The following is a 55706-nucleotide window of genomic DNA, read 5'->3' on the forward strand; positions in this document are numbered from 1 at the left end:
TGGGTAGAGCCCTTGCGAAACCCATCATGAGTGCGATGGGTTTCGCTTTCGCTCTACCCATCCTACAAGTCGCTGCGCTCGCAAAGACCTCGTTGAAGCAGTTGCGCTCTATGCCTCCAGTATCACTGCCCGGCCGGTGCGGACATCGCGCCGTTGGCGTAGCGCGACCAGTCGGGCGCGGTCGGCTGCGATGGCCAGAGGGCGGCGTTGGAATCGCGCACCGATTGAGTGATCGGCGCGGGTTGCGCCTTGCGGACGTGGTGGCGGTCGCTCGCTGCGGCGGTCTGGATCGCGGCGCTGGCGATCAGCATGGCGCCAAGAATGGCAAAGGTCTTTTTCATCGTTGTTTCTCCCGTGACGACGCCCCGGCTGTGAGAGGCTATCTTGTGTGGTCGCCGTCGCGGTTGACATGGCGATGCGTCCTGCCAAATGTCACCGTCGCGGCTATCACGTTGGGGCGAGCCAATTTTTTGGTCTCGGCTAAATATTCGGCAATCGTGCCCCCGGCGCCGATGGACTTGCTCGCCGCAATCCGGTTCAATGCGGCCAATTGGGCTTTTTGGGCGACAATGATGTCGAAATATCTGCTGGTCCTTTTGCTGATCGCCGCGCCGGCCGTGGCGCAGGTCAAGGTCACCCCAAAAACCTCGGCGGCGCATCCGGACCCCTGCGCGCCGATCGGGCGTACCGCGGACGGCAAGCCGGTCTACTCCATGAAATGCGAGAATCTGCCGGTGCCGCCCCCGCCACCGCAGGCGGAACTTAAGGAAGCGCCGCAGCCTGCCGCCGAGCCGGAGCCGGAGACGCGCCGGAGCGGCATTTTCGGCTGGTCCTACGACCGCAGATGATAGCCGCGCCCCCTTGCGCGAAGCTCGATCGAATGCTTTTTGCCCAAGAGTTCCGATGAGAGTTCCGATGAGAGTTCCCATGAGAATTCCCCGTGGGGCCACCGATCCAGAGAGATGAGATGAGCAAACTCGTTATTCGCGCCGGCGACTTCACGTTCGATGCCCGTTTCGAGGAGCAAGCGGCGCCCAAGACTGTCGCCGCCTTCCGCAAGGCGCTGCCGTTTGAAAGCCACATCATCCATGTGCGCTGGAGCGGCGAGGCGGTGTGGATGCCGCTCGGCGACCTCGATTTCGGAGTTGGCTACGAGAACCACACCAGCTATCCCGCGCCCGGCCAGATCATCCTCTATCCCGGCGGCATCAGCGAGACCGAGATCCTGATGGCCTATGGCGGCGTGAGCTTCGCCAGCAAGATGGGCCAGCTCGCCGGCAATCACTTCATCACCGTGACCTCAGGCCTGGAGAATCTGGCGACCCTCGGCAAGAGCGTGCTCTGGAAGGGCGCGTTGCCGATCCGCTTCGAGGAAGTCTGAGTGACGAATACCCGCTACCCGCGCGATCTCCGCGGTTACGGCCGCAACCCGCCGCACCCGCAATGGCCCGGCAACGCGCGGGTCGCGGTGCAGTTCGTCGTCAATTTCGAGGAGGGCGGCGAGAACAACATCTTGCACGGCGACCGCGCCTCGGAAGCCTTTTTGTCCGACGTGCTCGGCGCACAGCCCTGGCCCGGCCAGCGCCACGCCAATATCGAATCGATGTTCGAATATGGCTCGCGCGCCGGCTTCTGGCGGCTGTGGCGGATGTTCAGCGAGCGGAAATGGCCGACCACCGTGTTCGGTGTCGCTACGGCGCTGAAGCGTAATCCGGAAATCGTGGCTGCCATGAAGGAGGCGGGCTGGGACATCGCCAGCCACAGCCTGAAATGGATCGAGCACAAGGACATGACGGAGGCGCAGGAGCGCGCGGAAATCGCGGAAGCGATCTGCGTCCACACTGCGGCGACCGGCTCGCGGCCGCTCGGCTGGTACACCGGGCGCTCCTCCACCAACACCAACCGCCTGTTGATGGAGGAGGGCGGTTTCCTCTATCTCTGCGACTCCTACGCCGACGACCTGCCGTACTGGGTCAAAGGCGTGAGCGGCAAGCAGCTCGTCATTCCCTACACGCTCGACGCCAACGACATGCGCTTCATCAACCCGCAAGGCTTTGCGGAAGGCGAGCAGTTCTTCACCTATTTGAAGGATTCCTTCGACGTGCTCTATGCCGAGGGCGAGAGCGCGCCGAAGATGATGTCGGTGGGGCTGCACTGCCGTCTTGCCGGCCGGCCCGGCCGCGCCGCGGGACTGATCCGCTTCCTCGACTATATCGGCAAGCATGAACGCGTCTGGGTGCCGACGCGGCTCCAAATCGCACAGCACTGGCACGACAAGCACGCGCATCTTGCGGCCGACGCATTCGAGATCGGATGAAGGTGTAATGTCGCAAATTTCGCTCGCCGACCTCAACTCTGCAAGTAACGCCGATTTCGTCGCCGCGCTGGCCAATGTCGTCGAATATTCGCCGTGGATCGCGGAGCAGATCGCCGGACAACGGCCGTTCGCCGGCATCAATCAATTGCATGCCGCGCTGATGGCGGCGATCCAGACTGCGGAGCCCGATGCGCAGCTGGCGCTGATCCGGGCGCATCCCGATCTCGCGAACAAGACCCAGCGCGCGGCGGGCCTGACGGCGGAATCCACAGACGAGCAGAACAGCGCCGGCCTCGACCGGCTGTCGGACGCCGAATATGCAGCGTTCGAGCGCGTCAACAACGCCTATCGCGACAAGTTCGGTTTCCCCTATATCGTCTGCGTACGCCGTCACACCAAGGATTCCGTGCTGCGCGACTTCGAGACGCGGCTGCTCAATATCGCCAAGACCGAGACGCGGCGTGCGATCGAGGAGATCGGCCGCATCTCGGCGCTGCGGCTCGACCAACTCGTCAGCGCCGATGATAGGTTGAAAGTGCACGGCCGGCTGTCGACGCATGTGCTCGACAATCACGCCGGCAAACCTGCGCCCGGCATCCCGGTGGAGCTCGTCGAGCTTGCGAACCTCGGGGAGAGCCGCGTGATCGCGCGCACGGTCACGAACGCAGACGGCCGTACCGACCAGCCGTTGATCGGCGGCCGCCCATTGCCGATCGGCCGCTATGAGCTCCGGTTCAGCGTGGCCAAATATTACTCCGAGCGCAACGTGCAACTCACCGACCCGCCGTTCCTCGACGCGATCCCGTTGCGTTTCGCCGTCAGCGAGCCCGAGGGACACTATCACGTGCCCCTGTTGGTCACGCCGTGGAGCTATTCGACCTATCGCGGCAGTTAATTACCAAACTTGTCGCGCAGCGCCGGAAACAGCCGGTCCGGCTTGAAGGGCGGCGCGGTGAAGCGGATGCCGGTCGCATCGGCAATCGCGTTGCCGAGGGCGGCAGCGACCGGATTGTAGGGACTCTCGCTCATCGACTTCGCCCCCAACGGTCCGATCGTGTCGGATGTCTCGGCAAAGAAGACCTCGGTGCGGGGCACGTCGGCGAAGGAGGGCAGGTGGTAGTCGCGGAATTTCGGGTTGGTGACGCGGCCGTCGGCGTCGATCACCATCTCCTCGTAGAGCGCGGCGCCGAGCGCCTGCGCGACGCCGCCTTCGACCTGACCGCGGCACTGCATGGGATTGGCGACGACACCGGCGTCTGCCGCGTGCACGCTCCGGAGAATCCTGAGCTCGCCGGTGCCCTTGTTCACGGCGACGCGAAAGCCCTGGACGTTGAAGCCGACCGAACGCGGCGTGCCACTGGAATTGCCGGTGCCTGCGAACGGTTGTCCGCGTTCGCGCGCGAGCTTCGTCAGTTCCACAAAGGACATGCGCCGCACGCCACTGACGACGGCCTCGCCTTCGAGCGTGCAGCTCGCGATGTCGCAGAGCCATGCGCCGGCGGCGGCCGCCTTCAGCCCGGTCGCAAGCTGCATGGCTGCCGCATGCGTCGCCTTGCCGGCGACGAAGGTGCCGGCGCTGCCATAAGCGCCGGTGTCATGGCCGCCATGGGCGGTGTCGGACTGGTGCAGGCGGATCCGGTCGACGGTGGTCGCAAGCGTCGTCGCCGCGATCTGCCGGTGCACGGTGCTGGTGCCGTTGCCGAACTCGGCGGTGCCGACGGTGAGGTCGAAGCCGCCGTCGTCGTTGAGCGCGACCGTCGCATCCGCGAGATGGCCGGCCGGTGGCACCGTGTCGATCATGGTCAGCGCGACGCCGTCGCCGATCAGCCATTCCGGCGAGAGGTCCGGTTGCGGAGCATCGGCCTGCATCGCGCGTTCGACCAGGTCGAGGCATTGGTCGAGCCCGTAGGAGCCATAAAGCACGTCGTGAAAATCGGACGGTGGCGGCGAGAGCATGGGATCGCCGGGCTTGACGACGTTGCGCCGACGCATGTCGTAGGGGCTGATACCGAGCTGCCGCGCCAGTTCGTCGATCGCGGCTTCGACCGCGATCTGCGTCTGCGGCAGGCCATAACCGCGAAACGCGCCCGCCGGAACCGTGTTGGTGTAGACCGCGAAGCCGTCGACCCGCTTGTTCGGGCAATTGTAGACGCTGATGGACTCTGCCAGCGAGTGGAACATCACGGGGCCGGCGTGATTGCCGTAGGCGCCCGTATTGGAGAGCACCTCGAGCTGGAGCGCGGTGAGCTTGCCGTCGGCGTCCGCCCCGGCCTTGATGTGGACTCGCATCGGATGTCGCGTCGAGGTCGCGATGAATTGCTCCTCGCGGGTGAACTCCAGCTTCACCGGCCGCCCGGTCTTGAGCGCGGCGAGCGCCAGGATGTCCTCGACGAACATCTCCTGCTTGCCGCCAAAGCCGCCGCCGACGCGTTCGCAGAACACGCGGACCTTGTCGGTGGGAAGCTCGAAGATATCAGAAAGCGCGCGACGGGTCAGGAACGGCACCTGCGTCGACGTGCGAACATTGAGCACGCCCGAAGCATCGAGCCAGGCGAGCCCGCCATGGGTCTCCAATGCGGCGTGCTGCACACGGTGACTGTGGAAGGTGGCCTCGAAGGTGACGGCGGATGTCGCGAGCGCGGCCGTCACGTCACCGAACTCGCCATGTGTCTCCGCGACGAGATTGCGCTGGGCATCGGCAATGCGGTTTGCGGTGGTGCGGTCAGGATGAATGATGGGTGCGCCCGGCGCCATCGCCTGCTCCGGATCGATCAGCGCAGGGAGAACTTCGTAATCGACCTTCAGCCGGCGGCACGCCTCCTCGGCGGCGCCTTCGCTCTCGGCGACGACGGCGGCAACCTTCTGGCCGATGAAGCGGACGACGTCATCGAGGATACGGGTGTCCTCCGGATCCATCCAGTCCTTCTCGTGCCGCGCGGTCGAGATCAGGACCGATGGCGCATCCTCATGCGTCAGCACCGCGTGCACGCCGGGAACGCTCAGCGCGTCCGACTTGTCGATCGCGACGATCTTCGCATGCGCATGAGGGGAACGCAGCAGCTTGATGTGCAGCAGGCCGTCCATCTCCGTGTCGAACGTGTAGCGAGCCTTGCCGCGCACGACATCGGGGCCTGCCGGCGCCGGCAGGCTGCGGCCGAATGCAGCGCCGGCCTCGACGCGCTCCTCGACATTGGTCTTGCCGAGCAGCGCATCCTCGATCGAGCGATAGCCGGTGCAGCGACAGATGTTACCCTTCAGCGCCACGCCGAGATCGGTGCGCTGCGCCTGGTTGAGCGAGGCGCAGGTCAGGATCATGCCGGCGGTGCAGAAGCCGCATTGAAACCCTTGCGCATCGAGGAAGGCCTGCTGCATCGGATGCGGACCGCTGTCGCTGCCGAGCCCTTCGATCGTGGTGACGGCACGGCCTTCGGCGCGGAAGGCCGGGATCAGGCAGCTGTGCACCGGCTCGCCGTCGATCAGCACGGTGCAGGCGCCGCAATCGCCGGCATCGCAGCCCTTCTTCACGCCGAAATGGCCAAGCTCGCGCAAAAACGTGCGCAGGCACTGGCCGGCGCGCGGTGCTTGCGAAAACGGCTCGCCGTTGACCTTGAAGCTCATGATGGTGTTGCACCCAGGAGTTCGTCACGGATCTCTTCGGCAAGCCGCAGTGTCATGTGCTTGCGCCAGAGCGGCTTGCCGTGGATATCTGTGTGGTACAGATCATCCGTGATCTGCTGCGCGATTGCGTCGCGAAGCGCATGCGCATCCGGGGTCTTGGCAAAGGACAGCTGGATCGGTCGCACCGTCGATGCGGTGACCGTGAGCGTCAGCGCGCCATCGGTATCCAGGCTGCCGATCACAAGCGCCGCCGAGCGGCCGACCGGCGCCAGCGAGATCTGGCGAAAGGCCGTACGACGCTTCAACGCGGCAATCGGGATATCGACCTGCCGGAGCAGGTCCCCCGTCGTCAGACGGTTGCGCTGGTTGCCGGTGACGAATTCGGCGACGGGCATCGTCTGTTCGCCGCCGTCGGTGTTCCAGATGGTGCAGACGCCGTCGAGCGCTGATGTGAGCGAGATCATCGGTCCCGCCGGCAGAGACATGCAGAGATTGCCGCCGACGGTTGCCGTCTTCCAGATCTTGAACGAGGCGAGGAACGCGCGGCAGCATTGGCCGATCAGCGGCGCCGCGAGCCATTCAGACGGACAGGCGAGCCCGTCGAGCTGCGCGATGGTGCACGTGGCGGCGATGCTGAGATGGCTCTCGCTGACGGTCAGCGCCGGCCAGTTCAGATCGGTCAGATCGATCAGTCGCGTCAGATGCGTTTGCGGCTCCGAGAACAGCCAGGTGCCGCCCGCGAGCCAAGCATCACCTGCCGTCCAAACGGGCAGCTGCACGCGCGTTTGCGGATGGGCGACCGCTGTGATGGTATTCAAGTCCATGCTCGCGCCAATGCTTCCGCCGGGTGAATCGCACGAGAGAGTCTTGCAAGACCGGAGCCAAGCCGCAACAACAAGTAGCTGGTTGGAATGGGATCGGGCAGGCTCCGCCTGACTGGCCTGCTGCCAGCGGATGCGAGGAGAAACACGATCATGAGCGTCTCAAAGCCGATCTGGATCAGGGATCCCCTAACCATCCTCGCGGACGGGGCCGAGCGCGGGGTCGTGGTGAAGGACGACCGGATCGTCGAGCTCGTACCGGCCGGCGGAACGCCCGCGACGGCCGATGTCGCGGTGTTCGATGCGAGTGAGCATGTCGTGCTGCCAGGCCTGATCAACACCCATCATCATTTCTACCAGACGCTGACACGGGCGCTGCCCGCGGCGATGGACCGCGAGTTGTTTCCCTGGCTCCAGGCGCTCTATCCGGTGTGGGCGAAGCTGACGCCGGAGCGGCTGCAACTCGGCGTCACCGTGGCGATGTCCGAGCTGCTGCTCTCGGGCTGCACAACGACGACGGATCATCACTACGTCTTCCCGGCGGGGCTCGAGGAGTCCGTCGATATCGAGGTCGACGTCGCAAAGCGGCTCGGTATGCGCGTGCTGCTGACGCGCGGATCGATGAACCTGTCGCAGCGCGACGGCGGCCTCCCGCCTGACAGCGTCGTGCAGGACGAGGACACCATCCTCGCCGACAGCGCACGCGTGGTGGCGAAATATCACCAGCGCGGTGCGGATGCGATGGTGCAGATCGCGCTGGCGCCGTGCTCGCCCTTCTCGGTGACGACGTCGCTGATGCGCGCCACCGCCGATCTCGCCGACAAGCTCGATGTGCGCCTGCACACCCATCTCGCCGAGACCGAGGACGAGAACAAATTCTGTCAGCAGATGTATGGCTGCCGTCCGCTCGACTATCTCGAGCAATGCGGTTGGCTCAACGCGCGGACCTGGCTCGCTCACGGCATCTTCTTCAACGCGGAGGAAATGAAGCGGCTCGGCAAGGCGAAGACGACGATCAGCCATTGCGCCTGCAGCAACCAGCTCCTGGCCTCCGGCTGCTGTCCAGTTTGCGAGATGGAGGAGGCCGGTGTCGGCATCGGCATCGGCGTCGACGGCTCAGCCTCGAACGACGGATCCAACCTGATGCAGGAGGTGCGGGCAGCGTTCCTGCTGCAACGGGCGCGCTATGGGGTGACGAAGGTCAGTCACAAGGATGCGCTGCGCTGGGCGACCAAGGGCTCGGCGGCCTGCGTCGGCCGGCCGGAACTCGGCGAGATCGCCATCGGCAAGGCCGCCGATCTCGCGCTGTTCAAGCTCGACGAGTTGCGCTTCTCCGGCCACGGCGACCCCTTGGCCGCGCTGGTGCTGTGCGGGGCGCATCGGGCCGACAGGGTCATGGTGGCAGGAAAATGGGCAGTGATCGACGGCGCGATCCCAGGCCTGGATGTGGCTGATCTTATTCACCGCCACAGCTCGGCGGCACGGGCGATGCAGACGGGATAGTTTTCGAGCAGGATCTAAAGAGGGGGCGACCACAAGTGCCGGGTGCTTCTGGCCACCCCCTCCGAACCTTCTCCGGGAGGAGCAGGTATTTCAGGCAATGCAAGAAGCGTGCTACTTGCCCGGCAGCTTGTCGTCGATGCCCTTGACGTAGAAATTCATGCCGAGGATCTGGCCGTCGTCGAGGTTGGCGCCCCCCTTGCACTCCACCGGCTTGCCGTCCTGCCCAACGACCGGGCACTTGAACGGATGCAGCTTGCCCGCGGTGATCGCGGCCTGGGCATCCTCGGCCATCTTCTTCACGTCGTCAGGCATGTTGGTGTAGGGCGCCATCGCGAACATGTGGCTGTCGAGGCCGCCCCAGGTGTCCTCCGACTTCCAAGTGCCGTCGAGTTCCGCTTTGACGCGGGCGATGTAATAGGGGCCCCAGGTGTCGAGGATCGAGGTGAGCTGGGTCTTGGGCCCGAACTTGATCATCTCCGAATCCTGGCCGAAGGCGAACTTGCCGCGTTCGCTGGCGATCTGCATTGCCGCCGGCGAATCCGTGTGCTGCATGATGACGTCGGCGCCCTGGTCGATCAGCGCCTTGGCTGCGTCGGCCTCCTTGCCCGGATCGAACCAGGTGTTGGCCCAGATGATCTTCACCTTGATGTTCGGGTTGATGGTCTGCGCCGCCAGGACCGTCGCGTTGATGCCGGAGACGACCTCGGGAATCGGGAACGAGCCGATATAGCCGAGCACACCGGACTTCGACATCTTGGCCGCGATCAGGCCCTGGATGTAGCGGCCCTGGTACCATTTGGCCGAATAGGTCGACATGTTCTTGTCGCGCTTGTAGCCGGTCGAGTGCTCGAAATGCACGTTCGGGTATTTCTTCGCGACCTTCAGCGTCGGATCCATGTAGCCGAACGAGGTCGTGAAGATCAGCTTGTTGCCGGCGCGGACGAGCTGCTCGATGGCGCGCTCGGCGTCGGGACCTTCAGGCACGTTCTCGAGATAGGTGGTCTCGATCTTGTCGCCCAGCTCCTTCACCAGCGCCTGACGCGCGAGATCATGCTGGTAAGTCCAACCGAGATCGCCGATCGGACCCAAATAAATGAAGCCAACTTTGAGCTTGTCGGCGGCAGAGGCTGCACTGACGCTCCCGGCAATTAAAAGCCCGGCAGCCAGCGCTAGAAGTGATTTCCTCATCATCAATCTCCAAACATCAGGGGAAAGCCACGATCCGCAACGTGCGCGCCCCATCGCGCACGCCGCGGAAATGAAACTCAGCGGTCTGGCACGAATACGGTGCCGAGCGCGGCCGGCGCGGTCGATCCGCCCGTGCGCGCGCGGGAGAGCAGGACCAGGACGATGACGGTCGCGAGATAAGGCAGCGCCGACATGAACTGCGAGGGAATACCAACACCCCAGCCCTGCGCGTGCAGTTGCAGGATTGTCACCGCGCCGAACAGGTACGCGCCGATCACCAACCGGCCCGGCCGCCAGGACGAGAACACGACCAGCGCCAGCGCGATCCAGCCGCGGCCCGCGGTCATGCCGGGAATGAAGAAGGGCGTATAGGCGAGCGGCAGATAGGCGCCGGCAAGCCCGGCACAGGCGCCGCCGAACATCACGGCGAAGGTTCGGATGCGCAGCACGGGATAGCCGAGCGCATGCGCGGAGACGTGGCTGTCACCGCAGGCGCGGAGGATCAAACCCGGCCGGGTACGGTACAGGAACCACCAGACGGCGACGATCAGTGCCAGCGAGAAATAGACAAAGGCGTCCTCGCCGAACAGGACACGGCCGATCAGCGGAACGTCGGTGAGGCCGGGAATGTAGAGATGCGCCGCCGGCGTGATGCGCTCGCCGACGAAACGGGCCCCGATCAGGCCGGAGAGTCCGACGCCCAGGATGGTCAGCGCAAGACCCGTCGCAACCTGGTTGACTGCGAGCCCGAGCGCCATCAACGCGAAGATCAGCGACATCAGCGTGCCCGCGACGATGCCGAACAGCGCGCCGATGAAGATCGAACCGGTCAGCCACGCACCTGCAAAGCCGCAGGCGGCGCCGACGATCATCATGCCCTCGACGCCGAGATTGAGCACGCCGGAACGCTCGGTCACGAGCTCGCCCGTCGCCGCAATGAGCAGCGGTGTCGACGCGGCGAGCACCGCCAGAATGATGGCTTCAACCAGTTCCACGGGCCACCTGACGGTTCGGGAACACCAGTTTGAAGCGGTAGAGGATGAGGGAATCGCAGGCGAGCACGTAGAACAGCAGGATGCCCTGAAATACTTTGGTGACGTCCAACGGGATCTTCATTGCGATCTGCGCTTGCTCGCCGCCGATAAAGGTCAATGCGAGGAAAAGGCCTGCAATTAATATTCCAAGCGGGTTCAGCCGGCCGAGGAAGGCGACGATGATCGCGGTAAAACCGTAGCCGGGCGAGATGCCGGGCTGGAGATGCCCGACCGGACCCGCGACCTCGATAATGCCGGCAAGGCCCGCGAGCGCACCCGAGACCGCGAAGGTCAGGATGATCAACTGGTTGGAATTGAAGCCGCCGAACCGTGCCGCGCGGGGGGCAGCACCAACAACGCGGATTTCGAATCCCTTGATGGTGCGTCCTAGCAGGATCGCCACCGCCGCGACGACGAGGAGGGCGATGATCGAGCCGAGATGCAATCGGCCGCCTTCGATCAGCAACGGGACTGTTGCCACCGGATCGAACTCGGCCGTGGTCGGGAAGTTGAATCCGTGCGGATCGCGCCACGGGCCGCGTACGAGGTAGTCGAGGAAGAGGTCGGCGACATAAACCAGCATCAGGCTGGTCAGGATTTCGCTGGCGCCGAACTTCACCTTGCAGATCGCCGGGATCAGCGCATAGAGCGCGCCTGCGACGGCTGCGAGCACGAGCATGACCGGCAGCACCCAGGCCCCGGCGTCGGTGCCCTGCGTCTTCACCGCGACCCAGCTTCCCGCGACCGCGCCGATCAGGAATTGTCCTTCGGCGCCAATGTTCCAGGCGTTCGCGAGATAGCAGAGCGACAACCCGATCGCGATCATCACCAGAGGCGTCGCCTTCACCGCGATCTCCTGGAGCGAATAGCCGTCGGTCAGGGGCGCAATGAAATAGGCGTGCAGGGCGAGCAGCGGATTCTTGCCGAGGATCGCGAACAGAATGACCATGGTCACGATCGTGAGGCCGATCGCGATCAGCGGAGAGATCAGCGCGATCGTGTTGGAGCGCTCGGCGCGCTTCTCAAGCACCAACTGCATGCGCGGCCTCCTTCGGCTCCAGCGAGCTGCCGCCCATCAACAGCCCGAGTTTTTCGCGCGTCGCCTCCTTGGTAGCGAGCGGGGCGGACAGATGGCCATGAAACATCACGGCGATGCGGTCAGCGATTTCCGCGAGCTCGTCGAGATCCTGGCTAGTCACGAGCACGGCTGCGCCTGCCGTCGCCAGATCAAGCAGCGCCTGGCGAATGACGGCGGCGGCGCCGGCGTCGACGCCCCAGGTCGGCTGGCTCACCACCAGCACCGCCGGGTTGCGCAGGATCTCGCGTCCCACGATGAATTTCTGCAAATTGCCGCCGGAGAGGCTGGCCGCTTCCGGATCGCGCTTGGCCTTGCGGACGTCAAACGTTTCCGTCGCGCGGTCGACGGTCTTCAGCGTGGCGGCGGTGTCGATGAAGCCGTGATGGACCATGCCGCTGGCGGCGTGCCCTGTGAGCAGCGCATTCTCCGACAGCTTCATGCGCGGTGCGGTGCCGTGGCCAAGCCGTTCTTCGGGTACGAAAGCCGCGCCGAGCTTGCGACGCTGCGTGATCGAGAGATGGCCCGCAGCAAGGCCTTCGATCACGATCGTGCCGGGATCTTTCGATAGACGCTCGCCGGACAGCGCCGCGAACAGTTCGTCCTGGCCGTTGCCGGCGACGCCGGCGATGCCGAGGATCTCGCCACCCTTCAGCTCGAACGAGATGTGCTCGAGCCGCACGCCATGGGCCTCGCTGGGGGCGAGCGAGAGGTCGTTGACGACGAGGCGCGGCACGGTGGTCTGCCGTCCGGCGGCCGCCTTCACCTCCTTGATCTCGCCGCCGACCATCATGCGCGCGAGCGAGGCGGCGGTCTCAAGCCTCGGATTGCAGGTCTCCACCTTCTTGCCGCCGCGCAGGATCGTTGCGGTGTCGCACAGGCGCTTCACCTCCTCGAGCTTGTGGCTGATATAGAGGATGGCGCGGCCTTCGGCCTTGAGCCGCTCCAGCACGATGAAGAGCTGGTCGGCTTCCTGCGGCGTCAGCACCGCGGTGGGTTCGTCCAGGATCAGGAATTGCGGATCCTGCATCAGCGCGCGGACGATCTCGATGCGCTGGCGCTCGCCGACCGATAATTGCCAGACTTCGCGTTTGGGATCGAGCGGCAGGCCATAGGTCTTCGATACCTGCTCAAGCCGTGCCGACATGTCCTTGAAGGATTCCCTGCCGTCGAGGCCGAGCGCGACGTTCTCGGCGACGGTGAGATTGTCGAACAGCGAGAAATGCTGGAACACCATGCCGATGCCGCGGCTGCGCGCTTCCGAGGGACCGGACAGCGCGACTGGCTGCCCCTTCCAGAGAATCTCGCCGGCGCTCGGCTGGATCAGCCCGTAGATCGCCTTCACCAGCGTCGACTTGCCGGCGCCGTTCTCGCCCAGCAGCGCATGGATTTCTTTCGGCCAGATGTCGATGTCGATGGAATCGTTGGCGAGGAAATCCCCATAGCGCTTGGTGAGCCCGATCGTCCTGAGGAGCGGGGTTTCGCCGGAATGCAGGCCGTTAGTCGTTGGATCCAACATTCGCTGATGCACTTGCATGGGGTGAAGTGCCTCAATAGTGGGCTAGTTTGAACCGCCGCGTAAGGTGTGAAAAAGCGTCATCCCTTGCCCAACGCTGCGGCAGAAGGTCGGCGCTCGCGAGTCGCCGTCGCTTTTTGTGGGGATCGCCGCAAGCCGCGCCCCGGACGCTCGTCGTGGTCGCAACTGCGAACAGTGCCTGTTGCAAATTTGTGACGGCTTAAGCCAAATCGGAACCGGCTATGCAGGCTTGACGCGCTGTTGAGCAAAGTCGCGCCACCACGCGTATGCAATGACGGACTGCAATGTTCGTCGCCGGGGATGACCGTTTCCGTGCAGTTTGATCGACGCAAAAGCCAAACGAAATCAAACGGGAAAGTCCGGCAATAGCCCCGCTCCAACATGCGGCTCGCAAGCGAGAGCAGCGCTAAAAAACCCTCGAATTCCCACGGTCAACGCCGCGTGCTGCCGAAACAAGCGGCATGCCTTGGAAAAAGTTGAGGCTTCTCAGCCCGGGAGATCAGCGCAAGTGTCGCACCAAGGGACGTTCATTTTTACGTGTCCAAACTTGGGGGTATTCAGGATGTTGTTTCGTATGAAGGCAATTGCAGCTGCTGCGCTGTCACTTGCTACGCTCGCTACCGGTGGCCTGGCTCAGGCGGCGGATCTGCCGGTCAAGGCTGCCAAGAAGGTGGCGGACCTTCCGTTCTTCCTGGTGATCGACGACCGCGTGTCGTTCTCCTGGATGCCGAAGGGCACCGACCCGGGCGTCTTCAGCGTGAACCCGAACGGCACCGTCAATGGAAAGACCGCCAAGCAGGTCTATTCGTTCACCCATTTCGACGCCTGGGCCTACGGCACGAACTTCTTCACCATCTCGATGTTCAAGTCGGACCATAACGATCCGGCGAACCCCTGCTTCACCAACGGCGCGGGTCAGATCGTGAGCGCCGTGTCCGGTCTGCCGGCCAACTGTTCGGGCATGACCGAAATCTACGGTCTGTTCCGGTCGACCCTTGGCTGGAACGAAATCTTCAACACCAAGGCGTTCACGGCTGGACCCCTGCACAACATCTCGTTTGAGGTGGGTATGGACGGCAGCTCGGAGAACAGCTTCTTCTCAGCCGCCAAGCGCGACGTCGTCGCCGGTCTGCAGTTCGCCTTCGACCTGCCCTACAAGGGCTACTTCAACGTTGCCCCGCTGGTCTATTGGGAGTTCTCGAGCCACAGCGTGTTCGCCCAGTGCAACCTGTTCGCACCTGGCGTTCCGGGCGCGACCTGTCTCGGCGATGGTGACCGCCGGTTCAAGCCGACATGGGCGGTTGAAACCAATTACTACATGGATCTGGGCTTCCTGCCCGAAAACATGCAGTTCTGGTCGATTAGCGGTCGCGCCGGCTGGTATGGACCCAAGGGGACAGAGAGCAACCCGGTGCCGTTTGCAGCTCCTGGCAACATCAACACCAAGGTCGAATTCAATTCGGAACCGATCCGTCTGACCCTCGACGCCTCCAAGGCGGTCTGGGGTCCGAAGTACTCGCACTTCGTCGATCTCTGGGTTGCCTACCGCTACTGGCAGAACAAGTTCGGCCTCGACCACAACAACAGCGTGGCTTGCACCTTCAATGGTCAGAGCAATCACACCTGCACCGAATCGACGGTGTATGGCGGTGTTACGATGAAGTTCTAACCACCTGATGGTCTCCAGGTGAACGACGATGGCGCCGCGATGGACCTCCGCGGCGCCATCTCCTTTTTTGGATACGTAGGTGGATGAGCCGAAGGCGTAATCCACCGTTTGCCTCCCGCGTTTGGAGAGAAGAGGTGGGTCACGCTTTTCGCTAACCTCACGCTACGAAGTTGAACTCTCTTCTCTACCTCGACCACACGCCGTCGTGCAGCGCTTCGGCCTCGCCTTCCAGCATTGGCCCGACGACCTCCGTGGACCGCTGACCGCTGGCAAAGACCTCGCGGCAGGGCAGGTCGAGTGTCGGGTTCTCCGGGTGATCACCGGTGATGCCGCGCAGGCGGTGCTCGCTGAGGCCATAGACGACACGGCCGATGCCAGCCCAGTAGATCGCGCCGGCGCACATCGCGCAGGGCTCCGCGGAGGAATAGAGCGTGGCCTCCGCCAGCACCTCGCGGCTGAGCGTGCGGCAGGCCTGCGTCGCAGCGAGACGCTCGGCATGCGCGGTAGCGTCGTGGTCCGGCATGTAGCCGTTTTCGGTCTCGATCAGCACGCGGCCGTCCGCATCGACAACGATGCAGCCGAAGGGATGGTTGCCATTGGAAAGGGACCGGCGGGCGACCGCAAAGGACAAACGCAAAAATTGTTCGTCGCGCTCGGCTGTGCCGCTCATCGCTAATTCCCGGTCGCTAATCTCTGGTCAATGACCCGCCATGTGCCGGCCGACCACGGTGAGATCAGCCTCGCTGGTCCGCGCTTCATACACGAATTCGCCGTGGAACATCACCACCAGCCGGTCGGAGAGTTCGAGCAGTTCGTCGAGATCCTCGCTGACCAGCAGCACCGCGGCGCCGCGGTTGCGCGCGGCCATGATCTCGGCATGGATCTGCGCCACCGCGGCGAAGTCGAGACCGAAGCAGGGGTTGGCTGCGATCAGCACCTCGACGTCGCCGCCGAGCTCGCGGGCCAGCACGGCGCGCTGCACGTTGCCGCCCGACAGCGCCGAGATCGGCGTATCCGGGGTGCGGGTCTTGATCTTGTATTGCCCGATCTTCTTCTTCGCATCGTCGCGGAACGCGCCGCGATTGAGCCACCAGCCGCCGCTGGCGAAGGGCGCACGATCGAACTCGCGGAAGGCGATATTGTCGGCGACGCTCATGCCGCCAACACAGGCATTCTTCAGCGGCTCCTCCGGGAGGAGCGACATCTTGTGGCGCCGCATCTCCTCGCGGCTGGCGTGATAGGGATCGCCGGCGACGCGGATTTCGCCGCTCTCGGCTTCGCGCTGCCCGGCCAGCACCTCGACGAGTTGGCGTTGGCCGTTGCCCGAGACACCGGCGATGCCGACGATCTCGCCGGCGCGCACCGTGAGCGAGACATCATGCACGGCGATGGCGCCGGCGTCGTCGATCGCCCGGACTTTTGCCAGCTCCAATCGGGCCTGGCCGGCCTCACCGGTGCGCGGCGGCTGCACCGTCAGCTCCTCGGCGCCGATCATGGTGCGCGCCATCGCGTCCGGCGTCAGCTCCGAAACCTTGCCCGCTCCGGCGAGCTTCCCGCGGCGCAGGATCGTGACGTCGTCGGCGAAGGCCATGACCTCGCGAAACTTGTGCGTGATCATCAAAATCGTCAGCTCGCCCGTGACGACCATGTCGCGGAGCATGCCCAGTACCTCGTCAGCTTCCGCCGGGGTCAGCACCGAAGTCGGCTCGTCCAGGATCAGGAAGCGGCGTTTCAGGTAGAGCTGCTTGAGGATCTCGCACTTCTGGCGCTCGCCTGCGGAGATGTCGGAGACCTTTGCGCTGAGCGGGACCTTGAACGGCATGCGTGCGAGAAAGGCCTCGAGCTCCTTCATCTCCTTCGGCCAGTTCACCACTGCCGGCACGTCGTCGCGCGCCAGCACGAGATTTTCGGCGACCGTCATCGCCGGCACCAGCGTAAAATGCTGGTAGACCATGCCGAGGCCGAGTGCGTGGGCGTCTTTCGGATTGGCGATCGCCTGCTCACGATCGCCGACGATGATGTCGCCTTCGGTCGCGTGATAATAGCCCATAATGCATTTGACGAGCGTCGACTTGCCGGCGCCGTTCTCACCCAGCAGCGCATGGAACGAGCCTGGTCGCACCTTCAGCTCGACATTGTCCAGCGCCAGAAAATCGCCGAAGCGCATGGTCATGGCGATGGCATTGACGCCGAAGGCGCCCGGCGGCGGTGGGCTTTCGCCGATGATCACGAAATCGCTCCGATGAAGGCGTCGGAGGTCGAGACCGCGCCGAACACGCCGCCCTGCATCTTGATCATCTTCAGCGCGTGCTCGTGGTTGCTTTTGTCGGTGGCGCCGCAGCAATCGTGCAGCAGCACGCATTCGAAGCCGCGGTCGTTGGCCTCGCGCATGGTGGTGTGGACGCAGACGTCGGTGGTGATGCCTGTGAGGACGATGTTCTCGACGCCGCGCACGCGCAGGATCAGTTCCAGATCGGTGGCGCAGAACGAGCCCTTGCCGGGCTTGTCGATGATGGGCTCGCCCGGCAGCGGCGCGAGCTCCTCGATGATGTCCCAGCCGGGCTCGCCGCGCACCAGGATGCGGCCGCACGGGCCGGGATCGCCGATCCCCGCGCCGATCTGCCGCGAACGCCAGCGCTTGTTGGCTGGAAGATCCGAGAGATCGGGACGATGGCCTTCGCGGGTATGGATGATGTGGAAGCCCTGGGCTCGCATCGCAGCAAGCAGCTTTTTGATCGGCTCGATCGGCGCCCGCGTCAGCGAGAGGTCATAGCCCATCTTGTCGACATAGCCGCCAATGCCGCAGAAATCGGTCTGCATGTCGATGATGACGAGCGCGGTGTTCTCGGGGCGAAGATCGCCGTTATAGGGCCAGGCATAGGGCTCGGACTTGATGGTGCGCTCGGGCATGATGTCACTCTCTAGCGGGTGATGGACAATTCGGCCGGTGCTCCGGTCAGCGTGCGTTTCGGCGAGCAGGTGATGATCATGATCGCCAGCGTGAGGATGTAGGGCGCAGCGTTGAACAGGTGATAGCCGGAGGTCACGCCGACCGATTGCAGCGCGGGGCCAAGCGCTGCGGCGCCGCCGAAGGCAAGCGAAGCCCACAGGCAGAGCAGGGGATCCCAGCGCGCGAAGATCACGAGTGCGACGGCGGTGATTCCCTGGCCCGAGGATAGGCCTTCGTTCCAGCTTCCGGGATAGAACAGCGAGAGGAACGAGCCGCCGATGCCGGCGAGGAAGCCACCGACCATGGTGGCGCGCAGACGGATCAGCAGCACGGAATGACCCATGGCGCGCGCGGCGTCCGAACTCTCGCCCGCGGTGCGGATCAGGAGGCCCCAACGCGTGGTCCGGAAGGCCCAGTAGAGAATTGGCGCGAGCGCGATGCCGATCAGGAAGAGCGCATTGACGCGCAGTGCGGCGCGGACCTGCGGGATGTCGCTCCACCAGCCGAAATCGATCGCGGGCAGCCGCGGCGCGGTGGGCTCGATCAGCGGCTTGCCAAGATAAAAAGCCAGGCCCGTGCCGAACAGCATCAGCGCGATGCCGACCGCGACGTCGTTGACGCGCGGCAACGAGCAGATGCCGGCATGCAGGGCGCCCAAAAGCGCGCCGGTGATGCCGGCGGCGAGCACGCCCAACCATGGTGATCCCGTGAGGTAGGAGATTCCGTAGGCGCTCATCGCGCCCATCACCAGCGTGCCTTCGAGGCCGAGATTGATGCGCCCCGAACGCTCGGTGATGCATTCGCCCAGGCTCACGAACAGGAAGGGCGTCGAGACGCGAATGGCGCCGCCGAGCACGGCGAGCGGAACGGTCCAAAGCCCGATCGAGCCGTCTGCCATCTCAGGACTTTCCCTTCAGAAACCCGATGCGGCCGTAGAGCGCATCGCTGGCCAGCACGAAGACGAAGATGATACCTTGCAGCACCAGCACGGATGCATCCGGTAACCCGAGGCGGCGCTGCAATAGACCACCGCTGGCGCTGATGCCGCCGAGCAGGATCGCGACGGGAATGATGGCGAGCGGATTTTGCCGTGCAAGGAAGGCGACGAGGATGCCGGTGAAGCCGTAGCCCGCCGCGAGATTGGCATTGGTGCGCCCCTGCACGGCGGCGACCTCGACCATGCCGGCAAGACCTGCCGCTCCTCCAGCGAGGAAGCAGATGGTCAGGATCAGCTTGCTGACACCGAGGCCAACGATCTTGGCGGCGCGGATGTTGCCGCCGGCGACGCGCGCCGCGAAGCCGAACACGGTGTGATAGATCAGGATGTAGGCCGCGATGGCGGCGATCAGACCGAAGACGAGACCCCAATGCACATCGGTGCCGGGAATGGAGCCGATCATGTTGGCGGCGCCGATCTCGCGGGTCGAAGGCTTGTTGAGGCTCGCCGGGTCGCGCATCGCGCCTTCGACGAGATGGTTGAGGATTGCGAGGCCGATGTAGACGAGCAGCAGGCTCGAGATGGTCTCGTTGACGCCGCGATATTGCCGCAGCGCGCCCGCCAGCATGATCCACAAGCCGCCGCCGATCACGCCGGCGATGACCATGGCGATCTGCACGATGAGCGGCGGCATGCTCTGAAGCAGCAGCGCGGCGCTTGTCGCCGACAGCGCGCCGACCAGGAGCGCGCCTTCGCCGCCGATGATGACCATGCCGAGCTGCGCGGGCAGCGCCGTGCATAGGGCGGTGAGGATCAATGGCGCTGCGCGCGTCAGCGTATTCTGCCAGGAGAACCAGGTGCCGAAGGCGCCGTAATACATGTAGAAATAGAGATCGAGCGGGTTCTTGCCGAACATCGCGACGAAGATGCCGAAGACCACGAGCGCGCCGGCAAGCGCCGCGCCCGGAATCAGGATGTATTCGATTGTCGCGCCGTGGCGCTGGAGAAAGCCGGGATCGGCGGCCGGGGCAATTGTCCCGACCGCTTCAGTAGGATCCGCGGCTTCCGATGTCACGAAGTCGCTCCGATCACGCCCTCGACGAGATAGTCCATCTTCTCCAGTTCAGGGTCCTTCTGGCCGCGATCGTTGCCGGCCGCGATGACAGACTTGCCCTTGTTGTCGACGAGGCCTCCCTTGAAGATGGCGTAGCCTTCCGCCGACAGGAATTTTGCCTTGACGTCGTCGGCATGCTTGCGCGCTTCGGCGGAGACCGCTTCGCCATAGGGCGAGGTCTTGACGATCTCTTCCTTGAGGCCGCCGCGATAGAAGTTCGGGATGCTCTCGCCGGCGGCGATCATCTTCACGAATTTCGGATAGAGCGCCTCCCAGTTCCACTCCGCGCCGGTGAGATACGCCTTCGGCGCGAGCGGCGACTGGTTGGTGTGATAGCCGCAGACGAAGGCGCCGCGGCGCGCGGCGTTCTCGACCATGGTTTTCGGACCGTCGACGTGACAAGTGAGCACGTCCACGCCTTGGTCGATCAGGCTGTTGGTGGCCTCGGCTTCCTTGACCGGCATCGACCAGTCGCCGGTGAAGATCACCTGGGTCGTGGCCTTGGGATTGGCGAGCTTGGCGCCGAGCGCGAAGGCGTTGATGTTGCGCAGCACCTGCGGAATGGGTTTAGCCGCGACGAAACCGAGCTTGCCGCTCTTGGAGGTGTAGCCGGCGATGATGCCCGAGATGTACTGGGCCTCGTCGATATAGCCGAAATAGCTGCCGGCGTTCTTCGGGTCCTTGTCGCTCCACAAGCCGCCGCAGTGCTCGAAGCGAAGCTTCGGGAACTTGTTGGCCATCTTGATCATGTGCGGGTTGTAGTAGCCGAACGAGGTCGGGAACAGCAGGGTGGCGCCGTCGAGATTGATCATGGACTCGATCGTCTTCTCGACCGCGTCCGTCTCAGGCACCTTCTCTTCCTCGACGACCTTGAGGCCGGGAATCTTCTTGAGCGCTGCGGCGCCCTGCGCATGCGCCTGGTTATAGCCGTAGTCGTCGCGCGAGCCGACATAGATGAAGCCGATGGTCGTCTCGGCCGCGAAGGCCGGGCGGACGCCCGCTGCCGCGCCGAGGGTGAGGGCCGCGCCGCCCTGCAACAAATGACGTCGTGAAATCCTGCCAAAATCCATTGCTCGCTCCCTTGGCGGATGTACCGCCTTAATCTCGCGGCTGCGCCGGTCTAGCGAAGCCCGGAAGGAGATGTCGCAAGCTTCATGCCAGAGGTTGCGAAGCGATCAGGTGTTCGTAACTTGCTGAAAAATATTGTGTTTTAAAACTTATCGAATCTTGCCGAGGAAATCGGCAGGTGATTTTTTAGGCAGTATTCGTCTGTTGTATGCAATGGAGTTAAGCAGCCCAGCCACCTCACCCCGTGTGCATGACGGGAGCTACCGCCTGCCGGCTACCCTCATTCATGCTACCCCACGCGCGTATCAAAACAGCGCTCGTGATTTCGCTGGCACCGAACTTGTATCGATTGCCGCCAGGACCGCCGCTGCAGCGGTCCCAAGAGATGGAAAGCTCGCCGAGATGGCTGCTGCTAACGCCGTTCAAACTACATCGCTCGGCGAAGAGATCGTCCGCCGCATCAACGAGCTCGCCGCGATCTCGGAAGAAGGCGACAAGCTCACCCGCATCTACCTGAGCAGCGAGCTGCGCAAGGCCGCAGACCTCATCCTGGCCTGGATGCGCGATGCCGGCATGAGTGCGCATCTCGACGCGATCGGCAATGTCTGCGGGCGCTACGAAGGCGAGCGGCCGGGCGTGCCTTGCCTGATGCTGGGCTCGCACTACGATACCGTGCGCGACGCCGGCAAATGGGACGGGCCGCTGGGCGTGATCACAGGGATCGCCTGCGTCGCCGATCTCAATCGCCGCGGCAAGCGCCTGCCGTTCGCGATCGAAATCGTGGGCTTTGCCGATGAGGAGGGGGTGCGCTTTGCCTCGACCTTGCTCGGCAGCCGCGCGGTGGCCGGCACTTTTGACGAAAGCGTCCTGAACACACGCGACCGCGATGGCGTGTCCATGCGCGATGCGATGGTGCAGTTCGGGCTTGACCCTGACCATATCGGTGGGGCCGCGCGGGCCCGGCGCGAACTGCTTGCCTATCTCGAACTGCACATCGAGCAAGGGCCCGTGCTGGAAGCACAGAACCTGCCCGTCGGCGTGGTCACCGCGATTGCGGGCGCGACACGGCTTGCCGCGCGGCTGACCGGCATGGCAGGGCACGCGGGCACGGTGCCGATGGCGCTTCGGCGTGACGCGCTCGCTGGCGCTGCCGAATGCATCGGCGCAATCGAGCAGTTTTGCCGGACCGACGAGAGCGGGTTGGTCGGTACCGTCGGCTACATCCAGGCGAGGCCAGGCGCGACCAACGTCATTCCGGGCGAGGTGTCCTTCACCATCGACATGCGGGCGCCGACGGACATGCACCGCAAGCGCGCGGTCGCCGATGTCGTCAGGCAGATCGAAGCCATCGCAAAGCGCCGCCAATTGTCGCTTCAGCTCGACGTCACCCACGAGAATCGCACCGCGCCTTGCGCGCCGTGGCTGAAGGACCAGATCGCGCAGGCAATCAAAGCAGAACGTTTTCCCGTGTTCGAGCTGCCGAGCGGAGCCGGGCACGACGGCATGGCCATGATCGACATCGCCGACGTCGGCATGATCTTCGTCCGCTGCCGCGGCGGTATCAGCCATCACCCGGACGAGCATGTCGAGCCCGCCGATGCCGATGCCGGCGCGCGGGTGCTGCTGCGGGTGATCGAGAATTTTCGGCCGCGGGAAGGTTAAGTCGATCCCGCAAGTCACCGGATAGAGACACGAATCAGACACGTCTAGAATGGTGACGGCTTACCGCCGGCACCACGAGACATCATTCGACGGCGCACATGAACAGCGACATCTCTTTCCCATCCCATCGCGAAAATCGGTTCTACCAAGGCGCCGCTGCGACCTTCGTCGCCAACGCCCTTCAGGCGGTGAATTTTCTCGGCGATCGATTCCTGAGGCAGTCGCATCATTCGCTGACGGCCATCGAGGACCTGTACCGGCACTCGATGGACAGCGCCTTTTCGGCGACCGAGGCATTCCTCGTTACCGGCGCGCCGCACGCCTCCGCGTACTATCCGCGCGACTTCGCCTGGTTCTATCCGGACATTCTCGACCCCGAGACCATCATGGATTCGCAGGACGCGGTGCGGCGGGTTCGTCTGCTCGAAAAGAGCGTCCGCCTGCTGCTGGAGGCGGTTCGCGCTGATGTCGTCACGACGACCATCGTCCCGGCGGGACGCGCCCGCTACCTCGGCGTAAACTATTTCTCGCGCCCCTCGGATACGCTGCTCGGCATTTTGGCCGGTCTCCAACAGATGCTCTCCGCCGAGGAGAGGACGTCGTCCCATCTGGCGATGTCGCAATGTGCGCATGCCGGCCGCCTGCTGCTGGCGGAATACGGCGGTGACCTGAAGCGCGCGATCCTCCAGCTCGCCGGCGAGCTCGAGCCGTTCAATGATGACGGCACCAGGCATTTGCTGTGCGATGCCAGCGCTCCTCGCTCCGCGGCAACGGACACGCGCGCCGAGCGCAGGCGTTTCGTCACCAATGCCTGCGTCTACACGACGTTCGTGTGGGGCGTGCAGCTCGGAGTCGTCGAGGAGACCGAGCTGAAGCGGCTGTTCGGGCGCGACCTCGCGCAGTACAAGAAGGACCTGCTCCGCCTGTTCGGCAAAGACGGCTATATCAGGCATTCCCTCGATGGCGCCACGGGTTCGCCGGCGTCCTCGGTTGCGCTTGATTTCGTCAGCGTGCATCGCGGCTTCTGGGATATGAACGAGGAAAGCGAGCGCGCGCTGTTCGCGGCCACTGCGGATCTGGTCATTGCGGAGCCGCGCTTTCGCATCCCCAGCACGTTCCACTTCCTGGTGTCCGCGGATAATCCGCGGAACAAGATGATCCACAAGATTGCGGCTCCGGCCTACCAGGGACGTTCCTCCTGGCCGACGTTCAACGTCGAGTTCGCGGATCGCATGCTGGACTACGATGAATTCTCGGGGAGCGAGACCTACCGTTCCTGCGCCCAAGGAATTCTGAAGGACATTCGGACCGCGACCGAAGTCCACGGCGGCTATCAGGAACTGATCTCGGAGCAGGGCCTGAAATATCGCACCTGGGCCTATAAGGGCGCCGTGGCCCACTCCTGGTTTCCGCGTTTCCTGTCCGTCTGGAGGAGGGCGTATGGAACGCCGCTCCTCCATTGGAATGATTGATCCGTCCGGCGCTATCCCGCCGTCACGTCCACCAACTCGCCGCCCTCCAGCACCTTGGCCGCCTTGGCGCGATCGAGGTCGCCTTCCCAGGCGGCCACCACCACGGTGGCGACGCAGTTGCCGGTGAGGTTGCCGACCGCGCGGGCCATGCCGATGAACCAGTCGACCGACAAAACCAGCACCAGGCCGATCGCGGGAATACTCGGCACCGCGTTGAGCGTCGCCGCCAGGATCACGATCGCCGAGCCGGGCACGCCGTGCGCGCCCTTCGACGTGATCAGGGAGACGCCGAGCACGAGCAGGAGGTCGCCGAAGGACAACGGCGTGTTGGTCGCCTGCGCGATGAAGACGACGGCGAGCGTCAGGTAGATCGAGAAGGCGTCGAGGTTGAAGGAATAGCCGGTCGGAATGACGAGGCCGACCACGGAATCCTTGACGCCCATCCGCTCCAGCTTCTTCATGATCTGCGGCAGCACTGCGTCGGAGGAGGCCGTCGCGAGCACGATGGTCAGTTCCTCGCGCAGGTAGGCGAGGAATTTGAGGATGTTAATGCCGGCCAGCGCCATCACGCTGCCGAGCACGCCCAGCACGAAGATGCCGACCGAGACGTAGAACAGCATCACCAGCGAGACGAGCTGCTTCAAGGAGCCGACGCCGTATTTGCCGACGGTGTAGGCGACCGCGCCGAGCACGCCAAGTGGAGCAATCCGAACAATAAGCCCCATGACGCGGAACAGAACGGTCGAGGCAGCGTCGATGATGGACGTCACGAGCTTGCCCTTCTCGCCGCCGACGAGCGCGAGACCGACGCCAAACAGCACGGCGAAGAACAACACCTGGAGGACGTCGTTGCGCGACAGCGCGTCGAACGAGGTGGTCGGGATCACGTTGAGCAGGAAGGAACCGATGCCGCCGCCCTGCAGCTTGTGGGCGTTGTCGGCATAGGTGTTGAGCGCTTTGGCATCGAGCGTCGAGGGATCGATGTTCATACCGTGGCCGGGGCCGAAGAGGTAGGCGAGCACGAGGCCGACCACAAGCGCCACAGTTGTCATCACCTCGAAATAGAGCAGCGCCTTGACGCCGACCCGGCCGACCTTCTTGAGGTCGCCGGCGCCGGCAATGCCGTGCACGACGACGCAGAACACGATCGGGGCCACGATCATCGAGATCAGCTTCAGGAAGGCGTCGCTGAGGATCTTGAGGCTGACGGCGAAGTCCGGAGTGGCCATGCCGAGGATGATGCCGAGCACGAGCGCGGCCAGGACCTGGACGAACAGCGAGGTGTAAAGCGGCTTGGGCTCGGCGGCCGGGGCCGCGGCAATGGTCGACATGGTGAACTCCCCCGATTTGACGCGTCTTGGACGTCAAGAAGGAGCAACTCCCGTGCCAGATTGTCGCGTTTTCCGCTGGAAACGGCCTATTCCGCCGCCTTCGCCGTCTTGCCGAACATCCGTGTCGGTGCCGGGAAGCCGCAGGAGGTGCCGTCGGTGACCTTGACCTGGTCCTCCCACGGCAGGCGGTAGGTGCCCGCGACCATGTCCTGCATGAAGGTGTAAGGGCAGTCCATCGCACCGCCCTTCACCGCGACATAGCCGCGGTGCCAGATCTGGTAGATGTTGTTCTCGACGCCCCAATTGATGCGAGCCTCGCGCACGAGGTCGGGCCGTACCTCGGCGGTGATGATCTCGTCGGCGCGGCCGGTGGTGCCGTGCGCCAGCACCGAGCCATCGAAATTGACGATCATGCCTTCGCCCATGGAGTCGAACGAGCCGTCGGAGCCGCACATGCAGACGTTCGCTGTCACCATCAGGTTCTGGAACGAATTGGCTTGGTTGGTGAAGCGCCAGGCGTCGCGAATCGGCGCGGTGTAACCGGCGGTGCGGATCATGATCTCCGCGCCCTTGTAGGCGCATTCCCGCGCCATCTCCGGGAACATGCCGTCATGGCAGATGATCAGCGCGATCTTCGCACCGTTCGGCCCCTCGATCACGGGAATGCCGATGTCGCCCGGCTCCCACGGCTCGACCGGAATCCAGGGATGAAGTTTTCGGTAGTACAGCTTGATCTCGCCGTGGTCGTCGATGATCAGGCCGGAATTGTAGGGGTTGCCGTGCGGGTTGAACTCCATGATGGAGAAGCAGCCCCAGATCCTGTTGTCGATGCAAGCCTTCTTGAAGGCGGTGACCTCAGGCCCGTCGAGCCGGCACATGATCTCCGGATTGGTGTCCATCGAGAGCCCATGCAGCGAATATTCGGGGAAGACCACCAGGTCCATGGTGGAGAGATTGCGGCGGGCCTTGCCGACCATCCAGACGATGCGCTCGGTCTGTTTCGCAAGATCGGCTCGGGTCACGACGTTCGGCAGTTGCAACTGCACCAGCCCGATGACGACGCCCTCAGGCGATTTGTTCAACCCGCCAAGCCCGTTCATGATCAGCTCCCATCGTCGGCTTCCTTGCCGTCCGCGCAGCACCGTTGCGCGCAGTTTCCGACAGAGCAAATCCGATTTTGACGGCGCGCAAAAGTCCATTTTTCAGGCGGCAGGCGAAACTCGTGCGCGAGAGGACCGTGGCGCTCCCCAGAGGAGGCCGACGCACATTGTTGCGGCGCGCCGTGCCTCAAGTCTCGGCTTGACCCTCCAATCCGCCCAATGTCAGACTTATGACATGAGTACAGCAAAGCGACATATCGCCAGCCTTCGTGACGAATATGCAGAGATGACACGGCAGCGCATCGTTGCGGCCTTTGTTGAGACGCTGGAGGACGAGGCGGCGGACGACATCTCCATGGCCGCGGTGGCCAGGCGCGCGAAGGTGGCCGAGCGAACCGTCTATCGGCACTTCAAGACCCGTGCGGAGCTGTCTGCGGCGGCCGGCGAATGGATCGAGGACAATGTCTTCAGCTATATTCCCTTCGCCTCGCCCGATGAGCTGCCCGAGATCTTCCGCAAGTTGTGCAAGCGGTTTGATCGTCATCCGCATCTGGCGCGGGCCATCGCAGCGACGCGGACGGGCCGAAGGGTGCGCGCCGACTTCCGGCGCCATCTGATCGAGCAGCATCGCAAGGCGATGGCGCCGCTGGTGCGGCATCTCCCCGCCAGGGAGGTCCGCCAGGCGGAGGCGCTCGCGTCCTATCTCAACAACGTGCTGGCCTGGAATGCGATGCGTGAGGACTTCGGCATGTCCAGCGCCGAGATCGCGGACGCAATCGAGTGGGCGCTCACTACACTTTTAAAAGATGTCCGTCAGCGCGATGCCGCCGCGGCGCGTACTGGCAAGTCTGGCAAATCGCCGCGGAAGCGAACTGCGGCTGCGAAAGAGCCGGCGTAGATTGAGGCAGGCCATGAATGCGATACCCGACGATCTCCTGATCACCGCGGCCGACGAGGTTCGCATCCGCCAGGACCTGGTGCTGACGGCACTTGGTCGCCGCCCGGCCGATCGCTCCTTGCGGGTCGGCAGGTTGCTCGACGTACATAGCCGCACCTGGAGCGAGGATCAGGAGATCGTCTTCAAGGGCCGACGCATCGCCTGGGTCGGGCCGGCCGGCAGCTATCCCGGCGAAGTGCGCGAGCGCGTGCATCGGCCGGATCTTGCCGCCGTGCCAGGCTTCGGTGAAGTGCACAAGCATATCGAAAGCTCGCATCTGACGCCGGAATGGGAGGCGGCGCTGGTGCTGCCGCATGGCAATACCTGGACGTGCGAGGCGAGCCACGAATTCTCCAATGTCAACGGCGCACGCAATCTCGAATTCTGGTTCGAGGCACGCCGTCGCGGATCGCCGCTGAAAATCTTTCCGCAACCCGGATCTGCGGTGCCGCCCACGGCCTATGAGTGGGGCGGCGGCTGGTATGGTCACGACGAGCAGGCGAGCTTCATGCGCGAGAGCCTGATGGTCACCGGGCTCGACGAAGTCATGGACTGGCCGGCGGTCTGGAATCCCGACAATCCGTCTTACAAGCGACTATGGGGCATGATCGAGGCGACGTTCGCGGCCCGCGGGGTCGTCGAAGGCCATGCCTCCGGTCTGCGGGACCTGCCATCCATCAACGCTTTTGCCGCGGCCGGGCTCGCCTCCGACCATGAGGTGCAGACGCCGGAGGAAACCTGGGACAAGCTCACCCGCGGCCTCTTCATCGAGTTGCGCGTCTACGCCATGCCCGAGATCGTCGCCTGGCTGCTCGCCAAGGGTTTGCAGGACTGGTCGCAAATCGCCTTCACCACCGACGACCGCAGCGCCAGCCATACGCTCGAGCTCGGCGCCAGCGATCACAACGCGCGGGTCGCGATCGAAGCCGGTCTCGCGCCGGAAGTCGCGATCCAGTGCCTGACCATCAATCCCGCGCGGCACATGCGCATCACGCCGTTCGTCGGCAGCCTCGCCCCGGGGCGCTTTGGCGATGTCGTGCTGCTCTCTGATGTGGCCAAATTGACCATCGCCGAGGTCTGGGCCGACGGCGCGCAGGTGTCCGAAGGCAAGCGCTATTTGGGCAAGGTCCCCGAAATCTCCTGGCCCGATTGGGCGACCAGGACGGTGAATATCAAGCGCGCGATCCAGCCGGACGACTTCGAGCTGCCGGCCGCACCCGGCCGCACCACGATGAAAGCCGCCGTGATCCGCCCGTTCCATTGGCATCCGGAGTTCTACACCCTCGAATTGCCGGTGCGTGACGGCGCCGTGCAGCGCGATGAAGGCGAGGCCGTCACCAAGTTTGCCATCGTCGATCGCTTCTCCGGTGACGGCCGGGTTGCAAAAATGTTCTGGCGCGGCTGCGGACCGCGCACGCCGGACACCGCGGTCGCCTGCTCGGTCGCGCACGACAAGCACAACATCTGGGTGGTCGGCTCGTCGGACGCCGCGATGGCCAAGGCCGTGAACGCGCTGGTCGAGCTTCAAGGAGGCTGGGCGCTGGTGCGCGAAGGCGAGCTCGTCGCCACCGTGCGGTTCGAGGTCGGCGGATTGATGAGCTGTCGATCGGCGCACGCGCTCGATGCCGAGATGCAGGCGCTCTATGCGGAGGGCCGCAAGGTGGACTGGATGTATGAGCCGACTTTCCGGCCGCGCTGGTATCCCGGATTTCCGGAGCGTCTGATGTTTGCGACGCTGACCTGCGCGCCCTGGAGCTGGGTGCTGGTTGCGCCCTGTGAGCAGGCGCCACTCGGATTCATCAACGTGCAGACGGGCGAAGCGCACCCGGTGGTCTGGTAGAGGAGCGACTGCGATGAACGAGATGACTCCGCCGCAGGCGGCGACCACCGAGGCTGCGTCAGGTCCCGCCGTGCAATCGAGCGCCGCTGGAGGCGCGCTCGACCGCATCTTCCGGCTCACCGACCGCGGCACGAGCGTTGGCCGCGAGGTGATGGCCGGTGCGACCACGTTCGCGGCGATGGCCTATATTATCGCAGTGAACCCGGCGATCATGTCCAATGCGGGAATGGACCGTGCCGATCTCGTCAGCGCGACGGCGCTGGCCGCGATCTTCGGTTCTGTGATGATGGGGCTTTGGGCCAACCTGCCGCTCGCCGTTGCGCCCGCGATGGGCTCCAACGTCATCTTCACCTATGTGATCGTCAAGCAGATGGGCATGCCCTGGCAAGGGGCGCTCGCCATGGTCGCCTTTACGGGCGTGTTGTTCCTGATCCTCAGCCTGTCGAAGCTGCGCGAGCGTATCGCACGGGACGTTCCCGAAGCGTTGAAGATCGGCATCCAGGCCGCGGTCGGCACCCTGATCGTGTTCATCGCGCTGCGCGGTGCAGGCTTCGTGGTGCAGAACCCCTCGACCTATATCGCCATGGGATCGCTGCGCAGCCCGCCGGTGCTGCTGACGCTTGCAGGTCTGCTGCTCACGCCGGTCCTGGTGGCGCGGCGTATTCCCGGCGGACTGATCCTGTCGATCGCCGTGCTGACCTTGATCGGCTTCTTCGTTCCCGGCGCTAACGGCAAAATGGTGACCTCGGTGCCGTCGGCGATCCTGTCATGGCCGCGCTGGCCCACCAGCACCTTTATGGCACTCGACGTCGGCTACCTCGTCAGTCACTTTGTCGTGGCGTTGCCGCTGCTGTTCTACTTCCTGTGTGCCGAGTTCTTCTCGACCTTGGGAACGCTGATCGGGGTGACCGGTGCCGCCAATCTGCGCCGCCCGGATGGCTCGATCCCGAATGCCACCGCCGCCTTCGCCACCGATGCGACGGCGTCCATCGTCGGCCCGCTGCTCGGCACATCGGTGGTGACGGCCTATATCGAGTCGATCACCGGCGTGCAGGCCGGGGGACGCACCGGCCTGACATCGCTGACGGTCGCGGCATTCTTCTGCCTCGCCTTGTTCTTCTGGCCCGTCTTCGTCATCATTCCACCGCAAGCAACCGCACCCGCGTTGGTGCTCGTCGGCGTGCTGATGATGCAGGGCCTCGCGCGCATCGACATGAACGATCTGGTCAACGCCGTGCCCATCGTGCTGACGCTGCTGGTCACTGTGCTGACCAACAATCTCATCAACGGAATGGCGCTGGGGACGCTGAGCTATATCGCACTGGAGGTCGCGATGGGCCGGCGGACGCGGATTCCCGCGATGGTCTGGGGTCTCGGGGTGGTGTTCATCGCTTATGCGGCCGTGACCGCGCAGATCTTTTGAGATGTCCGGATGGCGCGAAAAGCCTAGGCCACCAGGTCAAGGAGGCGGCAGGATCCGCGCACCAGCACCTTGCGCCCTGTAGACGTCATCGCGGGAACGCCGTCCTTGATCACGACAAGGCCGAGCTTGACGAGGTCTTGGACGACGTAGGTCTTCGTGAGGCGACCGCGCGAGCCGGGATTGCGAAGCGCTTTCAGAACCTCCCACTGGTCCGTCGAGAGATCGAAGTCGAAGTCGTCGTTCATGTTGCCTCAAGCAATGGTCCGTTCGCGCCCCTGTTAGCGGCGCCCCATGAAAATCATGCGACTATAATGAGTCGGGAATTCGGTGAGCTGTCTAGAACGTCTCTTCACAAATTGCCGCAGATCGTTGCGTCACAACGGTCAAGATCATTTACAGCCGAATATCGTCCCGGATCTCGGATCACTAATTGATGATCTGCGCTTGATTGTGCGGCGCGAGCTACTGCAGCGCACGGGAAGCGTCGCTGTCCCATTCTGGGTCGCGATGTGCATCGAAATCATGAGGCGAGAGGCTTGGAACTCTGCTACGCTGATTCGCGGGATTGGCTTCACACAACAGGAGTGTGAGTGCATGAACAGGCTGGTGGAAATTCGCAAACAGGAATTTCTGTGCCGTGAGCGCGCCGCGCTGGATTCGGAGCGCCGGATGTTCTGGCTCGCGCAGGCCCAGGAATGGGAACAGCGCGCGCTCGACGAAATCGCGTATCACTTCGGGGAGTGCAATCTGGTCCGGGCCGAACTGACCGCCGCCTGACGCGAGCCGTCGCCGCTTACTGGTAAGTCGCCACGATATCGGACACCGCGCGCTCGAGTTGCTGGGCGGTGGCGCATTGGCGCACGATGCTGCAAAAGGTCGCGTAGCGTGGCATTTCCGAGTCGCCAAAACCCCAGGCGAGCCGTCCCTCGGGATTGAGCCACACCAGACGCTTCGAACGTTCGGAGATGCGGCGCAGGATGTCGGCGCGAGGATCGAGATTGTTGCTGCGGGCATCGCCGAGCACGATCACCGTGGTCCGCGGTGTCAGCGTGCTCATAAACTCTTTCTCGAAATCGACCAGCGACGAGCCGTAATCGGAGGAGCCGAAGCCGACCTTGGACATGATCTCGGCCATCGCCTCTTCCGGCGATTTCGATTCCAGAATGTCGCTGACGTCGATCAAATGCGAAGAGAAGGCAAAGGAGCTGACGTCGTCGACCACCTCGTGCAGCGAATGGATCAGGAGCAGGAAAAAATCGGAGACTTGCGCGACTGAGCCGGAGACGTCGCAGAGGGCCACAATCTTCGGCCGGTCGCGGTGCTTGCGCTTCCATGCGGTGAGGAACGGCACGCCGCCCCAGGCGGCGTTGCGGCGCAGCGTGCGGCGAACGTCGAGATGACCGCGGCGCTGGCGCTTGCGTGGTTTCGAATAGCGCTCGCGCAGGCGCCGCGCGATCTGACGGATCAAAGCGCGCATCTCCGCGACCTGGCGCCGCTCGATGCGGGCAAGCGGCGCGTTGCGCAGAATCTCGTTGCGGAGGTTCTCAGCCTCTTCGCGGGCGTAGAGCGCAAGCCCCTGCGCGACGGTGTCGCGCACCGCCTCGCGGAAGGCATCGAGCGCGGTGCGAAGCCGCTCGGCCAGGGCCGGGTTGGTCGCTGTCAACTCGTCCAGATCGTCGCGCAGCCGCTGGAGTCCCATGGCATCGAGGATGCGGCTGGAGAAGATGCCGCGCTGGGTGGAGTAGCGGATGTCGGACAGGGAGGCCGCACCTGAGGCGCTGGCGATCGCGGCTGCGATCGCGTTGCGATCCTGCGACAACAGCATCTGCGCCAGCGGGCCCAATCCCTCGGGAGGCTGACCTTCGCCCGCTTCGCTGGCCGAACTGGAGGAGGGCGACCGATCCGTACCTTGCGAACCGTCCTCCCTGTCGACCTCGGGCTGATCCGGCCGCGGCTCCGGCTGGCTGAAGAACAGATCAAAACAGTCACCGAGCGCGAGCTTTTCATCCTGCGACTTGGCGAGCGTCAGAAGCAGCGCATCGCGCAGGATGGTTCGGTCGGACACGCCGACCTGCGCGACGGCACGCATCGCATCGATGCTTTCGGCAGGCGAGACATGGACGCCGGCGCCGCGTGCCGCACGGAAGAAACGATGAATATTCTCGCGCATCGGCGTCAACCGAAGACGTTGGATCGTGCTGCCTTGGCAATGAAGGTCGTAATCTGAGGCTGAGCCGCCTCGATGTCGGCCTCGTATTTCAGGAGCACGTTGAGCGTGTCCTTGACGATGTCAGTGTCGAGCTCGGAAGCCTGCAGCAGCACCAGCACGCGCGCCCAGTCGATGGTCTCACTGACCGAGGGCAGCTTCTTGAGGTCGAGCGAGCGGATTTCGTGGATGAAGCCGACCATCTGCCGCCGCAGCGTCTGCGAGATGTTGGGGACGCGGCTCTCGACGATGCGCTCCTCGAGCCGCTGCTCGGGGAAGCCGATATGCAGATGCAGGCAGCGCCGCTTCAAGGCGTCGCCGAGATCGCGCTCGCTGTTGGAGGTGAGGATCACCGTCGGCGGCGTGATCGCAGAGACGGTGCCGAGTTCGGGGATCGTGACCTGGAAGTCGGAGAGTATTTCCAGCAGCAGCGATTCGAATTCCGCGTCCGACTTGTCGATCTCGTCGATCAGCAGCACGCAGCCGCCCGGATGCTCCAGCGCTTGCAGCAGCGGCCGCGGCTCGACGAATTCCTTGGAGAAGAACACGTCGCCGAAATCGTGGAGCTGGTCGAGTGCCGCATCCAGCGTCTGCGCACCGCCGAGGACTTCGCCGAGCTTGTCCTTCAGGATCTGGGTGTAAAGAAGCTGCTTGGCGTATTTCCACTCGTAGAGCGCCTTGGCCTCGTCGAGGCCTTCATAGCATTGCAGGCGGATCATCTTCATGCCGCGCCAAGCCGCGATCGCCTTGGCGAGTTCGGTCTTGCCGACGCCCGCGGGGCCCTCGACCAGAATCGGCTTCTCGATCTGTTGCGACAAATAGACGGCCGTCGCGATCTGCCGGCTCGCGATATAGCCTTGCGCGGCGAGGCCGCTCTCCACTGCCTCGATCGCTGTCGAGGGCTTCTGTTCAGCCACGAATGGGCGCTCCCAAAGGTCTTGCTTGAGCTTGTTCTGCCTGCGTTCACGGCAAAGAACAAGCCTCGTTTGGGAAGGACCAGACCCGCGCGAGCGGCCGTTTTTCCGCTTAGCGCAATACTTGCGGTTGGTCGACCGTGCGATCAGTGCCGCAGCAGCTCCGGCTTGCGGATGGTCTGTCTGACCTCGGCGCCGCAATCGGCGCATTCATAGACGAAGTCGATCTTGGCAAGGCTCCAATGCGGTTCGACCTCGCGCACATACATCGGCAGGAACCCCATGCACGCGGGGCAAATCACAGGCGCGATCTCGATATCCTGATGATGCTGTACATAAGCTGGCATCTCGGCTCTCCTTCGCAGGCGACCACCAAACCCCGCGCAAAGGCTACTGCCGGTCGGCCCAAGACCGACATCAACTCTTTCGAACAGAGATGGAACGGCGGAGGTTTGTCGTTCGCTGTGACATTCTTGTTACGTCTTCCATACTGTAACAGGCGGACCAACTGCCTATTTCAAAAGGCCCATCCGGTCTTCGGACTTTTACCTCAACGATAAGGGAGCAACGCCCATGACGCATGCCATTCGCTTTCACCAGACTGGTGGTCCGGAAGTCCTGGTCTGGGAGGAGGTCAGTGTCGGCAAGCCCGGACCGGGCGAGGCGCGAATCCGTCACACCGCCGTCGGTCTCAACTTCGTCGACATCTACAATCGCTCTGGCGTCTATCCTGCCCAATTGCCGAGCGGTCTCGGCAGCGAGGCGGCCGGAATTATCGAGGAAGTCGGGCCCGGTGTCACCGATCTGAAGCCGGGCGATCGCGTCGCCTATGGCGCCTCGCCGCTCGGAGCCTATTCCGAAGCGCGACTGATCCCGGCGGACCGGCTATTGAAGCTGCCCGACGGTGTCGACGACAAGACCGCGGCGGCGATGATGCTGAAGGGGCTCACCACGCAATATCTGATCCGGCAGACCTATCGCGTGAAGGCCGGCGACACCATCCTGCTCCATGCGGCCGCCGGGGGCGTTGGCCTGATCCTGAGTCAGTGGGCGAAACATCTCGGCGCGACCGTGATCGGCACCGTCAGCAACGAGGAGAAAGCCAAGCTCGCCAAGGCGCATGGCTGCGACCACGTCATCATCTACACGCGCGAGGATTTCGTGAAGCGCGTCGACGAGATCACCGGCGGCAAGAAGGTGCCGGTGGTCTATGATTCCGTGGGCAAGGACACGTTCCTGAAGTCGCTCGACTGCCTCGCGCCGCTCGGCGTCGCCGCGCTGTTCGGCGCGTCCTCCGGCGCCGTCGAGCCGCTCAATCTCGGCTTGCTCGCGCAGAAGGGCTCGCTCTACGTCACCCGGCCGACGCTGTTCACCTACGCCGCCAAGCGTGAAAGCCTGGTCGCGATGGCGGGCGAGCTGTTCGACGTCGTCAAGTCCGGCGCGGTCAAGATCGAGGTGCACCAGACCTATCCACTGAAGGACGCCGCCAAGGCGCATGCCGATCTCGCCGCGCGCAAGACCACCGGATCGACCGTCCTCACGGTGTGATCTCGGACCGGGCTGTGGCGCAGGCCTGCCAGAGCGTTTTCAAGCGAAGTGGATACGGTTCGCGTAAAGAAAACGGGTCAAAACGAGAATCTAGAACCCAGTTCCGACTCCATCGGAACTGGGTTCTAGGCCTGCGTCACGTCCGCTCGTGCTTGCACAGATCACGGACGTGATCGAGCCGGATCGCCTGGAGGTCGACGTCTTCGGGCGGGATCCGGGGCAGGGCAGCCTCAGCGAGGATCGCCTCGGTCACGTCTTCGACCGAATTCTCCACGATTTCCTGGATGAACGAGATGTTTCGATATTCACCTGACGCGACGCGGGAGATGACCTCGCGCCGGGTGATTTCAGGGTCGACGACCGCCTCGCGGCCGCGCCGCCCATAGTCGATCATCACGACGAAATACTGCATGAAACGATCCTGCCGTTCCCCGACGGTCGGGCACGGCAGAGTATTTCCGAAAAACGGAATTAAGTCAAGCTGTACTTCGAAAAACCGGAAGTTAGCCTACTTGCTCTTCTTGCGAGGGCGCGCCGACTTGGCGCGCAGCCGCTCGAGCTGGCCCTTGGGCATGGACAGGCAGATCTCGCCGACCCACTCCAGTTTCACGCCGACGATCTGCTTGGCATTGAAGCTGCTGAGATTGACGACGGAGGGGGATTTGCCCCGCTCGATGGTCTTCAGATAGCGCTCGCCGGTCTTGAGCCGAACCACGGCCTCTTCGCCGTAGAAGCTCGACAGCGGGTGGCGCTGGTCCTTGTAGACCACGATCACGTCGCCGCTCTCGTATTTGGGCAGCATCGAATCGCCCACGATCTCGAATGCGATGGTCTCTTCCATGATCGGGAAGGGCAGCGCGATGTCGCCGAGACCCTCCGGGGGAACCTGCTCATAATCCGGCTCGATCACGGCACCCGCGCCGACGCGGCCCATGATCGGCGCAAGATTGAGCTCGAGATATTCCATGATCGGAATGATTTCCGAGGCCTTCACCAGGCGTTCGCCGCCGAGGATCTCCGAGACCGCGCCGGGCCGCACGCCCATGGCTGCTGCCAGGCCGCCCTTGCTCTTGCCCGTCTTTTCCAGGCCCCGCTCGATCATTGCCGCGTCCAACATGGTGATTCCCTCGATTGTCCATCGTTCCGCCTCTTGTAATCCGAAATTCGGAATTGATGCAATTATGAATATCAGAAATATTGCTTGACACCAACTTCGGAATACCGGAATGTGAACTCCGCCTCGCGATCGTGCGATCGGAGGGGGCATATCACAGGACAGCAATATGGAACCGGGCCATTGGCCGTCGGAGCACTCCGACGCGCTTCGCGACTATTTTCTCAAGGGGATGTCTTACGCGGACATCGGAAGACAGATTAACGCAAGGTTTGGAACGGCTTACACGCGCAACGCTGTGGCCGGCCGCGCCAAACGGCTCGGGCTGATCGTGCAGGTGCGGGTGACGAGTCCGTCGATCGTGCCGACGTCGCCGTCTGGAGCCTGTCTCATCCTCCCGCACCGTCCTGCGTCACTGAACCTGCCGCCGAAATCCGCGCTGAAGCCGGCCGCGCCGGTCAAGTTGCGCTGCGTCGGCGTCCAGCCGCGCCTGGTCCCGTTGGTCGAACTCGCTCGCGACGACTGCCGCTATCCCTACGGCGGCGACAAGGACGGGGAGGCGATTACCTTCTGCGGCCATCCGCGCCAGCCCGGCTCGAGCTATTGCGCGCCGCATGCGCGCCTGACGTGCCGCGCTGGAGCTGGGGCCGCCCGCCTTGCCGGTCCCGTCGTGCTGAGGCTGGTCTCTGCAGCCTGACCTCACGGTCACCCGTTCGATCGTCAATTTCGCAAGGAGTATCCGAGTGGCGCGTGCCCGACGCAACAAGTCCTATAAGTTGACGAAGATCCACGACCGGCGCTCGCGCGAGGTGCCGTTCAATGCGGAGGTGGCGGAAGTCGAGGTCGACAATCCGCTGGCGCTCGACCCCGGAGAGAAGATCATGGCCGTGCGGTCGGTCCGCAGCGATCCGCTCGGCCGGCTGCACGCCCACCATCAGATCGACGAGGCGCAATATCGCGGCGGACGCGCCTTCCAGAACGATTGGGAGAGGGCCGAGCGGGGCCCCCAGGCGATGGATCCGACCCGCGAATATGTCGATGGCGCGCGCACGCGAGAGCCCGTCACCGAGAGCCAGCGCCAGGCGGTGCTGCGGCTGAACCGGGTCGAGCGCGAACTCGGCACCGACGGCGCCGCGCTGGTACACGACGTGTTGGTGCTGGGCCTGACCATGGACGAGATCGGCCAGCGTCGCGCCGTCCGTACCCAGCGCTGGAACGACTATTTTGCGCGGCGTTTTCGTGAATGCCTGGACCGGTTGGCGCTGATCTATGGCTTTGCGACGGAAACGGGGACACTGCGTGCAGGGCAGCGCAGATGACAACGGCGCTCGTGCGGTCTCGGTCGCCGCCGTGCCAGTCTGCTGCTCAGGGATGCGGCAGGATCTGGTAGGGCGTGGTGTAGGGCTCGACGCGGAGCGAGGCGTTGGCCAAGAGCCCGATCCTGGCAGTCGGCGCCTGCTGCAATTCCCCGTTCGGACCGCGATGCACGTTGTATTGCCAGACGGTGAGATCACCCTTCTGCACGAGAGCGTGTGCAATCGCGCTTGCATCATTGCCGCCGAGCGCCTGAAGCTCCTCCGCCGACAATCCGACGACGATTTCGTCCTTGATGGTGACGATCTTGAACAGGTTCATCCTGGTCTCCTGCGCCCATGCGCCTTGTATCGAGAGGGTGAGAAGCGCGACTGCGGCGCCCTTGATGAGATCGCAGCGAGAAAGCATGCCGTCGTCCTTTGGTGCTGGCGCGCGCCCGAATCGATCAGCCTATCGGCCATGGCGCCCGCGATCTGCGTGACTGTTTCGCAACCGCTTTGTCGTTCGCGCCTCAACACCGGTTCACGGCTGGCCGCCCGATGAACCCTGATGCGAAGAGCCGCGTCCAATTCCAACAGCTCGAGGGGACGGATCAGATGAAATTCACCGGCACAGTTTGCGTCCTCATGTCTCTTGGCGCAGCAGACACCGCCATGGCTGCCGATCCGTTCTACATCGGCAACTGGACCTTCACGAGCGCCGTGGCGGCGCCATGGGCCGATCCGCAACGCAAGCCTGACGACACCGAGCGGGCGCGGCTGATGGGAAAGGCGGTTGCCTTCAAGCCGAGAGAGATTTCAGGACCCGGTCCCCTTGCCTGCGGAAGGCCGCAGTACAAGGTCACGGATTATGGCCCCGCCATGATCTTCCAGGGTGCATTCGACGAGATGCGGCGTGCCGACAAAAAGGTCGATCCCAAGGCGCTTGCCGCCTCGCTCGGCTTCGCAGATGCCCCGATCCGGACGCTGGAGACCGGCTGTGAGATCGACGTTCATTTCGTCGACGATACAACCGCCGAGATCGGACTCAACAATTACGTGTATACGCTGAAGAAGCACTAGTTGGCGCCCGCCAATGTCCATTCACATCTGAAACAAGGCAGATGCAGCGCCGATTGACTGCGATCGAGGCCGGGACACGTGATTGTTGACGCTTCTTGACGCAGGTGGGTGACGGCGGGCCATATTCCTGTTATCCGGAATTGCCGTAGCGCGATGCAGACGAAGCATCGCTACGTCAACCGTCGGGCTTGCCGGAGGGGTTGTTCCTTGGCATAATTGCAACCTGTTCGGTTGGGGCTGTCCGTTCGGACATGTTGCTCAGTGTGCTAACCCGCCGGGGCTCCCCGGCCGAGAGCTCGCCGTCGCCATGGCATCCGGTTATGGCGTTCGGTTCTCGAGTTGGGACCTCGATGTCGGATCACGTAGGCCGATGCTTGTCATAGGTGCGAGATGAAAAACCTCAATTTCGCGGCTGAACTGCACCTCAAGCTCGGCGCGCCGGCAAGCAGCACCGTTGAAAGCCTGCGCCTGCTCCGTGCGTTTCTGAAGCTCGCGCCCCGGCAGCGTTTCGAGGTCATCAAACTGGTCGAAGACCTCGCCATCGAAGAAACCCTTCCCGCCCCCCCCCTCTCTTAAGCCTGGCTGCGCGCCGGCCTCAAGCCTTGACCTTCGTTTTCCTGCCGGAAGCGGCCGCCCGGCGACGTTTGCCCCGGCTGGACGCTGGAAGGCGATCCGGCAAGTGTGGTATTCAGTTCAGAAAAAGGGAGGAGTGCGACCATGATCGAACCGAAGCTCGAAGTTCCGGCCGAACTGCGCGACCTGGCCGAGAAGACGATTGACCAGGCGGAAAAGGCATTCGGCATGTTTTTCGAAGCCGCCACCAAATCGATGACGACCGTTCCGGGCGCGGGGGCGGAGGTGTCGAAGCAGGCGCTCGCTTTCACGGAGCAGAACATGAAGTCGGCATTCGAGCATGCTCGCAAGCTCGTTCATGCCACCGACCTTCAGGAGGCGATGCGAATCCAATCGGATTTCCTGCGCAGCCAGTTCACCAGCGCCGGAGACCACATGCGCCAGATGACCGGCAGTCTCATGCAGCCGGGCAAGGGCAAGTCTTGATCGCTGGTGTGTAGGCTGTGCCCAAATCTGCTGATCCCTGTCGGTCCTCCGGCAGGGATCAGCATTTTGTGGCACTCGCGCGAAGCCGTGCTCATCCGCAACACGAGCCCGGAAATTGCAAGAGGTCGATGCGGACGATGATCGATCGCAGCAGCCTGCGGGCCGAACGATAGAGATGCCGCGCGAATCTCGGCATCCTTGCCGCGGGCAGGCCAAAGCTTGCCGTATCAAGACTTTTCGTATCTGGGCTTTCGATGGAGTGCGACACGTGCCTCTCCGAAATGGTGAGGTCCTTCCTATCGTGGCCGGCCTGGGCCAGCCTTGATCTGCCGCAAAGGAGTCGCGGCTAATAGTCGCCGGGGTTCATGATCATCGGGCTTCTCGTATCGGCCGGCGCGAGCGCGCTGCTGGCACTGTCACGCAGGAAGCGGTCGAGTGTCGCCTGGATTTTCTCCTTGACCGCGTCGGGACCGCGATCGCTCATCTCGGTGTGCTGCGCGCCGGTATGGACGATGTCGATGCCAAGCGCCTTCGCCTCCTCAGGTGTTGGAAGCACGCCGGGATCGGTCTGGAAATGCGGATCCTTGGAGCGAAACGACAGGATCTTCATGTTGTCGCTGAGTACGAAGGGCACGCGCAGATTGTCGAGCGTGATCACTTTCGACACCAGCTCCGGATGCTGATGGGCGACATACATGGAGACGTCGCCGCCATTGGAATGCCCAACGAGAGTGACGTGGTCGTAGTCGGTGTTCTCCTGCCGTTTCTTCAGTTCGCCCAGGGTGAAGAGGATATTGGCCTCGCAGCGTATGTAGACCTCGCGCCGGCCGACATATTGCTGGCCGACATGGGTCATCAGTGGCGGATCGCTGGGCAGGTCCTGCTGGATGCTGGCAACGAGATAGCCGCGCGCCGCGAGCACGTTGGCGAGGAAGGAATACTCGGTGGCCTTGACGGTGTTGCCGTTGCTGATGATGGCAAGCGGAAGCTTCCACAGGCCGAGATTGGCCTTGGTCTCGTAGTCGCGCCGCACCGCGACCTCGATCGTAATCGGCCGCTGGCGCGAGGCGTCGAACAGGGTCAAAACCTCATGGCGGATCGCGAACCGGCTGACGACGAAATACTGGCCGACGCCGATCACGCAAAGAAACGCCAGAACTGCAAACACCCTTTTCATGGACCGGTCTCAAATCACTATCGGCTGAACATGGTCATCGGAAGCTCCCGGATCGAGCGATCGTGAGCAGGCTACGGGATTAAATTTAGGCAAGTCTGTGAGGAGGGCCGCAAAAGGGCCGCAAGGCATGCAGCGAAGAAGGCCGCTCGGCTAGAGGCAGCCGCCCTTGCCGCGTTCGGGGCAGAGCCGGAATGCGCTCGACAGTGTGAACAGGAAGCGCGGGCTGCGGCGCTCGTTGTCGGGCGCCCGGTAGCTCAACGGGACGGCCACGCCGAGATCGGCCTGGAAATCGTCCGGCAGAAAGAATCGCACGCCCGCCCCGGCAGAGGTCAACGCCAAGCCGTCGTTCAGGCGGTAACCGTCGTTCCAGACTGCGCCGGCGTCGCCAAAGGCGTAAAGCTGATAGCCGGTCCAGTAGCGGAAATTGAGCTTCTGGTCGAAGCGCAGTTCGAGTGAGCCGGCAAGACCGTTGTCGCCGCTGATCTCAGCCGCGCCATAGCCCCGGCCGAAGGCAGCGCCGCCGAGATAGAATTGCTGCGAGGTGAACAGCGGCCGCGACGCCGTCTGGCTCGCAGCGGAGAGCTTGAACGACCAAATGTCATTGAATGTCTGGTAGCGCGTGAACCAGAGGTTCAGCACCGAGAAGTTCGATGACGCACCGTCACGCGACAAAAGATCATCGTCGAAATGCGAGGCGCCGAAAATGTCGAGGCCCTGTCGATAGGACAGCGTCGCGAAATTGGTGCCGCCGAAATGATCCTGGACCCGGTAATCGGCGCTCAGGCTCGCGGTCCTGATGTGGTCGTTGTACCAAGGGCCGTAAAGGTCATGTTCGGACACATTGCTGAAGGTCGTCGCCGCAGTCAGGGTCAGCGAGGAGGATTGCGACTGCAACGGGACGATGCTGGCACGCAGCTCGAACGCTTCGGTCGTGGTGATGTCGCTGTCGAGGCGGCGGGCATCGCCCGGCCGCACCGCGCTGTACAGGACGGACCCGCCGAGACGCACGCCGTCGACGCCGACGGGCGCGTCATAGGACAGCCGTGCGAAGCCGAGCTCGCGCGGGTCGTTGGCAATGGTGGATAGATTGACGGCCAGCGTGTCGCCGGGCGTGAGGTAGGAGTTGAACGCGCCGGTCGCGTAGGTCTGCCACGGGCCGACTGAGGACGAGCCGAGATTGTCCAGGCCGAACGACGAGAAGACGTGCCAGGTCTTCAAATAGACGATGAGGCGGAAGCGGCCGGTCGAACCGCCGATCTCCTCCAGCGCAGTATCGGTGATCCTGACGCCCGGCCTGCCGTTGATGAGGAAAAGTTGACGTTCCAGCGTTGCCAGGCGTGACGGTTGCTCCGCCAGAACGGGCCCAAGCATCGGTCTCACGCCGAACTGCTCGGCGCCGTCGCCTTTCAACTCGGCCTGCACGATGGCGCCTTCGACCACCTGAATCCGGACCAGGCCGTCGGCAATGTCCTGCGGCGGCACGATCGCCCGGCTCAGGTGAAATCCATCGGCGCGGTAGAGATCGCTGATCGCGCCGGCAATCACGGCGAGATCCGCTTGCGAAACCTTCTTGCCGACATAGGGCTGGTAGACCGCGGCGATGCGATCGGGGGAGACGGCCTGGGCTCCGCTGACTTGGATGCTGCGCAGCACGAACTGCGGCTTGGTATCGCCGCCGGTATTGGGCTGGCCGACTGTCGGTCGCCTGACCGGAGGACGGCCCAGCGATTCCCGCTCGGCTTGGTTTTCAAAATATTTCTCGGGCTGGCGCGGATCGAAGCCCGGCTGGTTCGCCTGTTGTGCGAAAGCGGGGGAAACTCCCGCAAAAGTCGGCACCAACAGCACCAATGCGGTAAGGAGATGCCGTTTCTCAACGCGCGCAACGAGTCTTTCCCCGTAGTTTGACGGAGAAGTGCCCGTGAGACGGTAAGAATTCGTTAGCCGCATGATTTTTCATAGTTTTTTATGGTCAATGAACCGTTAATGCGACGGCTCCGCTATCCGCTTTCCGCTAATCCTATGTTGAGTGATTTCGGATACCCCTCAGATCGGCTGTAACGCGGACTGAGGAATCGTCATGCTGGGCAAAATTGGAATGCGGCGCGCCGTCGTGGCTGCGCTGATCCTGGGATCGGCCTCCGGCGCATCCGCCGCGGACGATGGCGTCTGGTCGGTCGGCAAGGCCACCGGCGAGGTCTGGGTCGCCACCAACGGCGCCCAGCAAATATCGTTGACGCAGCAGGAGGCGCTCAAGCCCGGCGATACCATTCGCACCGGACGTAACGGGCGCGTCCTGCTCGTCCGCGGCGAGGAAACCATCCTGATCTCTCCCAACTCGGTGGTCGGCTTGCCGACCGAGAGCAAGGAGGGTCTCTCGACCACCATCATCCAGCAGGCAGGTTCGATCCTGCTCGAGGTCGAAAAGCGCAACGTCAAGCATTTCGAGGTCGAGACGCCCTATCTCGCCGCCGTGGTCAAGGGCACGCAGTTCAGCGTCACCGTGGGCGCGGGCAGCACCAAGGTCGGCGTGCTCCGCGGCCAGGTCGAGGTCTCCGATTTCAAGACGGGACAGATCGCCCAGGTGCTGCCGGGACAAGCCGCCACCGTCTTCGCGCACGGCAAGCCCGGCCTCAGCCTGAGCGGCGCCGGGACGTTCAATCCGATCGAGCATGGCAAGCCGCGCGCCTCGACGATCGAGCGCGTCCCCGTGCCGAAATCGGGCCTGTCCGCCCCGCGCAACGCCGCGAACGGCCACGCGATCCATGCGCTCGGTCCGATCGACAAGGGTACGAAGGCGGCCGCCGCGCCGAAGCCATCGCATCAGGCCGCAGGAGGTCACCTTTCCAAGGCCGGCGGCTCCAAGGCTGGCGTCGTGCGCATCTCGAGCTCGCTCGGCGAGGTCAAGCTGAACTTCCACAAGGTCACGAATGGTCTCGCCCATGGCGCCGTTGCTCCCGGACAGGTGCGCAACGCGAACGCCAGCACCGAAACGGTCTGGGGCGATACGAAGGCGAGCACGACATCATCCAACGGCGCCGTCCAGACAGCGGTCACGACAAGCAGCGGCGTGACCGCTGGCAGCACCAGCTCGACGGGTGCGAGCGCGGCAATAGCCGCGGCGACAGCCGGGTCATCCAGCGACAGCTCCGGGACCAGCAGCGGCAAGTCCGGCGGCAACGGCAATTCCGGCAACGGGAATTCCGGCAACGGCAACAAGGACAACAACGGCAACGGCAACGGCAACAGTGCCACCGGTAACGGCAAGGGCAACAACGGCAACGGCAACGGGAATGGCGGCGGCAACGGCAGCAATGGTCATGGCAATGCCTACGGCCACAACAAGCACTAAGGCGATGTCCTAGGGGATGAGGGGGCGCACCCGCCGACGCGGGTGCGCGGGAGGATCGGGTGAAACGCTACCGGCCGCATGTTCTTGTCGTGACCGCGCTCGCGGTGGTGCTGTCCACGGGGTGGCACGCTTCGCTTCGCAACGCGCTGACCGACCTGCGGTTCGCATGGCAATCGCGTGCTGCGAGCGGCAATGTCGTCGTGGTCGGCATCGACGCGCCCTCGATCGACCAGATCGGGGTGTGGCCCTGGCCGCGCCGGTTGCATGCGGAACTGCTGCACAGGCTGGCGGCGGCGGGAGCGCAGGACGTCGCCTTCGACGTCGATTTCAGCACGCCATCCGATGCGGCCTCCGACGAGGCGTTGGTCACCGCGCTTCGGGAGGCCGGCGGCTCGACGATCCTGCCGTCCTTCAAGCAGCCGACGCCGAATGGCGGCGTGCCCCATATCAATCGTCCCCTCAAGCCGTTCAGCAACCAGTCGTGGCCGGCACTCGTCAACGTCGCGATCGAATCCGACGGGCTCGTTCGCCGCTATCCGTTCGGCGAGAAGCTTGGCGACGCCTTGATGCCGTCGATGGCCGTCGTGCTGGCCGGGCAGGACGCCAATCGGCGGCCGCCTTTCCTGATCGATTTCAGTATTCGGGCGGGCTCCGTCCCGAGTGTCTCCTATGTCGACGTGCTCCGGGGCGATACCGCCACTCTGGACAAGCTGAGAGACAAGAAGATCATCGTTGGTGCGACGGCGCTCGAACTTGGTGACCGGCTCAGCGTTCCAAACGGCCGCATCGTCCCGGGACCCATTCTCCAGGCGCTGGCGGCAGAATCGATCCTCCAGAACCGGATGCTGCGCTGGACCTCCGATATCGGCATGATCCTGGGTCTCGGTGTGATCTGCCTGCTGATGATGTATTCGTGGCGCCGTTTCGCACCGGGAATGCGCGTCGCAATTCTGATCTCGGCCGGAGCAGCCTGCGAGCTGGTCGCCGTCCTCGTGCAGGCAAGATGGCCCTTCATCATCGACACATCGCTGTTCCACATCGCGATTGTCGCTTATCTGACGGCGATCGCACTGGACGAAATTGATTTTCGCAGTCTCATGGGGCGTATCGCCGAAAGCCGCTTTCATCGTATCGCGATGTCGCTCGGCGATGGCCTCGTCTGCACCGACGAGGATCAACTGATCACGGTGTGGAATCCCGGCGCCAGTGCGATCTTCGGCTATATGCCTGCCGAGATCATCGGCCGCCCGTTCGAAACGCTGTGCGCCGTGCCGGTGAACGGTGAGGCGAGGCCGTCCACGCGCGACGCCGCACGCCAGGCCCTCCTCGCACCCGGCGGGGCGGTCGTCGTCGAGTTCGAAGGGCGGCGCAAGAACGGTGAAACTTTTCCCGTCGAGGCGAGCTTCTCCGGCTGGCAGGGAACGGATGGATTCCAGTACGGAGCCATCCTGCGCGACATCTCGGTCCGCAAGCGGGAGGCCGAACGCGTCAGATATCTCGCCGAATACGACGCGCTGACCGGCCTTGCCAACCGCAACACGCTGCATGCCGGCCTGGTGGGCATGATTGTGGATGCACCTCGGCGCTCTCGCGAGATCGCGCTGCTCGTGATCGGGCTCGACGGCTTCCAGAGCATCAACGACATGCTGGGTCATTCCGTTGGAGATCTCGTGCTGCAAGCGGTCGCCATTCGCCTGAAGGACCAGGCTGGGGATGGTGCTATCGTTGCCCGGCTTAGCGGAGACGAATTCGCCATTGCGCGCGAAAGCTCAGATGGCGCCGAGCCGATCGCAGAGTTCGCCGAGCGAATTGCGCGCGCGTTCGAAGCGCCGCTTGCAACCGTAACGCGGCAGCATCGTGTCAGGATCAGCATTGGCGTCGCCGTCCATCCGGAAGGCGGGCACAATGCGGACGAACTCCTGAGCAATGGCCATCTCGCGCTGACCAAGGCAAAGCTGACGCGGCGCGGCAGCCATGTGATCTTCGAGAGCGCGATCAGGCAGGAGTTGGAGAACCGGCTGACGCTGGAGAGCGAATTGGCGCTTGCCGCGGATCGCGGCGAGTTCGAGCTGTTCTACCAGCCCCAGGTTCGCCTGATCGACGCCAGCCTGGTCGGCGCCGAAGCGCTCATCCGTTGGCGGCATCCCGTGCGCGGTTACGTCTCGCCTGGAGAGTTCATGCCGGTGGTCAACACCTCGGAGCTGTCCGAGCGGATCGGAAATTGGGTGATGGAGACCGCCTGCCGGCAGGCACGCACCTGGGAATTGTCTGGCGACCCTGTGCGCGTCGCGATCAACCTGTCGCCCTCGCAGCTCCACTCCGGCGATCTCGCGCATTCGGTTGCGACGCTTCTGGACGCAACGGGGCTGACGCCGTCGCTGCTCGAGATCGAGGTCACTGAAGACATCCTGCTCCACGACGAAAGCCGCGTGCTCGACATGTTCAAGCGGATCCAGCAGCTCGGCGTCCGAATTTTGTTCGACGATTTCGGTACTGGCTATGCGAGCCTGAGCTATCTGAAGAAGTTTCCGCTCGACGGGCTCAAGATCGACCGGTCGTTTGTGCTCGATCTGCTGGCGCATTCCGACGATGCCGCGATCGTGGGGTCGACCATCGGCCTCAGCAAGCAGCTCGGCCTCACGGTCGTGGCTGAAGGCATCGAGAATCGCGCCACGGCCGATTTCCTGGTGAGCATGGGATGCGAGGAAGGGCAGGGCTATTTCTTCGGCCGCCCGATGCCGGCGGAAGCATTCGAGCGGCAATTCCTCGCCGCCGAGTGCGCCGCCGTCAGCGCAGCCTGACACTTGGGCTTCGCGATGAAAAATCCCGTGAGATCGCTTGCAACAGCCACAACGGTCGCACTTCTTCTGGTCGACACGCGGAATGATTCGGAAGAGTCGCCGCGGACGTCGCGACGACTCTTCGATGGTCACAGCATTAGGGCGACTTGGCCCTTTCACGGGCTGCTCCGACTGCATCCATCCCGGTCTGCCTGATCCGATCCAGAGCCTCGCCGCCAGTATCGGAAACCTCTGCTAACAGCGTGTCGGAGTTTTCGCGCAACGCCTGCGACACTGCACCGACGCGGCTGTTCAGGTCGGCCTTCATAGCATCGCTGGTCTCTCCGACATACTCATTCTCGATGTCGGTGGTTTTGAATGCCCCTGCGACAGCGGCGCCGATGGCCAACCCGACCACGCCAATCACAAGCGGCTGCCTTTCGAGCACATCAGACAACGACGACTTTGCTTTTGAGACGGCTTCGCCACCCGGAACCTGGTCGCCCACTTTGGCGAAACCATCCCGCACCATCTCTACTCCGCCCTCGAACTGGGCCCTCATCTTGTCGGCGGTCTCTGACAGAATGCCGGATGCGGCGCCCTTGGCTGACCGTACCGTACCGCCGCCGTCGAGTGACCCTTCGTGATCCATTTCGGGCGCCGTGGGAGGCGCCGCAGTGCGCTGGAGCGCCGATGCCGTACTCCGCATCGTGCTCACTCCGCTATCGACCACACCGGAGGCGGCAGCCGCCGTGGACCGAGCCGCGCCCTTGATCCTGTCGTCACCAGCCATAAGCCACAGCGCGCCGCCCCCAATAAGGACTGCGGCAAGGGGATTTTCCTTGGCGGCTGCGACCAGATTATCGAAAAAGCCAGTTTGCGTGCTGCTCATCGGACCATTCCCTTCACAGTGTCCTTGTCCTTTTCCAGCTGCCGGATGGTCTCCCGTGGCGCAAGATTACGGGCATCCAGCCGGTTGATGCCGACTGCAAACAGCACGCCCGCAATGGCTCCAGCGACAATCGCGGATGTCAGGTAGGAAAGCGGTTGCGACCATCCCGCGGAGATCAGCGCCGCCGACAGCGCGAACAGCGCCATCACAATGGCGGGGATCACCAGGAGAGCGCCACCGGCAAGGAGGCCTGCGGCTCCCGTTATCTTCTGCACTCTGTCGCTGAGTTCAGCCTTGGCCAAGTCGATCTCGTTCTGGAACAGCTTGGCGAACTGACCCATCGCGTCGGTTGCCAGCGTGGAGATGGTCCGAAGATCGTTCTGGCTTGTCTTGATATCATGCTGAATGGTCATGACACGCTGCCGCCTTTGAAGGATGTGGTCCGCTGCGGATTGTTGCCGGATGCCGATGAGCCCTGCGTGGATGCGTGACCGGTTTTGGTGGAAGACGTGGTTCCGCGCCATTCGTCGCCCTGGGCCGAAGACGTTCCACTTTTCATTCCAGGTCGCGATGAAGGCGAGTCACCGCCGGAGGCCTTCAAGAAGCGGACGGCGGCGAAACCGGCGAGCACCGAGATGCCAAGGAAAGCGGCTGGCTGACGCTTCGCGAAATCGGTTGCGCCGTCGAGGAGATCGCGGAAGCTGCCGTTGCGGATCTTCTCGGCGGTATCTTCAACATAGTCCGCGGCGGAGTTGATGCCGCGGGCGGCAAAAGGCACGTCGCTCTCGAAGGCGCGAGCCGCTTCCCGAACATTGCCGGCCAGTCGCTCAATGAACTCGGCTCCAGACCGCTGCTGCTCGCGTGCCTGGCCGCGAATCTGGTCCATGGTCCCCGAAGCGAGGTCCTTGGCCGCATCCCCCGCTTCCTTGAACTTGTCCTGGGCGACGTCAGCCGTTGCCTGAAAGGCCTCCTCGGCCCGCTGCTTTACAGTCGCTCCAGCCTCCGCCATTTGGTCCTTCAGGTTCTTGGGAGAACCCGCGTTCCGATCTTCATTCGAGTTCGTGCCTCTGCTCAGGTCTAGATCGCTCATGGTGCGTTCCTTCAGGTATTGGAATTGCGGGAAGAATTGAAAGCGGCTCCAACGACGTCGTCGGCGGCTGTCTTGAGCGAGTCAGCGAGGTTCTGAGTCATGCGGCTGGCATGCTCACCGAGACCGGCCTCGGCGACTCTGTTTGTTGCCGCGTCGGCTGCCGACACTGCGGCATCTTTTGCCGCGTCCAATCCGGATTGAGCGGCCTCGGCGGCGGCCCGCTTCACGCCGTCGCTCGCCTGGCCCATTGCCTTCGCTTCAACCTTGGTTTCCGGAAGGGCGGCTGCGACGACGGCTCCGATCGCCACCCCAAGGCCGGCGATCAACGCTGCATTATCGCTGATAATCGCGCGAGCTTGTTGGGGCGCTCTGCCGGCGGCGTCCTTCGCTGCGGAGGCACTGTCCTTCGCGGCATCCACCCCGCTCTTAAGCTTCTCGCCAATCGTATCGGCGGCCTGGGTGGCCCGTGCTCGCAAATCCGCCGCGAGACCGGCAGTCGAATCTTGCGCGATATTGGCCATGCTGGCGGCCTGATTACCGGCGGAAGATAGTTGATCCGTGAAATCGCCTTGCATGGCGCGCGCACGGCCCGCCATGTCCTCGAAAACCTCGCCCGCCTTCTCCATTGCGGGGCCGGAAACCTCGGCGGCGCGGTCTCGCACGCTTTTCGAGGTGAGCGCCAAGCCGGCACCGATCATTAAAAGCGGCAAGGGGACACCGCGCGCGAAGCGCAGAAGTGGAACCGCTACGGCCGTCCCGGCGGCCACGGCCCGCATAGGGTTGTCCATGATCTGCTGTTTCAGTCCGTCGACCCAGCTCTTTGTCGTGTGGGTGACATAGTCGGATACTTCCGACTTGATGTGCTGCGGCGACACCTTGTGGCGGATGTCCTCGGCCGTCTCCGAGACCTGCTCTTTCAGCCGATCGACCGTAGCTGCCAACTGAGCGCGACTTCGCTCGGACTCACGTCTTAATTCCTCCACGGACCGCGTCATCGCATCACCCTCTCTCGCTTTTCGGATTTGTTGTAATCGAACTCACGGTTTTTTGAGTTGTTCCTAATGATGGGCTCCAGCGGTGCATTCCATTCACAGAGCGCACTCGCCACGGGTGAGAGCGTGATCGGATCTTCGCCAAGCGAGACGAAATGGGGGACTACGATTGAGGACCAACGGGGTTGAGCGCCAAGAACGAACCAGCTGAACGACAGCCGATCTCCGGTCAGCAAGAATTGCGGACATGAGCGCCAGACGATCGCCAGCAGCATAGAAGCCAGTCACACTCGCCGGATCGGCGGCGGCAATCTGCAGTCCCACCCCCTTGAGAGCATCCGCAATTTGCTTTGCGAGCAGCTTGGTTTCTTCAATTCCAGTTTCGCGTCCGGACGATGTGCAAAAAAGGCGCAAAACGTCGTGAAGATGATTGTATTCACGTGGTGCGGATCGATCATTTTGCGGCACTCGAAATGCCGCTGCTTATCGGCGGCCGCATTATCGGGAGAGCTGACCGTCTCTATTAAACAGATTTCTATGGATTAGATTGTCGCACGCAACCGGCTGATGTTGGCGGTAAAGCCGGACATAAGGCGCCAGCCGCTTAATGAGCATATCCTCTAGCGCCGACGCGCCACCGCGACGCCGAACAGGAAGGCAACGAACAGGCTGGCAAGCGGTGCTTCGCGCGTGATCGCGGCGACGGTCGCGAGAGGCCGGCCCGGTTTCCTCGCTTCGTCGACAGCGGACGTCATGCGGTCGACTGCTGCACGCAGGCCACCTGCAACTTCACCGACCGTGCGGGATACGTCCGCCGCAGCATCGATGGCGCGCTCGGCCATGCCGGGTTGGGAAGTGGACTGCGGGATCTCCGTGCTCAAGTGCGCGACCTCCGGATTGATCATATGACGGAGGCCGGTACCTTTGGCTATCCGCGCGAGCGCTCGTTCTGAACAGCGGGTCACACGACCTTTGGCTATCCGCGACAGGCGCCGTGGTTTTTACGGCGGGTACCGGCCTTGGATGAGCAATGCGGCGCGCGGGATATTGTTCCGAGATGATCCACGCCTGCGCGGGCCTTCCCCCGTGAAACGACGGATGCGAATCTCTGTTAGGCTGGCTCAACCTTGCTGATCTCTGGAGACAGCTGTGACCGATCGGACCACGACGGATCGAGCCCGGCGCATCGCCTTGCTCGGCGCGCCCATCGACATGGGAGCTTCGCAACGCGGCACCCTGATGGGTCCCGCGGCGCTCCGCACCGCCGGCCTTGCGACATTGCTCGAAAGCCTCGACTTTGAGGTCGTGGATTACGGTGATCTCACGGTGGCCGAGGTCCGGGACCTCGCCGACCAGCCCCCCGAAAAAGCCAATCACTACCGTGAAATCCAGCGCTGGACCCGCGTGCTGAGCCGCAGAGGCTACGAGATCGCGCAAACCGGTGCGCTGCCGATCTTCCTCGGCGGCGATCACACGCTGTCGATGGGATCGGTGAATGCCATGGCCCGACACTGGCGGGAGCGCGGACGCGAGCTGTTCGTGCTCTGGCTCGATGCCCATGCCGACTACAACACGCCGGCGACGACGATCACCGCCAACATGCACGGCATGTCGGCGGCGTTCCTGTGCGGAGAACCCGGCCTCGACGGATTGCTCGGCGATGATCCGCGCGTCTCGATCGATCCCGACAGGCTCGACCTGTTCGGCGCGCGCTCGATCGACAAGCTCGAAAAGGAGTTGATGCGCGCGCGGCGGATCAGGGTTGTCGACATGCGCCAGATCGACGAGTTCGGCGTCGCGGTGCTGATCCGCCGCGTCATCGAGCGTGTCAGGGCCGCCAACGGGGTGCTGCATGTCAGCTTCGACGTCGATTTTCTCGACCCCTGCGTCGCACCGGGAGTCGGCACGACGGTGCCGGGTGGAGCGACCTATCGTGAGGCGCATCTGATCATGGAGCTTCTGCACGATTCCGGCGTGGTCGGATCAGTCGACATCGTCGAGCTCAACCCGTTCCTCGACGAGCGGGGCCGCACCGCGCGCACCGCGGTTGAACTGATCGGCAGCCTGTTCGGCCAGCAGATCGCCGACCGGCCGACCCCAAGCAACGCGATCGCGCCGGGCGAGTGAATCGGCGAAGACGGCCCACTGAGGCAGCCTTACTCTCCGACGGCTTTCCTTCTTTCCAGCATCGCCATCTCAACTTGGTCGGCGAGAACCGTAAGGTGACTCACTAGCCGGTCGAATACATCCTGCTTAGCTTTGTCAGTCGTGAGATCGCGGATCATGGCGCACTCGGCCGCCTCGGTCCGCAGCTTTTCGAGTTTGGCCAGGTAGTCGTCCATGTCCAGCCGCCGGCGTCGATTTCCGCTCGGGATAATCCGGCAACCGAACTGCGGAGTCAATCACCTCGTGAATTTCGGACGTCTGGGAAATCAAGCAGCTTACGACCCCTAGGTGGAAATCCTCGCAGGACTCAAAACCGGGCAGGAACATTCTCGCAATTGCCAAATTTTCCCGATGCCCTTCCCCAAGGGCGACCCCGTATGGCCCCAGCTCGAATGCCCCCCATACCCCGCGAGCTGGGGCTTTTTTCTTTCGGGGAGGCTGGATATCGCGCGTGCACACTCATCCCGCTCTGTCGGTGTCAGAGGATCTGGCTCCGGAATGTCTTGCCAGCGAGATCGGGCGGCGACGCGGCCGGAACATTGCCGACGCTTCATCGTTCCCAGTGAGCCGGCGTGAACGTAGGCAGAAGCCATGAAATGGATGCTTGTGGTCCTCGTCGGCGGCGTCGCGCCCGTCAACACCGATCTCGTATTCGATAAGTTCAGTGACTGCCTGTCCGCCGAGGAGCAGATGCGACAGCATTACGCTGATGCGTTCGATGCCTGGGACCGTTTGGCCGCGGCAAGAATTGACCGGCGTCACGACTACAAGAAGGCCCGCGACCTCGAGGCGAAAAGACTGCTAAGCAATGTAGGGACCTGTGTGCCACATGGCGGGGGAGATATCGTTGCGCCTGCGGAGCAGCCCAAGCCGCCCGCAGCACCTTCGCAGCAGCCTGCTGCGCCGCCGCAGCCGACGCCGCGAACTTAGCGGTCGCGATAGACCCATGGGCACATCGGCTGGCACATCGGCCCCAAGCGGCGGCTGAGAGGCGGTTATTCGCCGCTGTTGGGTTGGGGAGACGCCGACATTACCTCGCCCGCACGATCTCTTCTTCGGGTCAACGAAACGCGCGCCTCCTCGAAAAAACCGCGCTCATTCGGAGCGCGGTCTCATCCGAGTTGCCGAGTGAAACTCTCACCAGCGGTGATGATGCCAACGGTGCCGCACGGAAGGATAGGATCCGCGGTAATAAGCGTAGGCAGGGCGCACGACGCGGCGATAGCGGTAGCCGTAGGTAACGGGCTGCGTGTAATAGCTGGTCGTGGTGTATCCGCCGCCCCAACGATAAGGTGCATCGTACGCGTCGTCGTAGGCGTATGGGCCGCCATAGTAGCCGGCGCCATAGTAATCAGCGCCGTAGTAGCGTGGACCGAAGCCGTCGTAGCCGTAGCCAGGCCCCCAGCCATAGGCGGAGGAGGCAAGCCCACCGATCACGGCACCTGCAAGGAGGCCGCCGGCGATGCCCGGTCCCCAACCTCGCCAATGCGCTTCGGCTGGAGACGTCGCCGCGATCGAGCTCAAACCGAGAGCGCCGGCCATCAGTGCCGACATTGCAATCTTCTTCATTGCGATACCTTTCACATCACAGCTGCTTCTGCCCGTGCGTGAATAACGGGAAAAATAAGCAATGGTTGCTAGCTTTCCTGCCGTCGCTGTTGCCCGCGGCCGCGGCGGACGGCACACGAACCACAGGATTCACGGCGACCTGATCTGCACGATTCCAGATGCCCGGGAAAACCTGGAAACTTTCGAGAATGCCTCGCGTTGGCAGCGATGGATTTGGTGTCTGGAGAGCAAGCATCGTGGACGACGCCGTGTTGAAGATTGCTACTGAAACCGCCTGGGCGGTCTACCGGGCACGGCATACCGATGTCGACGCATTCGACAGCCGGCGATGCCTGCTGGAACGCCATTTGCTCAGGAGAAAGGAAGAGTGCGCGAGCGAGGCCCAAGAACTCGCCAGTTTCGGGATAGCCTACCTGTGCCGGCTTCCCGGCGACGAATGTTGACGAGCATGAAAATGCTCCTCGCACGCGTGGCCCGCGGAAGCACAAGGCCCAGTTGGACGCTACTCGCGATTTCGTTTCTTATCTCGGCGGTGATCGTGGTGGCCTTGCGCGTTGCGTTCGGCAGTTAGTTACGAACACACTACGAAGCCCAGGTTAAAGTGCCGGGCTTGCGCCGCAGGGCGAGCCCGATCGCGCCGGGGCCTGGTGCAGAGGGCTGCAGTCCAGCAGCCTGATCCTCCCGGAGGCGTCAAACCTCAAAAGCGCGCTCATGACACCAATATTGGTGACGTAGGAAATGACAGTTCCGTTATCCGAGGGACTGAGATCGTCTAACGTGCCTGCCGGATATTTCCGGAGGCGGTCGACCCAAAAGGCACGAAGGGCCTCACGGCCGGTAATGGTTTGCACGCCGCAGCAGCCGCAATGCACCACGGCATCGTCCGAATGGAGTTCCATGATCGTTTCGATATCGCCGGCGCGGTAGGCATCAAGCCAGTCAACCGCAACGGCCATCGGGTCAAAGGGGAAATTTGTCATTTGCTGCCGTCCAAACCGATTTACTCCAGGGAACCAAATCGCTCATTTGTATTTTATTACTCCACCGGGCCACGGCCATATGCCGAAGGACATAGAGGACCGGGGCCGAGGCAAAATCGATGTTGGACGCATCTGCCAAGCAGGGGATCCTCAAACCCATCCGGCTTGTGCTCGTTGATCGGCAACCGATCGTCCTCCAGGGATTGAAGTCGATACTCGGGACCCAGCAGGATTTCGATGTCGTCGCGTCGACCAGCGATGGGACAAGCTGCCTCGAGGCCATTCGGAATTTGTCGCCCGACGTCGCCCTCATTGCCGACACCCTGCCGGATCTCACGACTCCCGACATCCTCGCCATCGCGAAAGCCGAGAGGCTCTCCACGCGCCTGGTGTTCTTTACCGAATCGGACACCGACCACGATCTGACCGCAGCGATTGCGGCCGGCGCCTGCAGCGCAATTTCGAAATATGCCGCTCCCGGCACCATGCTGCGCTCGCTGCGCCTAATGACAAAGAGCGGCGTCTCGCTGGAGCAGTCCGATCTCTCGCTAACCGGCAACGAAGCTGATGGCGGCGGCAAGCTCGAAAAGATGCTGGAGCTCTTGACGCCCCGAGAACGTCAGATTGGCCGACTGGTCGCGGAAGGAATGTCGAACAAGGAGATCGCGCGCCGCCTCGACGTTTCCCAGGGGACAGTCAAAGTCCACCTGTACAATATTTTTCAGAAGCTCGAGATCACCAACAGGACCGTGCTTGCGACCATCTCTTTGTTGCAACGCACCTCTGGCTTCGGCGCGCTCGCTCTCGCCTTTGTGGTGTTCGCGATTGCGGACGAACTCAAGGCGTCGGAAGCAAACGATATGTTTGCGCATGACGATGGCCGCGGACACACGGGCGAG

56 protein-coding genes (1 of these 56 running past the window's edge) are annotated in these 55706 nt (G+C 63.4%); 24 read left to right on the plus strand and 32 right to left on the minus strand.

The features are described from left to right. Nucleotides 1-122: 122 nt before the first annotated feature. Nucleotides 123-341: a hypothetical protein gene (locus IVB31_RS23955; RefSeq protein WP_247328478.1), complete on the minus strand. Its 219-nt coding sequence runs from the start codon at nucleotides 339-341 to the stop codon at nucleotides 123-125. A gap of 228 nt (nucleotides 342-569) precedes the next feature. On the opposite strand from IVB31_RS23955, the gene IVB31_RS23960 reads away from it, so the two are divergent. The 4 genes from IVB31_RS23960 (at nucleotide 570) to uraD (ending at nucleotide 3212) form a co-directional block, all read left to right on the plus strand. Beyond that, a complete protein-coding gene (locus tag IVB31_RS23960; protein WP_247328481.1) occupies nucleotides 570-848 on the plus strand; it encodes a hypothetical protein in 279 nt (92 codons plus the stop codon). A 119-nt stretch (nucleotides 849-967) separates the two neighbouring features. After that, nucleotides 968-1381 carry a DUF3830 family protein gene (locus tag IVB31_RS23965; RefSeq protein WP_092022597.1) on the plus strand — a complete coding sequence of 138 codons (414 nt, stop codon included), beginning with the start codon at nucleotides 968-970 and terminating at the stop codon, nucleotides 1379-1381. Then, a complete protein-coding gene (puuE, locus tag IVB31_RS23970; protein ID WP_247328483.1) occupies nucleotides 1382-2317 on the plus strand; it encodes an allantoinase PuuE in 936 nt (311 codons plus the stop codon). Nucleotides 2318-2324: 7 nt separating this feature from the next. After that, nucleotides 2325-3212: a 2-oxo-4-hydroxy-4-carboxy-5-ureidoimidazoline decarboxylase gene (gene uraD, locus IVB31_RS23975; RefSeq protein ID WP_247328486.1), complete on the plus strand. Its 888-nt coding sequence runs from the start codon at nucleotides 2325-2327 to the stop codon at nucleotides 3210-3212. Here uraD and IVB31_RS23980 read toward each other — a convergent pair. Beyond that, nucleotides 3209-5935, minus strand: coding sequence for a molybdopterin-dependent oxidoreductase (locus tag IVB31_RS23980; RefSeq protein ID WP_247328488.1), 2727 nt, complete (start codon nucleotides 5933-5935; stop codon nucleotides 3209-3211). The two genes, uraD and IVB31_RS23980, sit on opposite strands and share 4 nt — an antisense overlap. After that, nucleotides 5932-6759, minus strand: coding sequence for an FAD binding domain-containing protein (locus tag IVB31_RS23985; RefSeq protein WP_247328490.1), 828 nt, complete (start codon nucleotides 6757-6759; stop codon nucleotides 5932-5934). The genes IVB31_RS23980 and IVB31_RS23985 overlap by 4 nt, the downstream gene beginning before the upstream one ends. 150 nt (nucleotides 6760-6909) lie before the next feature. Between IVB31_RS23985 and IVB31_RS23990 the strand changes: the two genes are divergently transcribed. Further along, nucleotides 6910-8259 carry an 8-oxoguanine deaminase gene (locus tag IVB31_RS23990; protein WP_247328492.1) on the plus strand — a complete coding sequence of 450 codons (1350 nt, stop codon included), beginning with the start codon at nucleotides 6910-6912 and terminating at the stop codon, nucleotides 8257-8259. Nucleotides 8260-8370: 111 nt separating this feature from the next. Here IVB31_RS23990 and IVB31_RS23995 read toward each other — a convergent pair whose 3' ends face one another. From IVB31_RS23995 to IVB31_RS24010, 4 genes are all read right to left on the minus strand, one after another. Beyond that, nucleotides 8371-9447, minus strand: a complete 1077-nt coding sequence (locus IVB31_RS23995; protein WP_247328494.1) for a BMP family ABC transporter substrate-binding protein — start codon at nucleotides 9445-9447, stop codon at nucleotides 8371-8373. A gap of 77 nt (nucleotides 9448-9524) precedes the next feature. Continuing rightward, nucleotides 9525-10442, minus strand: a complete 918-nt coding sequence (locus tag IVB31_RS24000) for an ABC transporter permease (RefSeq protein ID WP_247328496.1) — start codon at nucleotides 10440-10442, stop codon at nucleotides 9525-9527. Next, nucleotides 10429-11520, minus strand: coding sequence for an ABC transporter permease (locus tag IVB31_RS24005; protein ID WP_247328498.1), 1092 nt, complete (start codon nucleotides 11518-11520; stop codon nucleotides 10429-10431). Before IVB31_RS24005 ends, IVB31_RS24000 begins: the two co-directional genes overlap by 14 nt. Continuing rightward, nucleotides 11504-13075, minus strand: a complete 1572-nt coding sequence (locus tag IVB31_RS24010) for an ABC transporter ATP-binding protein (RefSeq protein ID WP_247328500.1) — start codon at nucleotides 13073-13075, stop codon at nucleotides 11504-11506. Before IVB31_RS24010 ends, IVB31_RS24005 begins: the two co-directional genes overlap by 17 nt. A gap of 580 nt (nucleotides 13076-13655) precedes the next feature. Here IVB31_RS24010 and IVB31_RS24015 point away from each other — a divergent pair. After that, entirely contained in the window at nucleotides 13656-14762 is a 1107-nt protein-coding gene (locus IVB31_RS24015) for a hypothetical protein (RefSeq protein ID WP_247328502.1), read from the plus strand. Nucleotides 14763-14946: 184 nt separating this feature from the next. On the opposite strand, the gene IVB31_RS24020 is transcribed toward IVB31_RS24015, so the two are convergent. Genes IVB31_RS24020 through IVB31_RS24045 form a run of 6 tightly spaced genes read right to left on the minus strand, consistent with a single transcriptional unit; the run spans nucleotide 14947 to nucleotide 20833 of the window. Beyond that, nucleotides 14947-15432 (minus strand): nucleoside deaminase, encoded by a 486-nt coding sequence (locus IVB31_RS24020; protein WP_247328505.1) that lies wholly within the window; start codon nucleotides 15430-15432, stop codon nucleotides 14947-14949. 27 nt (nucleotides 15433-15459) lie between these two features. Beyond that, on the minus strand, nucleotides 15460-16992 hold the full coding sequence (locus tag IVB31_RS24025; RefSeq protein ID WP_247328507.1) for an ABC transporter ATP-binding protein: 1533 nt from the start codon (nucleotides 16990-16992) through the stop codon (nucleotides 15460-15462). After that, nucleotides 16989-17672: an isochorismatase family cysteine hydrolase gene (locus tag IVB31_RS24030; RefSeq protein WP_247328509.1), complete on the minus strand. Its 684-nt coding sequence runs from the start codon at nucleotides 17670-17672 to the stop codon at nucleotides 16989-16991. The genes IVB31_RS24025 and IVB31_RS24030 overlap by 4 nt, the downstream gene beginning before the upstream one ends. An 11-nt stretch (nucleotides 17673-17683) precedes the next feature. After that, the gene (locus IVB31_RS24035) at nucleotides 17684-18610 is read right to left on the minus strand and encodes an ABC transporter permease (protein ID WP_247328512.1); all 927 of its coding nucleotides are present in this window, start codon (nucleotides 18608-18610) and stop codon (nucleotides 17684-17686) included. Between the two features lies 1 nt (nucleotide 18611). Further along, nucleotides 18612-19724, minus strand: coding sequence for an ABC transporter permease (locus IVB31_RS24040; RefSeq protein WP_247328515.1), 1113 nt, complete (start codon nucleotides 19722-19724; stop codon nucleotides 18612-18614). Further along, nucleotides 19721-20833 (minus strand): BMP family ABC transporter substrate-binding protein, encoded by a 1113-nt coding sequence (locus IVB31_RS24045; protein WP_247328517.1) that lies wholly within the window; start codon nucleotides 20831-20833, stop codon nucleotides 19721-19723. The genes IVB31_RS24040 and IVB31_RS24045 overlap by 4 nt, the downstream gene beginning before the upstream one ends. A gap of 400 nt (nucleotides 20834-21233) precedes the next feature. Between IVB31_RS24045 and IVB31_RS24050 the strand changes: the two genes are divergently transcribed. Beyond that, nucleotides 21234-22493, plus strand: coding sequence for an allantoate amidohydrolase (locus IVB31_RS24050; protein ID WP_247329195.1), 1260 nt, complete (start codon nucleotides 21234-21236; stop codon nucleotides 22491-22493). Between the two features lie 98 nt (nucleotides 22494-22591). After that, nucleotides 22592-23965, plus strand: coding sequence for a hypothetical protein (locus IVB31_RS24055; RefSeq protein ID WP_247328519.1), 1374 nt, complete (start codon nucleotides 22592-22594; stop codon nucleotides 23963-23965). A gap of 11 nt (nucleotides 23966-23976) precedes the next feature. Here the strand turns inward: IVB31_RS24055 and IVB31_RS24060 are convergent, their stop codons facing one another. Together IVB31_RS24060 and IVB31_RS24065 are read right to left on the minus strand one after the other, a co-directional pair. Beyond that, entirely contained in the window at nucleotides 23977-25296 is a 1320-nt protein-coding gene (locus tag IVB31_RS24060; protein ID WP_247328521.1) for a dicarboxylate/amino acid:cation symporter, read from the minus strand. Between the two features lie 86 nt (nucleotides 25297-25382). After that, nucleotides 25383-26396: a formamidase gene (locus IVB31_RS24065; RefSeq protein WP_247328523.1), complete on the minus strand. Its 1014-nt coding sequence runs from the start codon at nucleotides 26394-26396 to the stop codon at nucleotides 25383-25385. Here IVB31_RS24065 and IVB31_RS24070 point away from each other — a divergent pair. From IVB31_RS24070 to IVB31_RS24080, 3 genes are read left to right on the plus strand one after another with little or no spacing between them, the layout of a single operon-like run. Next, nucleotides 26395-27294, plus strand: coding sequence for a TetR family transcriptional regulator (locus tag IVB31_RS24070; protein ID WP_247328527.1), 900 nt, complete (start codon nucleotides 26395-26397; stop codon nucleotides 27292-27294). The two genes, IVB31_RS24065 and IVB31_RS24070, sit on opposite strands and share 2 nt — an antisense overlap. A 13-nt stretch (nucleotides 27295-27307) precedes the next feature. After that, nucleotides 27308-29173: an adenine deaminase C-terminal domain-containing protein gene (locus IVB31_RS24075; protein ID WP_247328530.1), complete on the plus strand. Its 1866-nt coding sequence runs from the start codon at nucleotides 27308-27310 to the stop codon at nucleotides 29171-29173. Nucleotides 29174-29186: 13 nt separating this feature from the next. Further along, nucleotides 29187-30596: an NCS2 family permease gene (locus IVB31_RS24080; protein ID WP_247328532.1), complete on the plus strand. Its 1410-nt coding sequence runs from the start codon at nucleotides 29187-29189 to the stop codon at nucleotides 30594-30596. A 23-nt stretch (nucleotides 30597-30619) separates the two neighbouring features. On the opposite strand, the gene IVB31_RS24085 is transcribed toward IVB31_RS24080, so the two are convergent. Continuing rightward, on the minus strand, nucleotides 30620-30841 hold the full coding sequence (locus tag IVB31_RS24085) for a hypothetical protein (protein ID WP_247328534.1): 222 nt from the start codon (nucleotides 30839-30841) through the stop codon (nucleotides 30620-30622). 349 nt (nucleotides 30842-31190) lie between these two features. On the opposite strand from IVB31_RS24085, the gene IVB31_RS24090 reads away from it, so the two are divergent. Continuing rightward, entirely contained in the window at nucleotides 31191-31373 is a 183-nt protein-coding gene (locus IVB31_RS24090; RefSeq protein ID WP_247328536.1) for a hypothetical protein, read from the plus strand. A gap of 16 nt (nucleotides 31374-31389) precedes the next feature. On the opposite strand, the gene IVB31_RS24095 is transcribed toward IVB31_RS24090, so the two are convergent. The 3 genes from IVB31_RS24095 to IVB31_RS24105 all read right to left on the minus strand — a co-directional run bounded on the left by IVB31_RS24095 (nucleotide 31390) and on the right by IVB31_RS24105 (nucleotide 34063). Beyond that, complete coding sequence (locus IVB31_RS24095; RefSeq protein ID WP_247328538.1) at nucleotides 31390-32766, minus strand: VWA domain-containing protein; 1377 nt, start codon at nucleotides 32764-32766, stop codon at nucleotides 31390-31392. A gap of 5 nt (nucleotides 32767-32771) precedes the next feature. Further along, entirely contained in the window at nucleotides 32772-33719 is a 948-nt protein-coding gene (locus IVB31_RS24100; RefSeq protein WP_247328540.1) for a MoxR family ATPase, read from the minus strand. A gap of 143 nt (nucleotides 33720-33862) precedes the next feature. Continuing rightward, nucleotides 33863-34063 carry a hypothetical protein gene (locus tag IVB31_RS24105; RefSeq protein WP_007612817.1) on the minus strand — a complete coding sequence of 67 codons (201 nt, stop codon included), beginning with the start codon at nucleotides 34061-34063 and terminating at the stop codon, nucleotides 33863-33865. A 226-nt stretch (nucleotides 34064-34289) separates the two neighbouring features. Here IVB31_RS24105 and IVB31_RS24110 point away from each other — a divergent pair, with 226 nt between their 5' ends. Then, nucleotides 34290-35264 carry a quinone oxidoreductase gene (locus tag IVB31_RS24110; protein ID WP_247328542.1) on the plus strand — a complete coding sequence of 325 codons (975 nt, stop codon included), beginning with the start codon at nucleotides 34290-34292 and terminating at the stop codon, nucleotides 35262-35264. A gap of 136 nt (nucleotides 35265-35400) precedes the next feature. Here the strand turns inward: IVB31_RS24110 and IVB31_RS24115 are convergent, their stop codons facing one another. Then, nucleotides 35401-35676: a hypothetical protein gene (locus IVB31_RS24115; protein ID WP_247328544.1), complete on the minus strand. Its 276-nt coding sequence runs from the start codon at nucleotides 35674-35676 to the stop codon at nucleotides 35401-35403. A gap of 96 nt (nucleotides 35677-35772) precedes the next feature. Next, nucleotides 35773-36381 (minus strand): S24 family peptidase, encoded by a 609-nt coding sequence (locus IVB31_RS24120; RefSeq protein ID WP_247328546.1) that lies wholly within the window; start codon nucleotides 36379-36381, stop codon nucleotides 35773-35775. Nucleotides 36382-36547: 166 nt separating this feature from the next. Here IVB31_RS24120 and IVB31_RS24125 point away from each other — a divergent pair, with 166 nt between their 5' ends. After that, nucleotides 36548-37075, plus strand: coding sequence for a GcrA family cell cycle regulator (locus tag IVB31_RS24125; RefSeq protein ID WP_247328548.1), 528 nt, complete (start codon nucleotides 36548-36550; stop codon nucleotides 37073-37075). 46 nt (nucleotides 37076-37121) lie between these two features. Further along, nucleotides 37122-37697 carry a hypothetical protein gene (locus IVB31_RS24130; protein ID WP_247328551.1) on the plus strand — a complete coding sequence of 192 codons (576 nt, stop codon included), beginning with the start codon at nucleotides 37122-37124 and terminating at the stop codon, nucleotides 37695-37697. A 46-nt stretch (nucleotides 37698-37743) separates the two neighbouring features. Here IVB31_RS24130 and IVB31_RS24135 read toward each other — a convergent pair whose 3' ends face one another. Next, nucleotides 37744-38100: a hypothetical protein gene (locus IVB31_RS24135; RefSeq protein WP_247328554.1), complete on the minus strand. Its 357-nt coding sequence runs from the start codon at nucleotides 38098-38100 to the stop codon at nucleotides 37744-37746. Nucleotides 38101-38345: 245 nt separating this feature from the next. Here IVB31_RS24135 and IVB31_RS24140 point away from each other — a divergent pair, with 245 nt between their 5' ends. The 3 genes from IVB31_RS24140 to IVB31_RS24150 all read left to right on the plus strand — a co-directional run bounded on the left by IVB31_RS24140 (nucleotide 38346) and on the right by IVB31_RS24150 (nucleotide 39812). After that, nucleotides 38346-38753 (plus strand): hypothetical protein, encoded by a 408-nt coding sequence (locus IVB31_RS24140; RefSeq protein WP_247328558.1) that lies wholly within the window; start codon nucleotides 38346-38348, stop codon nucleotides 38751-38753. 390 nt (nucleotides 38754-39143) lie between these two features. Then, nucleotides 39144-39329: a hypothetical protein gene (locus IVB31_RS24145; RefSeq protein WP_247328561.1), complete on the plus strand. Its 186-nt coding sequence runs from the start codon at nucleotides 39144-39146 to the stop codon at nucleotides 39327-39329. Nucleotides 39330-39470: 141 nt separating this feature from the next. Next, nucleotides 39471-39812: a phasin gene (locus IVB31_RS24150; RefSeq protein WP_247328564.1), complete on the plus strand. Its 342-nt coding sequence runs from the start codon at nucleotides 39471-39473 to the stop codon at nucleotides 39810-39812. Nucleotides 39813-40158: 346 nt separating this feature from the next. Here the strand turns inward: IVB31_RS24150 and IVB31_RS24155 are convergent, their stop codons facing one another. Beyond that, entirely contained in the window at nucleotides 40159-40989 is an 831-nt protein-coding gene (locus IVB31_RS24155; protein WP_247328567.1) for an alpha/beta hydrolase, read from the minus strand. Between the two features lie 150 nt (nucleotides 40990-41139). After that, nucleotides 41140-42936, minus strand: a complete 1797-nt coding sequence (locus IVB31_RS24160; RefSeq protein WP_247328569.1) for a POTRA domain-containing protein — start codon at nucleotides 42934-42936, stop codon at nucleotides 41140-41142. Between the two features lie 130 nt (nucleotides 42937-43066). Between IVB31_RS24160 and IVB31_RS24165 the strand changes: the two genes are divergently transcribed. Both IVB31_RS24165 and IVB31_RS24170 read left to right on the plus strand, forming a co-directional pair. Further along, nucleotides 43067-44338 carry a FecR family protein gene (locus IVB31_RS24165; protein WP_247328571.1) on the plus strand — a complete coding sequence of 424 codons (1272 nt, stop codon included), beginning with the start codon at nucleotides 43067-43069 and terminating at the stop codon, nucleotides 44336-44338. Nucleotides 44339-44397: 59 nt separating this feature from the next. Next, complete coding sequence (locus tag IVB31_RS24170; protein ID WP_247328573.1) at nucleotides 44398-47139, plus strand: EAL domain-containing protein; 2742 nt, start codon at nucleotides 44398-44400, stop codon at nucleotides 47137-47139. 136 nt (nucleotides 47140-47275) lie between these two features. Here IVB31_RS24170 and IVB31_RS24175 read toward each other — a convergent pair whose 3' ends face one another. The 5 genes from IVB31_RS24175 to IVB31_RS24195 form a co-directional block, all read right to left on the minus strand. Beyond that, entirely contained in the window at nucleotides 47276-48010 is a 735-nt protein-coding gene (locus IVB31_RS24175; protein ID WP_247328575.1) for a hypothetical protein, read from the minus strand. After that, nucleotides 48007-48423 carry a phage holin family protein gene (locus IVB31_RS24180; RefSeq protein WP_247328577.1) on the minus strand — a complete coding sequence of 139 codons (417 nt, stop codon included), beginning with the start codon at nucleotides 48421-48423 and terminating at the stop codon, nucleotides 48007-48009. The genes IVB31_RS24175 and IVB31_RS24180 overlap by 4 nt, the downstream gene beginning before the upstream one ends. Next, a complete protein-coding gene (locus IVB31_RS24185) occupies nucleotides 48420-49100 on the minus strand; it encodes a hypothetical protein (RefSeq protein WP_247328579.1) in 681 nt (226 codons plus the stop codon). Before IVB31_RS24185 ends, IVB31_RS24180 begins: the two co-directional genes overlap by 4 nt. An 11-nt stretch (nucleotides 49101-49111) precedes the next feature. Beyond that, a complete protein-coding gene (locus IVB31_RS24190; protein ID WP_247328583.1) occupies nucleotides 49112-50095 on the minus strand; it encodes a DUF3618 domain-containing protein in 984 nt (327 codons plus the stop codon). Nucleotides 50096-50712: 617 nt separating this feature from the next. Then, nucleotides 50713-50973, minus strand: a complete 261-nt coding sequence (locus tag IVB31_RS24195; RefSeq protein ID WP_247328586.1) for a hypothetical protein — start codon at nucleotides 50971-50973, stop codon at nucleotides 50713-50715. 268 nt (nucleotides 50974-51241) lie between these two features. On the opposite strand from IVB31_RS24195, the gene rocF reads away from it, so the two are divergent. Further along, nucleotides 51242-52219, plus strand: coding sequence for an arginase (gene rocF / locus IVB31_RS24200; protein ID WP_247328589.1), 978 nt, complete (start codon nucleotides 51242-51244; stop codon nucleotides 52217-52219). A gap of 29 nt (nucleotides 52220-52248) precedes the next feature. Here the strand turns inward: rocF and IVB31_RS24205 are convergent, their stop codons facing one another. Next, nucleotides 52249-52434 carry a hypothetical protein gene (locus tag IVB31_RS24205; protein WP_247328594.1) on the minus strand — a complete coding sequence of 62 codons (186 nt, stop codon included), beginning with the start codon at nucleotides 52432-52434 and terminating at the stop codon, nucleotides 52249-52251. Nucleotides 52435-52849: 415 nt separating this feature from the next. Here IVB31_RS24205 and IVB31_RS24210 point away from each other — a divergent pair, with 415 nt between their 5' ends. Beyond that, the gene (locus tag IVB31_RS24210) at nucleotides 52850-53188 is read left to right on the plus strand and encodes a hypothetical protein (RefSeq protein WP_247328597.1); all 339 of its coding nucleotides are present in this window, start codon (nucleotides 52850-52852) and stop codon (nucleotides 53186-53188) included. A 207-nt stretch (nucleotides 53189-53395) separates the two neighbouring features. Here IVB31_RS24210 and IVB31_RS24215 read toward each other — a convergent pair whose 3' ends face one another. Then, nucleotides 53396-53842 carry a hypothetical protein gene (locus IVB31_RS24215; RefSeq protein ID WP_247328599.1) on the minus strand — a complete coding sequence of 149 codons (447 nt, stop codon included), beginning with the start codon at nucleotides 53840-53842 and terminating at the stop codon, nucleotides 53396-53398. Between the two features lie 221 nt (nucleotides 53843-54063). On the opposite strand from IVB31_RS24215, the gene IVB31_RS24220 reads away from it, so the two are divergent. Continuing rightward, on the plus strand, nucleotides 54064-54270 hold the full coding sequence (locus IVB31_RS24220; protein WP_247328602.1) for a hypothetical protein: 207 nt from the start codon (nucleotides 54064-54066) through the stop codon (nucleotides 54268-54270). 153 nt (nucleotides 54271-54423) lie between these two features. Here IVB31_RS24220 and IVB31_RS24225 read toward each other — a convergent pair whose 3' ends face one another. Then, on the minus strand, nucleotides 54424-54807 hold the full coding sequence (locus tag IVB31_RS24225; protein WP_247328604.1) for a nuclear transport factor 2 family protein: 384 nt from the start codon (nucleotides 54805-54807) through the stop codon (nucleotides 54424-54426). 119 nt (nucleotides 54808-54926) lie between these two features. On the opposite strand from IVB31_RS24225, the gene IVB31_RS24230 reads away from it, so the two are divergent. Next, nucleotides 54927-55706 carry part of the coding region annotated (locus IVB31_RS24230; protein WP_247328606.1) for a LuxR C-terminal-related transcriptional regulator on the plus strand (this coding region is incomplete at its 3' end). Its footprint extends 1868 nt past the window's final position, so 780 of the 2648 annotated nt are shown.

It is taken from the genome of Bradyrhizobium sp. 21 (assembly GCF_023073335.1).
Lineage (GTDB): Bacteria > Pseudomonadota > Alphaproteobacteria > Rhizobiales > Xanthobacteraceae > Bradyrhizobium.

Excerpts from the sequence above, each read along its gene's own strand:
- IVB31_RS23955 (WP_247328478.1), bottom strand. The coding sequence starts at position 341 with ATGAAAAAGACCTTTGCCATTCTTGGCGCCATGCTGATCGCCAGCGCC.
- IVB31_RS23960 (WP_247328481.1), top strand. The coding sequence starts at position 570 with ATGATGTCGAAATATCTGCTGGTCCTTTTGCTGATCGCCGCGCCGGCC.
- IVB31_RS23965 (WP_092022597.1), top strand. The coding sequence starts at position 968 with ATGAGCAAACTCGTTATTCGCGCCGGCGACTTCACGTTCGATGCCCGT.
- uraD (WP_247328486.1), top strand. The coding sequence starts at position 2,325 with ATGTCGCAAATTTCGCTCGCCGACCTCAACTCTGCAAGTAACGCCGAT.
- IVB31_RS23980 (WP_247328488.1), bottom strand. The coding sequence starts at position 5,935 with ATGAGCTTCAAGGTCAACGGCGAGCCGTTTTCGCAAGCACCGCGCGCC.
- IVB31_RS23985 (WP_247328490.1), bottom strand. The coding sequence starts at position 6,759 with ATGGACTTGAATACCATCACAGCGGTCGCCCATCCGCAAACGCGCGTG.
- IVB31_RS23990 (WP_247328492.1), top strand. The coding sequence starts at position 6,910 with ATGAGCGTCTCAAAGCCGATCTGGATCAGGGATCCCCTAACCATCCTC.
- IVB31_RS23995 (WP_247328494.1), bottom strand. The coding sequence starts at position 9,447 with ATGAGGAAATCACTTCTAGCGCTGGCTGCCGGGCTTTTAATTGCCGGG.
- IVB31_RS24005 (WP_247328498.1), bottom strand. The coding sequence starts at position 11,520 with ATGCAGTTGGTGCTTGAGAAGCGCGCCGAGCGCTCCAACACGATCGCG.
- IVB31_RS24010 (WP_247328500.1), bottom strand. The coding sequence starts at position 13,075 with ATGTTGGATCCAACGACTAACGGCCTGCATTCCGGCGAAACCCCGCTC.
- IVB31_RS24015 (WP_247328502.1), top strand. The coding sequence starts at position 13,656 with ATGTTGTTTCGTATGAAGGCAATTGCAGCTGCTGCGCTGTCACTTGCT.
- IVB31_RS24020 (WP_247328505.1), bottom strand. The coding sequence starts at position 15,432 with ATGAGCGGCACAGCCGAGCGCGACGAACAATTTTTGCGTTTGTCCTTT.
- IVB31_RS24030 (WP_247328509.1), bottom strand. The coding sequence starts at position 17,672 with ATGCCCGAGCGCACCATCAAGTCCGAGCCCTATGCCTGGCCCTATAAC.
- IVB31_RS24035 (WP_247328512.1), bottom strand. The coding sequence starts at position 18,610 with ATGGCAGACGGCTCGATCGGGCTTTGGACCGTTCCGCTCGCCGTGCTC.
- IVB31_RS24045 (WP_247328517.1), bottom strand. The coding sequence starts at position 20,833 with ATGGATTTTGGCAGGATTTCACGACGTCATTTGTTGCAGGGCGGCGCG.
- IVB31_RS24050 (WP_247329195.1), top strand. The coding sequence starts at position 21,234 with ATGGCTGCTGCTAACGCCGTTCAAACTACATCGCTCGGCGAAGAGATC.
- IVB31_RS24055 (WP_247328519.1), top strand. The coding sequence starts at position 22,592 with ATGAACAGCGACATCTCTTTCCCATCCCATCGCGAAAATCGGTTCTAC.
- IVB31_RS24060 (WP_247328521.1), bottom strand. The coding sequence starts at position 25,296 with ATGTCGACCATTGCCGCGGCCCCGGCCGCCGAGCCCAAGCCGCTTTAC.
- IVB31_RS24070 (WP_247328527.1), top strand. The coding sequence starts at position 26,395 with ATGATCAGCTCCCATCGTCGGCTTCCTTGCCGTCCGCGCAGCACCGTT.
- IVB31_RS24065 (WP_247328523.1), bottom strand. The coding sequence starts at position 26,396 with ATGAACGGGCTTGGCGGGTTGAACAAATCGCCTGAGGGCGTCGTCATC.
- IVB31_RS24075 (WP_247328530.1), top strand. The coding sequence starts at position 27,308 with ATGAATGCGATACCCGACGATCTCCTGATCACCGCGGCCGACGAGGTT.
- IVB31_RS24080 (WP_247328532.1), top strand. The coding sequence starts at position 29,187 with ATGAACGAGATGACTCCGCCGCAGGCGGCGACCACCGAGGCTGCGTCA.
- IVB31_RS24085 (WP_247328534.1), bottom strand. The coding sequence starts at position 30,841 with ATGAACGACGACTTCGACTTCGATCTCTCGACGGACCAGTGGGAGGTT.
- IVB31_RS24090 (WP_247328536.1), top strand. The coding sequence starts at position 31,191 with ATGAACAGGCTGGTGGAAATTCGCAAACAGGAATTTCTGTGCCGTGAG.
- IVB31_RS24095 (WP_247328538.1), bottom strand. The coding sequence starts at position 32,766 with ATGCGCGAGAATATTCATCGTTTCTTCCGTGCGGCACGCGGCGCCGGC.
- IVB31_RS24105 (WP_007612817.1), bottom strand. The coding sequence starts at position 34,063 with ATGCCAGCTTATGTACAGCATCATCAGGATATCGAGATCGCGCCTGTG.
- IVB31_RS24110 (WP_247328542.1), top strand. The coding sequence starts at position 34,290 with ATGACGCATGCCATTCGCTTTCACCAGACTGGTGGTCCGGAAGTCCTG.
- IVB31_RS24115 (WP_247328544.1), bottom strand. The coding sequence starts at position 35,676 with ATGCAGTATTTCGTCGTGATGATCGACTATGGGCGGCGCGGCCGCGAG.
- IVB31_RS24120 (WP_247328546.1), bottom strand. The coding sequence starts at position 36,381 with ATGTTGGACGCGGCAATGATCGAGCGGGGCCTGGAAAAGACGGGCAAG.
- IVB31_RS24125 (WP_247328548.1), top strand. The coding sequence starts at position 36,548 with ATGGAACCGGGCCATTGGCCGTCGGAGCACTCCGACGCGCTTCGCGAC.
- IVB31_RS24135 (WP_247328554.1), bottom strand. The coding sequence starts at position 38,100 with ATGCTTTCTCGCTGCGATCTCATCAAGGGCGCCGCAGTCGCGCTTCTC.
- IVB31_RS24140 (WP_247328558.1), top strand. The coding sequence starts at position 38,346 with ATGGCTGCCGATCCGTTCTACATCGGCAACTGGACCTTCACGAGCGCC.
- IVB31_RS24145 (WP_247328561.1), top strand. The coding sequence starts at position 39,144 with ATGAAAAACCTCAATTTCGCGGCTGAACTGCACCTCAAGCTCGGCGCG.
- IVB31_RS24150 (WP_247328564.1), top strand. The coding sequence starts at position 39,471 with ATGATCGAACCGAAGCTCGAAGTTCCGGCCGAACTGCGCGACCTGGCC.
- IVB31_RS24155 (WP_247328567.1), bottom strand. The coding sequence starts at position 40,989 with ATGAAAAGGGTGTTTGCAGTTCTGGCGTTTCTTTGCGTGATCGGCGTC.
- IVB31_RS24160 (WP_247328569.1), bottom strand. The coding sequence starts at position 42,936 with ATGCGGCTAACGAATTCTTACCGTCTCACGGGCACTTCTCCGTCAAAC.
- IVB31_RS24165 (WP_247328571.1), top strand. The coding sequence starts at position 43,067 with ATGCTGGGCAAAATTGGAATGCGGCGCGCCGTCGTGGCTGCGCTGATC.
- IVB31_RS24175 (WP_247328575.1), bottom strand. The coding sequence starts at position 48,010 with ATGAGCAGCACGCAAACTGGCTTTTTCGATAATCTGGTCGCAGCCGCC.
- IVB31_RS24180 (WP_247328577.1), bottom strand. The coding sequence starts at position 48,423 with ATGACCATTCAGCATGATATCAAGACAAGCCAGAACGATCTTCGGACC.
- IVB31_RS24185 (WP_247328579.1), bottom strand. The coding sequence starts at position 49,100 with ATGAGCGATCTAGACCTGAGCAGAGGCACGAACTCGAATGAAGATCGG.
- IVB31_RS24190 (WP_247328583.1), bottom strand. The coding sequence starts at position 50,095 with ATGACGCGGTCCGTGGAGGAATTAAGACGTGAGTCCGAGCGAAGTCGC.
- IVB31_RS24205 (WP_247328594.1), bottom strand. The coding sequence starts at position 52,434 with ATGGACGACTACCTGGCCAAACTCGAAAAGCTGCGGACCGAGGCGGCC.
- IVB31_RS24210 (WP_247328597.1), top strand. The coding sequence starts at position 52,850 with ATGAAATGGATGCTTGTGGTCCTCGTCGGCGGCGTCGCGCCCGTCAAC.
- IVB31_RS24225 (WP_247328604.1), bottom strand. The coding sequence starts at position 54,807 with ATGACAAATTTCCCCTTTGACCCGATGGCCGTTGCGGTTGACTGGCTT.